The sequence below is a fragment of the Paenibacillus sinensis genome (assembly GCF_019904155.1).
Classification (GTDB): domain Bacteria; phylum Bacillota; class Bacilli; order Paenibacillales; family Paenibacillaceae; genus Paenibacillus_AQ; species Paenibacillus_AQ sinensis.
In genome coordinates, this window is the sequence record NZ_JAHCMB010000241.1 from 57672 (window position 1) to 114943 (window position 57272).

The following is a 57272-nucleotide window of genomic DNA, read 5'->3' on the forward strand; positions in this document are numbered from 1 at the left end:
CTTTTTCCTGAAATTTCCGTCTAAGTCGAAGACAGAGATGCAGCCAAAGGAGATGGAGGGTTATGAACGCAAGCAAACTAACGGTCGGCTTGCTGGCCGCGGCAATTGCGCTTGGAGCGGGGACGGCCTACGGGGCAGGATCGGCACCGATTTTGCTGAACTATAAAAATCTGGGTCTATCAGAGAAAGCGAAGGTATCTGCGGGGGTTACCTGGGTTCCGTTGAAGGCTCTTGCCGCGGACATGGGATATTCGGTGGTCTGGAATCCATCTGCGAAAATGGTGGTGCTGACTCGTCCCGACCGTCAGATCACCTTGACGGCAGGGTCTCAGGAGGCCAAGGTAAATGGCGCGGCTGTGAAGCTGGCGCAGCCGTTCCGCAATGATGCGGGAGTTCTCAGCGTTCCTCTTGTCGGCGGAGTGGTTCTGCTGGGCGGCAAGATGTGGCGCGATCCGGCAAGCGGAAATTTGAACATTCTCGATGAGACCCGCTACGTGACAGCGGCGGCATCCGGAGCAGTCTATTGGGTGTCCCAGCAGTCAGGCGAGGTGTATGTATCAAACGGCGGGGCACCCAAGCTGGCCGGCAAGCTTCCGGTCAAAGCTTCGTCGTACATGCACGGGCTGGAAGTCCAAAGGCTGTCCGGGGCGGCCAATCTGCTGACGCTCAGCGACAATCATTATGCCATGTTCACGAATTTCAGTAATGTATATCAGGCGGTCATTCAAGGTGGGGTCATCACTTTGCAAAAAGACTACCATCTCTCCATGCCGGCTTACGACTGGAAGCCTGCCGTTCCTTCAACGCAAACATTCCTCCGGGATGGTGGAAGCGTGCAGTATCTGGGCAAAGACGGCGCTCCGGGCAAAGCCTACGATATACTTGGCCTCACGGGCAGCACAGGCCAGTTCACCGTTGAATACGCCGCTCCCGACGCGCTGGTGGTTCGCCTCGTCGATAACGCGCATCTGTATCTGATCGACCCGTCAACGGATAAGACCGTCAATCTGACCAAGGAGCTGACGGAGCCGGAAGATTGGAGAGATTGGGAGCATTCCGACGGGCGGGATATGTATGTGCAGCAGCGTATGCTGACATTGAAGAAGCGGGAAGGGGATGTGCTGACCTTCACCTACGGTTCTTTCATCAAGGATACGGTGCGAACGGTGACTTACAAGTTGAAATAGGCTGAAGCCATAAGCTTTAACGGAACCGCGGGCGTGCGGCTGGCCCGCGGTTTTGTCATGTAATAAAAGGATGGAAGCATAACTATGAAAATCATTGCTTCAAGACAAGGGAACCTTTATTCTGTTATGGGAAGCTTTTACAATGACAGAAGCGTCATTCTGAAACATCGAATGCTCTCCATCCGTATGAACACGAAGAATGCACCGATTACAACGAAAAGGCGGGGAAAGACTTTGGATAACGGAATGAGCGTCATTTTATATGAGAAGATGCAGGACGGGGAGCTGAAACAGATTGAGGAACGCCCCTGGAGTGCAGCGATGATCACTGCTCTGGAGCATGTGAACTATCTGGTTGTAGGCGGCCGCGAATTCGAGACTGTTGAGGGACGCCTCAATCTGGACGAAGGCAAACTTGAGCTTCTGCTAGTTCCGATGCGGACGGAATAATCCGTTCGAGCTGTGAACGTATTCGGTCAATTAATGAAAGATCCGATTTAAAGGAGGCGCCCATTTTGGGTAGAGAACAGCAACCTGAGAATGAGAAGAAAGAGAGCAGGGGCTTCGATCCTGCCAGCAAGCCGGTCAAGGCGCTGTCGACATCGCTCGGCGTCGCGCTGTTGGCGAACGCGCTGTTTGTTCCGGCGCCGCCGGCCAAGGCGAGCAGCGGATCGGCGGATGAGCCGAAGCTGGTATCCTGGTCTACGGAGGAAGTCAAAGCATACTTTGACCAATACGTGGACTGGAACATCCCATATCCGGAAGATACGGGAGGGGACACGGCCCAGCCTACAGCGTCGCCGGGTGTAAGCACGTCGGGCGGCACGACCGTCATCAACAATTACGGCGGCTACAACTCCGGCTTCGGCTGGGATGATCTGCTGCTGTATCATTTTCTGTTCAACAGCGGCTCAAGCTATTCGCCAAGCCGTTGGTACGACGGACGTCCGACGTATTACGGCGGAACCCGCACCGTCTACAAGCCGCGTACTTATGACAGCACCAAGTTCCAGAACAAGCCGGTAACGGGGTCCGTGGTGAAGCCCAAGACATCGACCTCCACGACCGGCACCATTACGAGACGGAAGACCTCCTCGTCATCGGGCGGGGTCGGCGGCAAGTCGAGCGGCCTCGGCTCCAGCTCATCAAGCTCGAAGTCGTCGAAATCCTCCAAATCGAGCTCAAGATCAAGCTCCCGTTCAAGCTCCAAGAGCAGCGGTTTCGGCGGATGACCGGGCCTGTATTCGAGTGGATCGGCCATCAGGGAGACGGCCGCGAGGAAGCGGTGGAGAAGCTCGGGGAGATGGGCTTCACCTGGGCCGATCTCGAGGACGAGGAATACTGGCTGGACGGCGTTGCGGTCATGCGCGGAGATGTCTATGAGGAGCTGTACCAGGCTTCCGGGCGTTTGTGGGGCGTGCTTGACAAGGCCGCTCGCTATGTGTACGGACGCCATGACCTGTATAGTCTGATCGGCATTCCGGAGGTGCTGTGGGAGATGCTCGATCTTATCCCGATTCCGTCCGAGGGACTGATCAGCCGGTATGCCCGGTTTGACTTTGCCGTATCGGATGAAGGCGCAATCAAGCTGCTGGAACTGAATGCGGACACGCCGACAGGCTATGTGGAGGCTTCGATTGCGACACCCTGGGTATGTCAGAGAGAAGGCGTCTTAACAGTCAACGGGGGAATGCCGGAGCAGGTTGCAGCCGCTTGGGGCGAAGAGCGGCCCGATACCGCAGCTTGCGTCGATTATGGGACCCATCTTGAGGATTCGGGCACGATTGAAGCACTGGTCCGCCACAGCGGTCTCGATATTGCCTGCGTGGACTGTCTGGAGCTGACCATCGATGATGGGGTTGTCAAGGACAGCCAGGGCCGCGTCATTGAACGGATGTTCGCGCTGTATCCGAAGGAGTGGATGGCCGTCGACGAAGGCGGCGACGCGCTGGCCTATTCGGTCGAGACCGGTCAGCTGACGCTCTTCAACAATCCCCATAGCATTCTGCTTCAGTCCAAGGGACTGATGGCCGCAGTGTGGGGGCTGTATGAGCTTGGCCTGTTGTTTGACGCCGAAGAGCGCGAAGCGATTGAGAACTATATGCTGCCGACCTATAACAAGCCGGTCTTCTCCGGGAACTTCGTCTCCAAGTCGATGTTCGGCCGCGAGGGCGGCTCTGTCCGGCTCTACGACCCTGCGGGAAGCCTGGAGCTGGAGGACGAAGACGGGTTCGACAGCAGCTTGCTGTTTCCGTCCGTGTACCAGAAGCGGGCGGAGCTGGCGAAAATCGAGACACCGGAGGGCGAGCTTCATCTGCTGACCGGCATGTTCGTGATCAACGGGAAGCCGTGCGGTCTGCTGGGCCGGGGCGGCGGACTGATTACCGGAAACACAAGCCACTTTATTGCCATGGGAGTGAGACCAATTGCGCAAGAACTCTAGCAAGACGGCTGCGCGGCGCGGCCGGAGCCTGCGTCTTGTCCTGCTGCCGCTGATGATTGCGGCGGTGCTGGGACTGACCGCCTGCTCCAATAATCCGGACAGCGTCTTCTCCACGAATCCGAATGCCGATACGACGAGCGATGTGGCGCGGGTTCCGTGGGATTACCGGGTCGTGGAGGGCACCGTAGGCGATCTGGTCGGCAGCGACATGACGATTCTGCCCGACAACGAGCTGCTGCCCAACGACAACAACTATGCCACGGGCGACAAGGTTTGGACGCTTCAATATATGGATGCCGAAATAACGACGGATGCCGACCAGAAGAACTCCGTCAAGCTGTCGGCCTGGTCCACAATCAAATCGTATAAGGATTTGCAGTCGGCTACGGATGATCTGAAGAATCTGAAAGTATCGGTTACGACGGATGTTGATCTGGTCGGTGTGTACAAGACGGAGTATCAGGGCAAGACCCGCAACTTCGCCGTGGTGGAGCTGCCGTCGGGCAACCGGATCAAGCAGCCAATCGATGACAAACGCTACACCGACATAGAGAAGAAGAAAGAGGTCTCCGTTGTGCTGGAAGAAGTTCATGATTTTGCGGATTATGATTTGGCTTATGCAAAATTTAGGGGGTGGGCGAAATGACGGACGTGATCGATATTCTGGTAAGTGTGGCGGTAATCATCGTACTCCAGCTGGTCGGGATGCTCATATTCAGCTGGATGACACCGTTTAAGGACCTGGAGGAGCTGAAGAAGGGCAATACGGCCGTCGGCCTGGCGCTGGGCGGGAAGTTCCTCGCTACCGCCATTATTCTCGGCGTGGCGGCCTACACGAATACATCGATCTGGTTCATGGCGATGTGGTTCGCGGTCGGATATGTATGCCTGGTGGCGGCCTACTGGATTTTTGAACTGGTGACAATCAATTTCCGGGTGTCGGAGCAGCTGAAGGAAGGCAATGTGGCGGTCGGAACGCTGCTGTGCATGGTGTTTATCGGCACAGCCTTTGCGATCAGCAGTCTGATTATTTAAGCGGGATTCCTGGCGGGAGGGGAACACCATTCATTTTTTGCTCAGGCTGTCCACAATCATGACGAGTATTCGGAAGCGAACGATCGGGCTGATTATTCTGCTGTTCGTCCTGCTCAGCGCGACGGCGGCTTACCTGCTCGAGCCGGGAACTTTCGGCAGTTGGTTCAATGCGTTCTATTGGGTCATGACGACCATGGCCACGGTGGGCTACGGCGACTTCTTCGCCAAAACCCATGCCGGTCAAATCTTCTCGATCTTTCTGTATATTTTCGGCATCGGGCTGCTCAGCCTGGTTATCGGCAAGGTCATCGATTCCCTCGCGGAGATCGGGAGACAGAGGAGGGCGGGCAAGCTGTCTTATGTAGGAAGAAATCATGTTATTCTCATTAACTGGAGTCAAAAAGCACAGTCGGCGGTGGAGGAAATTCTCAGCTATGCCCCGGACTGCCATATTGTGATCATCGATGAATCGGGCCAGCATCCGCTGGAGCAGCTGCGCCAGGTTCATTTCATCAGCGGCGACCCATCCTCTGACGAGATTCTGGATAAGGCGGGCATCGTCCGGGCACGGGCCGCAATAATCTTCGGGGATATGCGGATCAATGAGGCTTCGCTCGTCGACGGCAAGACGCTGTTGATCGCTTCGAGCATCGAACGGCTGGCTCCGGACGTACATACGACGGTGGAAATTCAGCAGGAGAAGAACGTGCAGAACTTCCGTCATGTCCGGGTCAACGATTTCGTGCTCTCGCATGATGCGGTCTCCCGCCTTGCCGTGCGGGCCGCCCTGCAGGAGGGGAACCCCGAGGTCATCGCTCAGCTGATCAGCCGCGCCCACGGCGACGACATTTACGAGGTTCCGGTAGACCGGTCGTGGAAGACCTATGAGGACGCTTTTCAGGCGCTGCTGCGCCAGGGCGCGACGCTCATCGCCGACCGGCATGATCTCGGGATCAACCGGAGGCTGGGCGATCCGATCCCGGAGCAGGCCAGGCTGTATGTCGTCTCGGATGAGGCGACCTACCGGAGGATTGCGGGACGGACGGGGTAGGCGGCGGTATTTTTTGCGGAGAATCCGGCCACAATGTTGAGAGGTTTGTTCCGGTTCAGGGTAAATGATACTTGAGCATCAATTAACGGGAAAGAGGGATAACCATGAGAGAAGGCATTCATCCGAAGTACAACCAGGTCATTTTCTACGACGCCAGCGCAGATTACAAGTTCCTTAGCGCCTCCACGAAGTCTTCGAACGAGACGATGGAATGGGAGGACGGCAATACCTATCCGGTCATCCGGGTGGATTCCAGTTCCGCTTCCCATCCGTTCTACACCGGCAGACAGAAGAATATCGATACCGGCGGCCGGATTGACCGTTTCAATCAGCGCCTGAATCAGAAGAAGAAATAAGAGGAACAACAAAGGGACCCATACGCTGCGGCGGCCGGACGGCAGCCAAGGCGAGGGTCCTTTTTTTCACAAAAATATAAGCTTTGCGCTTGAGAAACCTTATGCTTGAAATCCTTATGTATGTACAAACCAATACAGATAAGACCGGTCTTACGAGATTTTGCGGAACAGCGACCGCCAGCCGAATACCTGCACCCGAACCATGAGCTTGGAGGCCCAATGGGCCAGCACGTAGAGCAGCAGAAACAGCAATACAAGCGGACGGAAGACGAGCCAGAGCACAATCCAGATCAGCAGGAACTGCCACCTCGCGAGCCGCTTCTTCACGATGAACGGCATCAGCAGCACCCGGTAGAACCAATATTTCTTCTGCAGGCTGTTCAAATATTCGGCCCGGATCTGCTCGTCGGCGGGGTCGATGCGAACCGCGTTCTTCATGAACTCGAGTTCCTTGTCGTAATCCCCTCTGCGATTAGCGGCCCAAGCAAGATGCAGAAAGGTCTGGTCATCCTCGGGGTCCTGGAAGAGCGCCATGCTCTCCGAGGCGAGCGAGCCTTCGAAATCCCGGGAGTTCGCCCGGAGATAACTGTCGGCTGCAAGGTACAGAGCACGCTCCGGAGTCAACTGGAGCGCCAGGTCCAGCTCCTCTCTCGCTTCCCTGAGGCTGCCCTTCTTGTGATAAAGATTGAATTTAAGGAACGGATAATGGCTCTCCAGAGGATCGAGCCGCTGTGCTTCGGTCACCGCTTCCAGGAACAGCTTCTCCTCGCCCTGCGAATAGAGCGTATTGGTCCGCACGAACCAGGCGATGGGATTCTCGGGATCGTATCGCAGACTTTCGGACGACCAGTGCAGCGCCTGATCATAGCTGCCGGCTTTCAGGTGAATCTGGGCCAGCATCCCGTAGGCGTTGGCGTTGTCAGGGTCCTCCGCAATCCATTTCTCGGCTTCGCGGATTGCTTCCGGGAAGCGGCCCCAGATCATCAGCTGGTACACCCGCTCATAATACAGAGCTTCCGGTCCATGCCAATTCACGACATCACCGCCTGTTCATTTGATTCGGTGGGTTTTTACGTAGTCAAGCACCTGCTCGTAATCCTTGTTAATATCGCTGAATGTCGCGTAATTCTTCGCTGTCGAGAACCAGTCCAGCGTCGTCGGCTTGCGTCCGGCGATGCTCGCCTTCATGTCGGTATCGGTAATCGGCTGAATGCTTCCCGATTCCAGCGAGCGCTCAATCGCCTTCTCTACCGCGTCCCTCACGATCTGCTCCAGATCGGCGCCGGAGAAATGAGTGGTCATATCGGACCACCGCTTCAGGTTCAGACTCTCCTGCGGCTTGCCCGCAAGCTTGAGGCCAAGAATCAGCTCCCGCTCCGCCGCTTCAGGCGGTGGAACGAACAGAAGATGATTGAACCGGCCCGGACGGCGCAGCGCGGAGTCCAGATACCACGGCGTATTGGTCGCCCCGATCACCAGAACCTCGTGATTGAACGACTGGAGCCCGTCCAGCTCAATCAGCAGCTGGTTGACGAGCATGCGGTTATGATGCTGGGACATATGATGCCGGCTTCCGCCCAGGGCGTCGAGCTCGTCGATGAACATGACGCAGGGCTTCTCTGTGCGGGCTTTCTCGAAGAAATCATGCAGATTATGCTCGCTCTCTCCTATGTACATCGATAGAATGGCCTGAAGCTCGACATGCAGGAAATTGGCGTTAATCTCGCCTGCTATTGCGCGGGCCAGAAAGGTCTTGCCGCAGCCCGGAGGCCCGTACAGCAGCAGGCTGCCGCCGGCAGACTTGCCGAAGGCCTGGAACATTTCCGGCTGCTGGAGCGGCAGAATAAAATTGAGGCGAATCTTCTTCTTCAACTCTTCCATTCCGCCTACATCCTGGAAGGTCACCTGCGGCTGCTCAGTCTCCACGAGGCTGCTTTCGTTGTTGTCGAATGAGATGACTTTCAGCTTAGGTCTTGTCCGGTTCTTGTCCTGATCGTCATGAGGCACGTCAATCACGCCCTTTCTCTAGTTCTTCATCATTATAAGCAATCGAAAAAAGAGACGCAATTTAACAAAGGCCAAGTTCAATTGTTGGAAGTTATAGGATATAATGAGTCGAGGCCATATAAAAAATAGGAGAAATGTCCATGCCGTGGATGAAAGGATATCCGTACTACTTGTTGCTGGTTGGAATTATCAGCCTGTATATGGGAATTATGTCCTACCGGTTCAGAAGACTGCCGGGCAGGCGTTATCTGTGGATTCTGCTGCTGCTGATCGGCCTCGCTCTAATGGGAGCCGCCGCGGAAATCATGGCCCCGGTGTTCAAGGTCAAGCTATGGCTCCGGAATATCCAGCAGATTCCTTTGTTCCTGATCGATTTGTTCGTTTACGCCGCGGTGAAGAATTACACAGCCCCCTCGCACAGCATATCCCGCAAAAGGCTCGCCCTGCTCGCTTCTCCGATTCTACTCTATTTCCTTTTGATCTTTACCGATTCCTATCATCATCTGATGCGCAGCGCAGTAGGCGTGGAGACCGTCGCCGGCATCAGCGGTATATATGTGAAGCCGACCCTTCTCAGTATGGGACTTATTGCGTATGACCAGCTCTTTAGCATGTACGCTGCCGTTCTGCTCCTGACTTCACTGCTCCGCCTCCCCCGGGAACGGCGGAAGCCCCATACCCCCATTCTGATCGGTATGCTGATTCCGGTTGCCTGCATTGTAGCCATCCCGGCGCTGCATATTACGCTGCCAGGCTTCACCGCGCTCATCATGCTGCCGGGGGTGGTTGCGATCTATTTCACGGTATACCGTCACTCGGGACTTAATCTGGGGCCTTCCGTATCCGACCATAGGGAGGATGGCGCCACCCAGGGGGTGGCCGTGATTGGCCCGGATGGAGGTATTGTCAGTGTGAATGAAACGGGAGAGCGGCTGATGAGCCGGGTATTCGGACCCGTATCGGGAAGCTGGGCCGGCCGGTCCTTCATTCCGTATTTGCAGGAGCATCCTTCTCTTCTGGAGAGCTTTAATGAGAGAAAAGGCGGGGAAATCAAGCTCCATATGGGCGAGAACGAGGATAACTGCTGGGGTGTATCGCTGATTCCGCTGGGCGGCGAGAGCTTCGGGGAGGCCTCCATGCTGCTTATGCTGAAGGATTATAGCGACGAGAAGCGCCATGAGCGGGAGCTGAAGTACCAGGCGTCCATAGATGATCTGACCGGGCTGAGCAACCGGCGGGATTTCCTGAAGACCTTCAATGCCTGGACGGGGCAGGATGGCGACGGGCTTGCGATGCTGCTGATGGATATTGACGATTTCAAATTGGTGAATGATACCTACGGCCATTTGGCCGGCGACCAGGCACTGATTTCCTTTGCCCGGAAGCTCCGGCATTTGTGCCGGAATGGAGCGTTCGCCGGACGCCTCGGAGGCGAGGAGTTCGCGCTCTGTCTGCCGGCCGCGGGCAGGGGTGAGGCTATGGAATCGGCGGAAGCGATCCGGCATGCGCTTGTTCCCCACAATGTGATGCTGGACGGGGGAAGACTGATCCAACTGACGGTCAGCATCGGCGTCGTCTATGCCGAGGACCCCGTTGCGTCCTTTGAGGAGTTGTACCGTCAGGCAGACAAAGCTTTATACATATCCAAGACAAACGGCAAGAATATGGTTACGATGGGCGGAGAGTTTACCGCTTCCTGATCCCGGCGGGTGATCCCTGCGGCATGAACGGAGACATGCGGATTGTGATACAATGGGGCTGCAGTCCAACAGGAAAGGATGAACCCCATTGAAAGAGCGCGTCAACGAGCAAGAGCTGATCGCCTATATTGTGAAAGAGACGAAGGCGGAACCCACAGCCGCAGCTCTGGTGCTGAAGCATGCTCATGCCTTTATAAACGGCGCGAAGGCGAACGCCAAGGGTGAGGTCGATATCGACAGTGATGATCTGGTCGACTATGTGCTGAGCCGCCGCGACGTCAAGCTGGACGAAATTACCGTGGAGAACATACTGGAAGCGGAAATGGATTATTTGATGAGCAAGGGGCTGGCGGGCTACCTGGATTAAATGCAGTATCCGGCAGAACGATAACAAGCGCGAAGAGGCGCGGGTGTGCTCCTGGACAAGGGCTGCACTTTGATGTGCTTAACTTAAGGAAGGCATGCTCATAGAATGAGCCGGGAATGAGTAAATGTATCGTTCAGATGAAGAGCCTGCTCCCCTAACCTGGGGAATAGGCTCTTCTTAGGTTTAGACCATTTAGAGCATTCTTCTGCTGCTGATAGCTGAAACGCGCAATAGTACCCCCGGGGTAACTACACCACGGCAAAGTGCCTACTTCCGTAAGGGAAACTTAGGCTCTACAATAAACTCCAACACAGCATTCAACATGCGTAAACGTAAAGGAGATAACAGACAATGAAACTTCAACTGGCGCTTGACCTTGTAGATATTCCCGGAGCGAAAGAGGTAGTGGCCGAAGTGGCCGACCATATCGATATCGTAGAGATCGGCACCCCGATCGTTATCAACGAAGGGCTGCATGCGGTTAAGGCGATCAAAGACGCCTTCCCATCCCTGACCGTTCTGGCCGATCTGAAGGTGATGGATGCCGGCGGTTACGAGGTGATGAAGGCGGCCGAGGCGGGAGCGGACATTATAACGGTGCTTGGCGTATCCGACGATTCGACGATCAAGGGCGCGGTGGATGAAGCGAACAAGACCGGCCGCGAGGTTCTGGTCGATCTGATCAACGTCAAGGATATCAAGCTGAGAGCGGCGGAGGTCGATGCGCTCGGGGTGCACTATATCTGTGTGCATTCCGGGTATGATCACCAGGCTGACGGCAAGAACTCCTTCCAGGATCTTCAGGCGATCAAGAGCGTGGTCAAGCATGCCAAAACAGCCATAGCCGGCGGCATCAAGCTGGAGACGCTGCCTGAAGTGATCGCGGCGCAGCCGGACCTTGTTATCGTCGGCGGCGGCATCACGAGCCAGACGGACAAGAGAGCCGCTGCTGCCGAGATGAAGCGCCTTGTGAACCAGGCGTAAAGGACCATGGAGACGGTTCGGTATACGCAGGAAATCATGAACGAGCTGGGGCGCTCCACTCCGCTTCTGGATGCCGGGGAAGCGGAGGCGCTGGTAGCGCTGGTGCATGAAGCGGACAAGGTATTTGTAGCCGGGGCGGGCCGGTCCGGACTGATGGGCCGTGCCTTCGCCATGCGGCTCATGCATGCCGGGAAGGAAGCCTATGTGGTTGGCGAGACGGTGACTCCCGGAATCGGCGAAGGCGATGTGTTGGTTCTGGGATCGGGATCGGGCGAGACCCGCAGCCTGATCGTCATGGCGGAGACAGCGAAATCGGCAGGGGCGGGGGTTGCTGCGGTAACGCTGGCACCGGAGTCCACGATCGGAAGGCTGGCCGATCTGGCCGTGAAGCTGCCGGGCGCTCCGAAGAGCCGAAGCGATGAAGGAAGCCTCACGATTCAGCCGATGGCCTCTCTGTTCGAGCAGACGCTGCTTCTCTTCTATGACTCGGTCATTCTTCGCCTGATGGAGCTGACCGGACAGACTTCAAGCCGGATGTTCGGCAAGCATGCCAACCTGGAATAGCTGTTTTTTTATGAAGTGAAGAGCGAAGGATTTACTAAGGAACGGCTTTCTCCTTATCGGAGGGGGCTGTTCTTTCGCATTTTGCTTTGGACTTCGGCGGAGGTGTATCATAAAGGTTAGACGAAAGGAGGCTGGCTCGCTTTGGCGACAGACATCAGAGATCGCATCAACCTTAGAGAGATTAACTGCGAGAAGGAGCTGACGCTTGCCGTCATCGGAGGCAAATGGAAGCTCATTATTTTGTGGCATCTCGGTCTTGAAGGCACGAAGCGGTTCAGCGAACTCAAGAAACTGATTCCCCATATTACGCAAAAAATGCTGACCAACCAGCTTCGGGAGCTGGAGGAAGACCAGCTCGTTCTCCGGCAGGTGTATGCAGAAGTGCCGCCGAGAGTAGAATACTCGTTGACGGAGTATGGACATAGCCTGCTCCCGGTGCTTCGCATGATGTACGACTGGGGCAAGAACTACGGGGAGAAGGTAATCTGGAAGACTGACGATACGTCGGACCGGTGCCGACCATCCAATTCATAGATTTACGAGGAGGCAGAATCCAAAGATGACGGAGAGAACATTCCAGGAGCTATTGGAGCCCTACGCTTTCGCCAATGGGGCGGGTTTGAAGAATCGGGTAGTGATGGCGCCCATGACCAATTTTGCTGCGAATCCCGATGGAACAGTATCAGATGAAGAGCTTGCTTATTACGAGCGCCGCTCCGGAGGCGTCGGCATGGTGATTACAGCCTGCGTGTATGTGGCAGTGGGAGGCAAGGGCTTTCCGGGCGAGTTCGGGGCGGATAAGGACGAGCTGATCCCCAGTCTGAAGCGGCTGGCGGACACGATCAAAGGCCAGGGCGCAAAGGCCGTGCTGCAGATTTTCCACGGCGGCCGCCAATGTCCGCCGGACCTGCTGCCGGACGGCCAGACGGTCAGCGCGAGCGCCGTTCCGGCGGAACTGCCGGGCGGGGGACAAGGGCCTGTGCCGCGCGAGCTGACCGATGCCGAAATCGAGAGCATCATCGCCGCTTTCGGCGAGACGACGCGCCGGGCGATCGAAGCCGGCTTTGACGGAGTGGAGATTCACGGCGCGAACGGGTATCTGGTTCAGCAGTTCTTCTCTCCGCATTCCAACCGCCGCGAAGACCGCTGGGGCGGCAGCCTGGAGAAGCGCCTGGCTTTCCCGCTCGCCGTATTGCGCGAGGTGAAGAAAGCGGCAGCGAAGCATGCCGGTCCGGAGGCGTTCATTGTCGGCTACCGCTTCTCGCCCGAGGAGCCGGAGACGCCCGGCATCACGATGGCCGAAACCTTCGCCCTGGTCGATGCGCTGACGGCGGAAGGACTGGACTATCTGCATGTCTCTCTGCGGGAATTCTGGTCGCTCCCGCACCGGGGAACCGAAGATACGCGTTCACGGATCGAGCAGATTGTCGACCGTGCAGGCGGCAAAGTGCCGGTCATCGGTGTCGGCTCGCTGTACAAGGCGGAAGACGCCGCTCAAGCGCTGAACAGCGGCGTGGCTCTTGTCGCGCTGGGCCGTCCGCTGCTGATTGATCCCGACTGGGTGGAGAAGGTGGAGGCGGGTCGTTCCTCGGACGTTGAGACGGAGCTTGATCCTTCGGCGCAGGAACGTCTGGTTATTCCGAACTATCTCTGGGGCGCGATTACGAATACGCCGGGATGGATTCCGGTCAAGGGCTAGAATCCAGGCTGTTCTGTTATAAGCCGGTGCACGGTCTGTTGATCCCATCCGTTCCATCACAGATAAACAGCAGAAGCCTCTCTCTTCGATCTGCGAAGAGGGAGGCTTCTTTGAGTTGGCTGCCGCAACTGGAGCTGGTCTGTGCCCAACAGCCGACGGTAGATGTTCTAAGCCTGGGCCTCGAATAGCTGCACGATTTCGACAATGACCTCGGTCGCCTTAACCATGGTATCGGCCGAGATGTACTCGAATTTGCCGTGGAAGTTCTCGCCGCCAGCGAAGATATTCGGTGTCGGCAGTCCCATATAGGACAGCTGGGAGCCGTCGGTACCGCCCCGGATCGCCTTGACCACCGGTTCGATGCCGAGATTGGTCATCGCCTTATGCGCTATGTCCACGATGTGGCGGACAGGCTCGATTTTTTCTCTCATATTGAAATACTGGTCCCGGATCTCCAGCTCGATGCTGTTCTTACCGTAGGTCTGTCTGAATTCCTCGGCCAGGGTGCGCAGAAATGTCTTGCGCGCTTCGAACGAGGCGCGGTCGAAATCGCGGATGATATAGGATATGGTGCTTAGCGTCACGCCTCCCTGGAAGGAGGCCAGATGATAGAAGCCTTCCCGTCCTTCAGTGAATTCCGGTGCTTCTCCGGCCGGCATCCGGTCCACGAAGGCGATCGCGACCTTCGCTGAGTTGATCATCTTGCCCTTGGCTGTACCGGGATGAACGCTGATTCCATGGAAAACAACCTTTGCGACGGCCGCGTTGAAGCTCTCGTATTCCAGCTCGCCGAGCGGACCTCCGTCCATCGTATAGGCATACTCGGCGCCGAAGGCCGCCACATCAAACCGATGCGGTCCCCGCCCGATTTCTTCGTCGGGGGTGAAGCCTACCCGGATCTTGCCGTGCTTGATCTCCGGATGCTGCTTCAGGTAGTTCATAGCCGTCATAATTTCGGCGACTCCCGCCTTGTCATCCGCACCGAGCAGCGTGGTGCCGTCGGTCGTAATCAGGGTCTGGCCGACATATCCGGCGAGCTCCGGGAAGCTCTTCGGAGACAGCACAACGTTCAGCTTCTCATTCAGCACAATATCTCCGCCGTCGTAAGACTCCACCACAAGCGGATTCGCGTCGGCTCCTGTAGTCTCGGGGGCGGTGTCGACATGGGCGAGGAAGCCGATGACGGGAACCTCCTTCTCGGTATTGGATGGAAGGGTAGCGAACAGATAGCCGTTGTCGTCGATCGTAATATCTTCCAACCCGATTTCCGCCAGCTCGTCCGCAAGCTTCCGGGCCAGCTCCAGTTGACCCGGAGTCGTAGGGCAGGTCTCGGAGTTCTCGTTCGCCTGTGTATCGACCTTCGCATATGAAATGAATCGCTCCATAACCTCTTTCTTCAAAATCTTCATCTCCTCATATGTCTTCGTCAGCCCTTCCATTTTATCATGTTCTGACCGGAAACCCTATTTTGCGCAGGGCGGCGGATGTACAATCCGGAGGGATTGCACCGGGAGACGGGCATATAGGGAGAAGGGACGGGAAGGGGTGATTCAGCGCTTGATTTTAATCCTTTTGAAAATGATAAACAGGAGAATTACGGCGGCCATTATGATCAGGACCCAGTTGTACCAGGCACCCGCGAACTGCCGGAGGAGCATGGACGGTTGACCTGAGGCGGTATACAGGGGAGTTTCAGGAGGCGTGGGAATACTGCTGTTCCCTACTGCGAACGACGGGGGTTTGGCTGCGGCAGGCAAGCCGCTCACCATATAAGAGACCTCACAACCTAACATGGATACATTCAGCTTCCTTTCCCCAAGGCAATCTTCATTGCTCCTTCCAAATACGGACGCCTATCCTGTAGCATCCAATCGTTCTCTATTGCGAATTAATATAGTATAAAGTAAGGGGCGTAACAATACTCCTTTGGGGGGGCTCTACGGGACAAAAGGGGGGGCAGGCGGTATATATCGGTGTATATTGTCCATGGAAAAAGAGTCCGGCCCCTGCGCAGGGGCCGGACTTGATAGTAATGAAACGCTAGGGTCCTTGGGTCAGAGAGCCAGTACCTTGGATAAAATCTCATAGGAACGAAGCCGTGCGGCATGGTCGTAGATTTGCGAGGTCACGATCCACTCGTCCGCGTCCGTCTCCTCCAGCACCTGCTGCAAGCGATCCCGTACGGTATCCGGACTGCCGACGATGGCGTACTGCTGCCGGCCGAGGACGAGAGACTTCTCCATCGGATTCCAGAGCTCGTCCATGCTGTCTACCGGAGGCTTCAGCTTCCCCGGACGGCCGCGCACGAGGCTAAGCGCCTGCTGCTGTCCGGAGGTGGCGAGCCGCTGCGCCTCCTCGTCGGTATCGGCGGCCACAACGTTCAGGCCAACCATGGCATACGGCTTGTCCAGCGTCTCCGACGGGCGGAAGCCTGTGCGGTACAGGTGCAGGGCCGGGAGCAGATAATCCGGCGCGAAATGGCTGGCGAAGGCGAACGGCAGACCGAGCCTGGCGGCAAGCTGGGCGCTGAAGCCGCTTGAGCCGAGCAGCCAGATCGGAATGTCCAGCCCTTCGCCCGGAACGGCCTGCACGCCCCGGGGACGGCGGTCCGCCCCCTCGGGATCGAAGTAAGCCCGAAGCTCCGCGAGTTGCTCGGGGAAATCGCTGCCGTCGCTGCCGAAGCCCCGGCGGATTGCCCGCGAGGCGGGCTGGTCGGAGCCGGGCGCGCGGCCGAGGCCGAGATCGATCCGGCCGGGAAACAGCGACTCCAGCGTGCCGAACTGCTCCGCCACCATCAGCGGCGCATGGTTGGGCAGCATAATGCCGCCCGAGCCGACCCGGATGCGCTCCGTGCCTGCAGCCACATGGCCGATCACGACCGAGGTGGCCGAGCTCGCGATGCCGGGCATGTTGTGATGCTCGGCAAGCCAGAAGCGGCTATATCCCCATCGCTCGGCATGCTGTGCGAGATCCAGCGTGTTCTTCAGCGAATCGGCAGCGGTGGCGCCTTCCACAATGGGGGCGAGGTCCAGCACGGAGACGGATACATCATGAAGCTGTTTCATTGAAGACCTCCTGTATATCAGGTTTTATGGATTATTCAGCAGTATTTACGACTGCAACAAAACGCAGTACTGCGATTATATCATAACTTATCATCATTTACCTACTTTAAGTAAGAATAGGGCCGTCCCCGCCGACGCACGAAAAAGGACTGCGGCTTTCAGCCGTCAGTCCTTAATCGGGTTCGGATACTCCTTCTGGACAGTTTCATCCTTCAATCCCGCACACTTGCAATCCCGCACGCATGCCTTCATGTCTTCAGGGCTTGTGGATCGAAAGCGCTGGCTTTAAGCCGTGCCGCCTTCCACCAGCTCGACCGGAAACACATGCTCCATCTCCACCTGATCGCCTTGTATTTGCCGGATAATAAGATCCACGGCGCGGTGTGCCATATCCGGAATCGGCTGCGCCACGGTAGTCAGGGAAGGCGAGAACAAATCCGTCAGCTTCACGCCATCGTACCCGACAATCCGGATGTCGCCCGGAACCTCGCGTCCCTGATCCCGGCATACCTTGAGCGCATAGGCTGCGATCATGTCGCTGCTGGCAAAGATGCCGTCTATATCGGGATGCTCCTCCAGCAGACGGGCGGTTAATGGCCTGTACTGCGGATAATGAAACACATCGACATCCGTATGGATTTCGATATGCGCAATTCCCCGCTTCATCGCGACCGCCTTGAAAGCGTCCAAGCGTCTAAGCGCCAGCAAGTCGGGATGGGGATGCCCCCCGATATGGGCGATTTTGCGGCAGCCCCTGTCCGCCAGCAGCGTTGTAGCAAGCTCCCCGCCCCGGTAATTGTCGGAGCTGATATAGGGGATGTCTTCCGATATCCGCCGGTCGAACGTTACGATAGGCAGGTGGATATGGCGGTAGTCCTCGACCTCCAGCGTATGGCTGCCCAGAATGATGCCGTCAACGCGGCTGGAGTGGAGCATATTGATGTATTCCGCTTCCTTCTTGCGGTCCAGAAGGGAGTTGCACAGCAGCAGCCGATAGCCCTGGTTGTAGGCATACTCTTCAATATGGCTGATCAGTTCGCCAAAGAACGGGTGAGCCGCATTCGGAACGATCAGTCCTATGAGGTTCGATTTGGAGCGGCTGAGCGAACGGGCCAGTTCGTTGGGCCGGTAATGAAGCTCGTCCATGGCCTGATAGACCTTCTTCTTAAGGTCTTCGCTTAAATAGCCGCGGTTGTTCAGCACGCGGGATACAGTAGTTACGGATACGCCGGCCCTTAAGGCGACGTCTTTGATAGTAGGCATCTCTTATCGCTCCTGTCACCGGGCCCTGCGCACGGCGCCGCCCGGATCTTGCCGTTATTCCAGATTCATTCTAACTTGGATGCTTCGCCTGTGTCCATAACCGCCAATTCGTGATCCCGGGTCTGCGAAGCGGCTGCGATTGTGCATAAGCGCAGAATTCCGGCAGTAATCATCTTCAGGACAAAGGCCGGAATATATGCTTGTCAGCAAGGCTGGCCCGCTGTACACGCTGTATAAAAAGAAGGGCTTGTCTATAAATTTTCACCTTTTCTACCGACAATAGAAGGAGGAGAAATAACTGGAAGCGAATTTATAAATGTCGAAAATTCCCGGTTATCCGCACGCGGAGGAAGGGATCTAAATAAGTGGGGTGTACAGCGATGGGTCTTGGGTCTGATCGTACAGGCAGGCGTCGAAGAAGTGTCGGTTTATGGCTCCTGCTCCTTGTGTTACTCTGCATTTCGCCGGATGTTGCCACCGCTTCCGATGCTCCTGTGCCGAATGTGCTGGTCCTTCACTCGTACCATAAAGGCTTTGAGTGGACGGATGATCAAAATGACGGACTGGTGGATAGGCTGAAGCAGGCCAAGACGGTCCCCGTCATTTATACCGAATATCTGGATTGGAAACGGTATCCGAGCATGGAGAACCTGGACCGTTTCTACGAATTGGTCAAAGGTAAGTACGAGAACGTACATATCAATGTCATCGTGACGACGGACGACGCTGCCTTGGACTTTGCGCTTAAGTACCGGCATGAGCTGTTCAACGATGCGCCGATCATTTTCAGCGGCGTCAATGAGATCAGCTATTCCAAGCTTCCGGACCACAGCAACCTGACCGGCGTCATTGAGAATTTACCGATAGCCGAGACGGTCAAACTAGCGCTTTACATTAATCCTGCTATTCGAAATATTTACCTGATTTATGATAATTCCGAGAGCGGTCTGTCAACAGGAGAGATGGTCGAAAGCCAGATCAATGCCCTGAATCGCGGTCTCCATATTTATCCGATGAACCGCTTGTCCGGCGAGGAGATGAAGAGAAGGGCGGCATCACTCGGCTCGGACAGTATTTTGCTGATGACCACTTACTACAGCGACGCCACGGGACGAATTATCGAGTTCGACCGGATGTCGAGCGAGCTTGCCGCAGCCAGCGCCGTTCCGGTCTATCATACGTACGATTTCGGCCTGGACCACGGTGCATTCGGCGGCAGTCTTCTCAGCGGCAAGCTGCAAGGAGAGAAGGCCGGCAATCTGACCCTGAGAGTGCTTGAAGGTGAGAATCCCGAGAGCATTCCCGTCTCCTACGCCGGGACAAGCCGCAATGTGTTCGATTATAACGAGCTGACCCGGTTTCACGTTTCACTTAGGGATATTCCTCCGGGCAGCGAGGTGGTCAACCGTCCCTTTTCGTTCTATGAGACCTATCGTACGCTAGTCCAGACTCTCGTTGCGGTGTTCTCAGCGCTGCTCGTCTTCATCCTTCTGCTGCTGATTCATGCCGCCATTATCCGTAAAATCCGCAAGCAGCTAATAGTCAGCAACGAGCGGTTCAGCCTGGCGGCTTATGGAGCCGACTCGGTCATCTGGGATCTCGATATGACGACGATGACCTATTATTTCTCGGACCGGTGGTACGAGCTGCTCGGCTATCAGCCGGGCGAACTTGAAGAAGCCCATAGAGGATGGACGCATGTTCTGCATCCCGAAGATCTCGAGGAGGATGAGAAGCAGCGGAATGACCATCTGGAAGGCAGAAGCGCTTACTACTATTGCGAATCCCGTTTTCGCTCCAAGTCCGGTATCTATTTATGGTTTCAGACAAGGGGCAGGGTGCTGCGCAATGAGGAAGGCGAGTTCATCCGGTTCGCCGGTTCCATGACCGATATCACCGACCGCAAGGGCTTTGAGAGCAAGCTGCAGGTCAGCTATCAGGAGCTGGAAATGACTTATGAGGAGCTTACCGCGCTGCAGCAGGAGCTGATGGAGCAGTACAACAAAGTGGTGGAGAACCAGGAGCTGCTGCAAGCGAGCGAGGAGAAGTACCGGATTCTGGCCTACAATGACGAGCTTAGCGGTCTGCCGAACCGCCTGTCGCTGGCCGAGGAACTGAAGGCTTTTATCGAGGAGTCTCCGGATGCCGGAGCGGCGCTGTTCTTTATGGACATCGATAATTTCAAATATATCAACGACAGCATGGGGCATACGTTCGGCGACCAGCTGCTGACGCAGGCCGGAGAGCGCTTGAAGAAGCTGGATTCCGGAACGACAAGGCATTACCGGTTCGGCGGCGACGAATTTGTGATCTTCCTGAAGGATACGGCATCTCCGGAACAGACGGTGTTCTATGCCGAAGCGCTGGTTCAGAGCTTCAAGGAGCCTTTTCAGCTCGAGGACAGCACCATCCATGTTTCGGTCAGTGTTGGAGTCGCCCAGTATCCGAAGGATGGCACAACCGCCGAAATGCTGCTCAAGAATGCCGATATCGCCATGTATAAAGCGAAGCAGGCGGGCAAAGGCATCTATGTTTTATACGGAAAAAGCATGCAGCAGCACTTCGACGAGCGTGTGGTGATCGAGAAGCATCTGAGGCATGCGATCGACAATGGAGAAATGTCTCTGCACTACCAGCCCCAGGTGAACGGGCAGACCGGAGAAGTATGGGGCTTCGAGGCGCTGATCCGCTGGAACAGCCCTCAGCTCGGCTTCGTGTCGCCGCTCTCCTTCATCCGGATCGCGGAGGACTGCCGCCTCATTGTGCCGATCGGCGAATGGGTGCTGCGAAGCGCCTGCGGGTTCATCGCCGGATTAAATCAGAAGGGCTTCCGTTCCTGCCATATCTCGATCAATATTTCCGTCGTTCAGCTGCTGACCGATGATTTCACCGGTATGGTGCTGTCCGTTCTGGAGGAGACGGGTCTGGCTCCGGGCGATCTTGAACTCGAAATTACGGAATCCGTCGTGATGGAATCCTTCGAGGAGATCAGCGCGAAGCTGGAATTCCTGAAAGGGAAAGGTATTGGAGTGGCGCTGGATGATTTCGGAACAGGCTATTCCTCGCTCAGCTACCTGAGACAGCTGCCGATTACGACGCTGAAGATCGACAAATCATTTATCGACAGCGTCCCTGGCAATGGCGAGAGCATGCCGCTGGCCGGTTCCATTGTCGCGATTGGACATGATATGGGGCTGAAGGTAACCGCGGAGGGCGTGGAGACGGCGGATCAACTGGATTTCCTGGAGGATGCGGGCTGCGATAAGATTCAGGGCTACTTGATCAGCCGTCCGATCGCACAGGATGAGGTGGAGGGTTGGATGGAGAAATACGTACCCCGGACCGCGGATGTGAGAAAAGTGTAAAGAATTTTCTAATTCTTTTGTCGATTCGCCTGATTCTTCCACGAATAAACTAGTAAAAAGGCAAACGCCGATACTATAATGAATAAGAAAAATAATCCAATCACAGAAAGGGTAATGTGAAATGCTTAAGAAGCTACTGACAAGCACTGCGCCCCTCATGCTGATGCTCTTCCTGGTCAGCGGGTCCGTATTTGCTTCGCCGGTAACAAGCAGCACAACCGAAGATCAGCAGAAGGCACTGCGAATTATAGAGCGGGCCAACAATGAGATTGAAGCCAAGATTGAACATGCGGTAGCAGCAGCCGATAGATTACAACAGAACTACCTGCAAGATATTCAAGCTATTGAAGAAGGCCAGGCTGCCAATCAGCTGAGCGCCAAGCTGGATGATCTAAGCGCGAAGCTTGACAAGGAAAAGAATGCTTCGAAGAAAGCCCAGATCGCTGCCGAAGCCGCAGTGGTTCAGAGCAAGCTGGATGAGGAGAACGCCAGCATCGCCGCTGATATTACGGAAATCAAGGCCGCATCGGATGAAGTGGTTGCCCAAATGTTTAGCGCTCAAGGCAGCAATTCCTCGCAAGTTCAGGCCAGCGTGAATGAACTGAATCAGACGGCTTCCACACTGGATGCTCTGATTGCCGAGAGAACGAAACAGTACACGACCGACCTCGACAAGCTCATCACCGACCTCTACAACGAGACTCTCCAGATTGCCGATGAAGCTATCGCACAGGCCGCCGATCTTGGAGTATTCGCCGATCACTTCTGGAAGCTAGTGAAAATCGCCGACCGTGAAGTATGGATCGACCCGCTGGTAGTAGGCTTATAGTTGATTTAAGAAGGGACTGAAATTATGAAGGGCCTGAACATAGGAAAAGAAGGAGTCAGCATTGCCAAAGAGCACCAGGGAAACTCTGAATTTTTCTTATTGGCGAAAGGTGATGGCTCTGAAATAATTTTGCAGACAATCGATAAAGACAAACCTTTTTATGTTTCTCCAGGTGAAGAAGCGGATACGATGGAGTTCTTCTACATAGTTGATGGCAGTTGCAGCTACAAAGGCGAGAATGAGAACATTGTTTTAGGGAAGGGCGATTATTTCTATACCCATTATTTGCAGGAAACCGCTTATTTTAGCTCCCTGACCGAATTGAAACTGCTGTGGTACACCACTAAGCCTGCTTTTCATCTCATCAGCCATCGGGTTAAAAAGCTGGAGGATGTTCTCAAACAAGTTCAGAATAAGGACAATTACACGTACCAGCACAGTGCAAGAGTCCAGAAATTCTGCATTATGCTCGCCAGAATGCTGAAAATGTCGAAGGATCAATTGGAAGACCTGTATTATGCCGCCGCTTTTCACGACGTAGGAAAGATTCATACACCCGAGGAAATCCTAAACAAGGAAGGACGCTTGACTCCGGAGGAGTTTGACATTGTCAAACGTCATTCCTACGACGGGTATGTTATGGTCAAAGAGTTGCACTACAACAATATTTGCATCATCATTCTCCAGCATCACGAACGGCTTGACGGCTCGGGATACCCTTACGGAATCAAAGAGGACGAGATCATGCTGGAGGCCAAAATTATCGGAATCGCCGATACCTTTGACGCCATGACCTCCGACCGCCCGTACCGAAAGGGGCTTCCGGCCGAAGTAGCAATGGATGAGTTGAGGCGGCTTTCGGGCATCCACTATGATGCCGAACTGGTTCGTCTGTTTGAAAAAGCATTGATTGCCGATGGCCTGCTGAAGGCCACGGAAGAAGAATGACCTTCCCGATTCGGGAGGGTCATTCTTTATATTCGGGTGCTCAGGCGCCGAAAAGGTTCTTCGCCATTCCGGAGGCCGTGAAGCCCCTATCTACCTGAGTCCAGCAGTTCTTTCAGCCGTTCCCGTTCCAGCAGCGTCACCGTGTTCCCCTTGAAGGAAATCCAGCCGTTGTCGCGCAGGATGCCCATCTCCCGCGACAGGGAAGGACGGGCCGCATTCAGATGCTCGGCCCACTGCTTGCGGCTGAATGGAAGCCGCACGCTCTCTGTTCCCTGCTGCTGGGCCAGCTGGAGCAGATGATGGACGACCCGGCGGCGCAGCGGCCCCGCCGACAGCATTTCGATCTGACGGTTTACCATGACAAGCCGTTCGGAGAGATTCTCCATGAACCGGGACATCATGTCGGTGTCCTCGGCGAACAGGCGAAGCAGCTCCTGCTTGCTGATGAACATGGCCGTGCTGCGGCCCGATGACATGATGGTGGCGGGGTAGCGGTTATCTCTGCGGAACAGTACCGCCTCTCCGAACGTCTGCCCTTTGCCCAAGCGGGCGATCGTGATCCCCCCGCCTCCGGGCTGAAGCTTGTGGACTTCCACCTCCCCGGACAGGACAATACCGAGCCGGTCTGCCGTCTCTCCCTCGCTTACAATCATCTCGCCCTTGCGGCAGCTGCGGACGGAGAACCGCATCGTATCCAGCAGTTCTTTAATCTCCTCCGGCGTCTTGCCGCGAAAAAGAAGAGAGGTTTTCAGCACCTCTGCCTCCACCTTCATCTGCAGCCTCCTGTCTCCAGTCTGGTTTCGTATATAACATGACGTCTGACTCTGAATTTTTTAAATAAACGGTAACATGTGTTACCGAATGTTTGGGGCCAGTCTACTACAATCGTTACAACAAGTAAAGATGCCGACAGAAAGGACTTACCGCCAAATCAAAAGGAGTGGATAAACCATGAGCAGCATGTTCTGCTTTCAATGCCAGGAAGCCGCGAAAGGCACGGGCTGCACGATTCAGGGCGTATGCGGCAAGACCGACGACGTTGCCAATCTGCAAGATCTACTGCTGTACACACTGAAGGGCATTTCTGTGTACGCGGCGAAAGGCCGCGAGCTTGGATTGACGGATTTCGCATCAGAGCAGTTTATCGTCAAAAGCCTGTTCGCGACGATCACCAACGCCAATTTTGACCATGACGGATTTATTGCCCGTGTTCGGGAAGGCCTGGCGATTCGGGAGCAGTGGAAGAACAGACTGGCCGGTTCTTTGGCCGCCATTCCGCTTGGAAGCCATGACGCTGCTCAGTGGTCCCTGGCGACCGACGCTGAGCTTGAGGACAAAGCGGCTCAGGTAGGCGTGCTGGCGACGGAGAACGAGGATGTCCGCTCCCTGCGGGAGCTGCTCACCTACGGCATCAAAGGGATGGCTGCCTATATGGAGCACGCTGCGGTTCTCGGCTATCACGACGCAGAGGCCCAAGCCTTTTTGGAGCGCGGCCTGGCCGCTACACTGGATAATGGGCTCACAGCGGATGAACTGGTTGGACTCGTTATGGAATGCGGCAAGCATGGCGTTACCGTCATGGCGCTGCTTGACCAGGCCAATACGGAAACCTACGGCAATCCGGAGATTACGAAGGTCAATATCGGCGTCGGCATCCGTCCCGGCATTCTGATCAGCGGACATGATCTGAAGGACATGGAAGAGCTGCTGAAGCAGACGGAAGGCACGGGCGTTGACGTGTATACGCACAGCGAAATGCTTCCTGCCCATTATTACCCGGCTTTCAAGAAATACAGCCATTTTGTCGGCAACTACGGCAATGCCTGGTGGAAGCAGAATGAGGAATTCGCGAGCTTCAACGGCCCGATTCTCATGACGACCAACTGCGTTGTGCCGCCGAAGGACAGCTACAAGGACCGGCTCTATACGACCGGCAACACAGGCTATCCCGGCGTGAAGCATATCGAAGACGGCAAGGATGGAGCGGCTAAGGATTTCTCGGCGATCATTAAGCAGGCCAAGACCTGCGCGCCTCCGGCGGAAATCGAGACCGGTGAGATTGTCGGCGGCTTCGCCCACGCAGCCGTGATGGGTGTGGCGGACCAGGTAGTGGAGGCGGTACAGACGGGAGCGATCAAGCGCTTCTTCGTGATGGCCGGCTGTGACGGACGGATGAAGAGCCGGAATTACTATACGGACTTTGCCCAGGCTCTGCCGAACGACACTGTGATTCTGACGGCAGGCTGCGCCAAATACAAGTACAACAAGCTCGACCTTGGCGATATCGGAGGCATTCCTCGCGTGCTGGACGCAGGCCAGTGCAACGATTCCTATTCGCTGGTCGTCATAGCTTTGAAACTGAAAGAAGTATTCGGTCTGGACGACATCAACGACCTGCCGATCAGCTACAACATTGCCTGGTATGAGCAAAAAGCCGTCATCGTGCTGCTGGCGCTGCTCTATCTGGGCGTCAAGAACATCCATCTCGGCCCGACACTGCCGGCATTCCTGTCGCCTAACGTGGCGAACATTCTGGTAGAGACCTTCGGCATCGGCGGTATTACGACCGTGGACGAGGATATGGAACGCTTTTTGTCGGCTGTGTAAGGAAGACTATGTAAGGGAGCTTAGTAAGGAAGCTCATGTGGCAAGCCTGTCCGCTTATGCGGCAGGCTTTTTTGAAATATAAGAATGTATTATAAGCTGCGCGCTTGTCACAGCCTTCTATTTCTCGGTAACGCATGGTGTCTAAGGACGCCGTAAGGCGTTTATCCTTGGTCCCTGTATTTTTGCATAGAACAAGAACAACCAGGCTGCCCAAGCTCTTCGAATACTTCGTTGCATCCTCCAAGCCATACAATTAAAATTTTGAATTCAAAAGTTTAAAGATATAAAATGAAAGAGATACATAATCGCGTGGGAGGATCATAATCGTGGAACTTGGAATTAGCAGCTTTGTAGAAACAACTCCCGACGTTCAGACGGGTGAAACGATGAGTCATGCGCAGCGTCTCCGCGAAGTGGTGGAAGAGATGGTGCTTGCGGATGAGGTGGGACTGGATGTTTTCGGCGTGGGAGAGCATCATCGCCCCGATTTTGCCGCTTCCTCGCCGGCGGTGGTGATGGCGGCTGCCGCCTCCTTGACCCGGCGCATTCGCTTCACCAGTGCGGTCACCATTTTGTCCTCAGCCGATCCGGTCCGGGTATTTCAGGATTTTGCAACGCTGGACGGTCTGTCGGGAGGACGTGCGGAGATCATGACCGGCAGAGGCTCATTCCTGGAGTCGTTTCCGTTGTTCGGTTATGATCTGAAGGATTTTGAGGAGCTGTTCGAGGAGAAGCTGGACCTGCTTCTGAAGCTGCAGCAATCGGAGAAGGTCAACTGGAGCGGCCGGCACCGGCCGGCCATCCCGAATCTCGGCGTATACCCGAGACCGGTGCAGAACCCGCTGCCGATCTGGATCGGCAGCGCCGGAAGTCCGGAATCCGCAGTCCGCGCCGGAGAGCTTGGATTGCCATTTGCACTGGCGATCATCGGCAAGGTGAATCCTTCCGATTACGCCGAGCATGTACGGCTCTATAAGGAAGCGGCGGCGAGGGCAGGGCATGATGTATCCCGGCTGCCGGTGGCGTCGCACTCGCATGGATTTGTCGCCGAGACGAATGAAGATGCCCTGGAGCAGTTCTTCCCTTCTACCTATGCCAGAACGAACGTCCGGGCAATCGAGAAAGGACTGCCGCCGTATCAACGCTCGGATTACGAGGCTGCCTGCCGTTTTGACGGTGCGCTCTATGTGGGAGACCCAATGACCGTTGCCCGAAAAATCATCCACCTGCGCAAGCATGTGGGTGTTACACGGTTTTTGCTGCATTTACCGCACGGCACGATGCCGCACGCGGAGGTTCTGAAGGCTATTAGGCTGTTTGGAACCGAGGTTGCGCCGCTTGTACGGCAGGAGGTTGCGGACTGGGAACGTCTGGAGGGATGACCGACCGGCAGCCCTACGTAGGAGAAATAGCGATGATCCGGCAGTGACTTCCATTTGGGAAAAGGGCGCCTCTGGAGACGGGAGCTTGAAGGCGGTAGGCAAGGATGCCGAAGCGGGTACACCGACGCACTTCTCATTGCCTAGAAGTTCCCCTTTTTCTGCTCGACATGTGAGCTGCTGCGGTCATTTTGGGCTACATCTGCCCTGGACTGCCAGCAAGCCGGCGGCGGCCGTTCGGCCTATTCACAATGATTCCGTAATGTGGTTTTCTGAATGATGGCAGCTTACTCTACTACTTAAAATGCCATATGAATATCAGGAGGCCCGGAAATGACAGGACAGGTGCTAAGACGAATCGGAAGAAAGGGTGCGCAAATACTGCCGGCGATTTGCTTGCTGACCGGTTTAATCGGGACGGCCGGGATTGCTGGGGCAGCAAGCGGAACAACGGGCACGGCAACGCCAAGCGCCGCATTCAAGGATATCAGCGGACATTGGGCGCAACAAGAGATTGAAACAATGGTAACCGACGGGATTCTGAACGGATATCCGGACGGGACATTTCGGCCTAACGAGCCGGTCCAGGTGGACCAGTTCGTCAAGATGCTGATCTTGTCGTTCAGTGACCTTCATCCCGATCAAGAACGAAGCTGGCGCACCTCCTTTCTTGCTTCGCTCACGGAAGAGAATCGCACGATCCTGAAGCAGGATTACCGGTATTTCAACTTCAAACCTGCCATGACAGGATACTGGGCCAAGCCCTATATCGATGTGGCGAGCGACTTGAATTTTCTGAACAAAAGCCGTTACAGCGATTTTCAGGCGGATATGACCCGGGAGAATGTGGCGGAGGTTTTGTTCTACACGCTTCAGGAAACCGAGTTCCTCGAGGATGAGCAGTTCAGCCGTTCGGTGGCTGCGGCGTATGGAGATTTGACCAGCGCGAGCGAACGCGAGCAGAGATTCATTGCGGAATCGCTGATCAAAGGGATCATGCAAGGGTATCCGGACGGAAAGTTTGGCGTAGGCCGGTATGTGACGCGAGCGGAATCGCTCGTGCTTTTGAACCGCCTCATCGACAAGACGAAGCGGATTCCGATCCAGCCTCAGGCCGACAAGCTGCAGCGGCTCGTGCCGACAGCCGGCGGGCAGAAAATCGTTGTGTTCCCGAACAAGCAAATGTGGGATGCGTATGACACGCTGCTGAAGGCCGGACAGCTTCGCGGCTCCAATTATGATCTGCTGGACACGACGCTTCGATTATTTAAGGATGAGAAAGAGAAGATTGCGGTTCAGCAGAGCGGAAGTATGGGCAATACCGGAGCGGGAAGCGTGGCGGCGACGGAAGAAGCGGCGATTTGGCTCGATCCGACATACAACACATATGGCATTACTGTTCGGCTCCGTGAAGGGACGCTGGCGCGGAATGAAGAGCCGATCAGGCTGTTCGCCAATCAATTGTTTACATATGATGCAAGCGCTTTTCATACCTTCTTCACCTCAATCTGCGCCGACATGGAAGCAGGAAAGCTGCTGGCCGACAAGCAGGCGACCGTGGGCGACTATACGGTTAACGTCCTCGTGAACAATGCCGACAAGACGCTCGTCTTCTCGATCGCAGCCAAATAAGGATGAGGGATTAAGCCGCATAACGCTGCTCCTGGCTCGCAGGATAAGGATTGTCTGAAATGGCTCGAGGAATCCCCCTCATCATAAAAAAGAACGCTGGCCGCAAATGCCCAGCGTTCTTTTTGTTCTCCGAAATGCGGACCTTCTGCTGAAATTGACAATAGACTGCCGGGTGCCAGGCCCTGCGAAGGTTCCTAATCAGCACCGGACCGGTGTCCCGATGTATGAGCGATTATCGTCTTCAGGACTGTGGCAGCCGATACACCGCAAAGGGCTCGCCGCCTACAAATGGGCGGCTGATCTCGTCCAGCTTGTCCATGATCTCGGCGCTTAGCTCAAGACTAACGCTCTCGAGGCTGTCCTCCAGCTGCCCGGCGCGCGTCGCGCCGACGATGACCGTGGAGACAGCCGGACGGTTCATCAGCCAGGCCAGCGAGAGCGCGGCCGGCGTCGTGCCGAGCCCGGCGGCAAGACGGCCCGTCTCTTCGCCGAGCGCAATCCGCTCCGGAGTCAGGAACCGGGCGAAGTTCGGGTCGGTATCGGCCCGGGAGCCGGCCGGAGCGCTCCCGCCGCCGCTGTACTTGCCGGTTAGAATGCCTCCGGCGAGCGGGAAGTAAGGGATGATGCCGACGCCCTGGTCGAGGCAGAGCGGCGTATACTCCCGCTCAGGCGTCCGGTCGGCAAGGGAGTAGCTGCACTGAAGCGAGACGTAGCGCGTCAGATCCATGCGCTCGCTGATGCCGAGCGCCTTCATAAGCTCCCAGGCGGCGTAATTGGAGGCGCCGATGTAGCGCACCTTGCCGGACGATACCATGTCGTCCAGCGTGCGCAGCGTCTCCGTAAGCGGCGTGTTCGGATCGAAGGTGTGGATCTGGTACAGATCCACATAATCCGTCTTCAGCCGCCGGAGGCTGTCTTCAAGCTCGCGCATAAGATGAAAGCGCGAGGAGCCGCTGCCGCCGGGCCCGGGGCTGCGCACAAGCCCGGCTTTGGTGGCCAGCACGGCCTCGTGCCGCCGACCGGCAAGCGCTTCGCCGATGATCCGCTCCGATTCCGTGCCGGCGTAGATGTTGGCTGTGTCGATGAAGTTGATGCCGCGGTCCAGCGCAGTATGCAGCACGGCCGTGGAGGCCGCCTGGTCCGCCCGCTTGCCGAAGGCGTTGGTGCCGAGCCCAAGCTGTGAAACCTGAAGTCCGCTATTGCCAAGTCGTTGGTATTTCATCTATGATCGCTCCTTTAGTGTCGGTTGCTTGTGTGACTTTCCGGGTCCGCTTCAAGTATAAGGCGGAGTGGATGCGCCTGGGCTTACGGCTTACTGCACGCCGGTTGTCCCAACAGGCTCATTCCCGGCTTCGCCGAACAGTTCACTCGCCGTGTCCAGGAACAGCCGGACCGCAAGCGAGGCGCTTCCGGCTGGGCTTACCGCAAGAACAATGTCGCGGGTAGCGGGCGGATCAAGCTCCCGGATTGCGACGCCCTCCGGCGGGGCCAGCAGGGATAGCCGGGACATGACCGCGCAGGCTAGGCCTTCCTTGACCATGTTCAGCCCCGTGTGATAGTTGCCGATGATGTACTTGGCGGACAGGTCCGCATCCGCCCGGCGGAACAGATCGACGACCGGCGGCTCGTAGCCTGACCTGCAGATGAGCATCGTCTCATCCGCCAGCTCTTTGGCCCGAACGACAGGCTTCGCCGCAAGCGGATGGCTGTCCGGCAGCACCGCATAGAGCTTCTCCGTGAACAGGGGATAGGTCTTAAAGCCGTCAAACGGCGGAATGAGAATGCCAACATCGATGACTCCGTTCTCCAGCCACTCCTTGATCTCCGCAATCGAGCCTTCATGAAGCCGGAAATCCAGCCCCGGATATTTGCGGGTGATGGCGCCAATGATCGGCGGAATGAAATAGGCTGCCGCAGCCGGAAAGGCTCCCACGGAGATGAGGCCTTTCTCCAGCCCTTTCTCCGCGGCGATTTCCTGATCGACAAGGTCATAGCCTTTGAGAATATCCCGGAAGATCACGAGTACCCGCTTCCCGATCTCCGTCAGTGAGATGCCGCGCCGGTCGCGAACCAGCAGCATGACATCCAGCTCGGCCTCCAGGGTGGAGATTGCCCGGCTTACGGCAGGCTGGGTCATGTTCAGTTCCTGGCCGGCCCGGGTGAAGCTTCCGCTCTCGGCGATTTTGACGAACAGCTCCATTTGCGCTTTGTTCATAACAATTCTGGTATGCTCCTCATGAATAATATTCATTTTATTTATGGTTGCGGTTATTGTATCATCTTAACAGATCATCATTCAAGGAGGGCCGAACATGTCCCGTTCCAAAACGACTTTTCTGCTGCTGATGTTCCTGATTCTAGTCTGGGGCATCAATTGGCCATTATCAAAAGCGGCGCTCGCCTATGCGCCCCCGCTGCTTTTCTCCGGCATCCGTACCGTCATCGGAGGAGTGCTGCTCATTCTGATCGCTTTGCCAAAGGCGAGGCTTCTGAGGCTCAGGCAGCTGTGGCCTATATATCTGATGTCGGCTCTGCTCAGCATCGTGTTCTATTACGGTTTCCAGACCATCGGCCTGCAGTATGTGGCGCCAGGGCTGTTCTCGGCTATCGTCTTTTTGCAGCCGGTGCTGCTCGGAGTGTTCTCCTGGCTGTGGCTTGGCGAGTCCATGTACGGACGCAAAATCGCAGGCCTGGTGATCGGCTTCCTTGGAGTGGCTACTTTAAGCGCCGGGGGATTCTCGGGCAGCATCTCCCCGGTTGGCATTGTGCTGGCGCTGCTCAGTGCGCTCTGCTGGGCGCTTGGGACGATCTACATCAAGCGGAACGCCGCAAGAGTAGACATTCTGTGGATGACGGCCATGCAGATAACGATCGGCGGCGTCATTCTGCTGGCGGCCGGAAGTATGACCGAATCTTGGGGGGCGATTACCTGGAACGCCGCATTTATCTCCGAGACGTTGTTTATCGCTGTATTTGTGATTGCTCTTGGTTGGCTGGTATACTTTAAGCTAATCAATGAGGGCGAAGCGAGCAAGGTGGGGTCCTACACTTTCCTGATTCCGCTTGTTTCCATCGGCTCAAGCGTCCTTTTCCTAAATGAACAGATAACGCTGAATCTGGTGGCGGGTCTGATGCTGGTCGTAATCAGCATTATGCTGGTTAATGTACGGCCAAGAACGGATCGGCTCGTAAAGGTGGCGTTCTCGAAGGAGGATAACCATGATTATTCCGGTAAGCGGGCAGAGTATTCATGACAATTACAAAATTCTGATCGGCAGTGTTGTGCCGCGGCCGATCGCGTTCGTTACATCCATTGATGCGGATGGCGTCGTCAATGCGGCGCCCTTCAGCTTCTTCAACATCGTGAACGATAATCCGCCGATGATCATGTTCTCGTGCGGCAAGCGTCCGGATGGAACGCTGAAGGACACGGCGCGCAACATTCTGCGCAGCGAAGAGTTCGTGGTGCACATCACGGATGAGGATAACATCGAAGCGATCAATCATACGTCGATCAACGCTCCGGAAGGCGTGAGCGAGCTGGAACTGGCGGGCCTGACGGCTGTTCCGTCGGAGATCGTGGCCGTTCCCCGCGTTGCGGAGAGCCCGGTCGCGATGGAGTGCCGCCTCGTCCATCATGTGGATCTAGGCCACTTCGACCTGTTCGTGGGTGAGGCGCTGAGCTTCTACGTGCGGGATGATCTCATCCACAACGGCCGGATCGACATCGCGGGTCTGAAGCCGGTCAGCCGGCTGGCGGGCAACTCGTACAGTCTGATCGGCCGCATCTTCGATCTGGAACGTCCGGTCTACGGAGAATAACGGGACGCGAGCCGCTGGAAGGGACAGAGGCATCCAATACAGACCAGGCAATACAGATCAGGCAGCACATGAAGATGGGACGCTCCCAAGCTTAAAGTGATAGGCTCCCCATATAGTAGACAGGTGAAATTATTAAACCTGTTACTGTATGGGGAGTCTTTTTAGGTTGAAAGAAGATGCTGTTACCCTGCTCAATCGCAACTATTCAGGCGACTTTTTAATTTCTATGTTATGTTATATAAATTGACGTGAAGGTCGGTTAAATCGACAAAATGTTATTAGACTTTACATTTTTTTTGTTGACAATAACATGGTTTACTCTATAATGAGAAACAAGCGGCGGGCAGCGATGCTTTTATTCAATCTCATGTAACCTATGATTACATTATATTGCAGCAGAGGTGTTGCCATAGATGATTACTTCCGCCGGTCAATGGAAACAGGATATTCTCAGGATTTACAATGAAATCAACAAGAAGCTGTTTAACACTGGTGTCAGACAGCAGAAGGTCGATTTTGTCGGAAACAAGATCATCATTTTATCCATCAACAGCCGGGTCCCCGTACTTAAGGTATTGGATACCCATAACGCTTCCGCAGGCCGGGAAATCAATCTGGTGCTGTACGAGGTGTTCAAGCGTGAAATCAGGCAGGCGTTTATGGATGAATTTCAACTGAATATCAAGGCCGTTCTGAAAGATTATGATGTGGAGACCGAGTATTCCGGTACGATCATAATTTTGGAGAAGGACTTGGAGCATTATCTGAACGTTACGTTGGAACTCTAGGACAAGCGGAGAGCCGACCTGCCGTCAGTTTCGGACATCAGCCATAGGGCTGTGTCTTAAACTGGCGGCTTTTTTATTATCTGCCGATGCTGAACAGATGTGCCGCGAACTCAAAATGAATCAGGAGGATGAACAGATGAAGACCAAGATTGAAATTGCCGGAGTAAGCAAGTGGTTCCGCCGTGACGGGAAGGAAATTGCGGCCATGCAGGAGACCAATCTCAGCATTGAAGAAGGCAGATTTGTCAGCATAATCGGCCCGAGCGGCTGCGGCAAATCCACGCTTTTCAACATCATCGCCGGGTTGACTCCTCCATCTACAGGCCGCGTACTGGCGGACGGGGAGGATATCGTCGGGAAGACGGGACATGTGGGTTATATGCTGCAAAAGGATATGCTTCTGCCATGGAGAACGATCCTGGACAACATCATCCTTGGCATGGAAATCCGGGGGGTGCCGCGCAAGGAAGCGGTGGCCCGTGCCCAGCCGCTCATGGACCGTTACGGACTCAAAGGCTTTGGCGGCCATTATCCGGCTGAGCTCTCCGGGGGAATGCGGCAGCGGGCGGCGCTGCTGCGGACCTTGCTGTATGACAGAGATATCATACTGCTGGACGAGCCATTCGGCGCGCTCGATGCCCAAACCCGGCTGACGATGCAGAACTGGCTGCTGGAAATCTGGGAGGATTTCCGCAAGACGGTGCTGTTCGTTACCCATGATATTGACGAAGCGATTTACCTCTCAGATGACATTTACGTCTTCTCCGGGCGGCCGGGAAGAATTATTTCCAAAATCTCGGTAGACATGCCGCGGCCGCGTCATATGGAGGATACCGTATCCGCTTCTTTTATGGAGCTTAAAGCCCATCTGCTTGATTTGCTGTCGGACAACGGGACAAAGCGGGCGGCGAATATATCGTAACTGCGGACAAGCTGGATGAAACACAACTAAAGGGGGAGAACAGGATGGAGAGTGTGCAGAAGAAAGGGTATGTCATTCATAATTTCGAAGTGGCGGACAGCGCGCCTGCCTTGAAGCAGGAGACGAAGCAACCGACGCCGTTCGTTCAGGATGAAGAGGCGATGGAACGCCGGAACAAGCGGATGATCGGTATCGGAAGGTTGGCGGTGGCGCTGCTGACAGTGCTTCTCTGGGAAGGGTTAACCCGCATCGGCTGGATGGACGCCTATTACTGGAGCAGTCCGAGCCGTATCCTCAGCACGACCTGGACGCAGATCACGGAGGGCACTCTGCTGGAGGATATCGCCTACACCTCCGGTTCGACGATTCTCGGTTTTGTCGGCGGGACTGTCCTGGGTTCCTTGCTCGGCCTGTCGTTCTGGTGGTCGCGGAAGTTCGCCGGCATTTTCGAGCCGTTTCTGATTTTGCTTAATGCGATGCCTAAACTGGCGCTTGCTCCGGTGTTAGTTATTCTGTTGGGTATCGGCTTTTTCTCCAAAGTAGCGCTGGCGTTCACCATGACGGTGATCGTTGCCGCCTTGTCGGCGCACAGTGGAGTGCAGAGTGTGGACAAGGATATGGAGAAGCTGATGTACTCCCTTGGCGCAAAACGTCATCAGGTGTTCACGAAGGTAGTCATTCCCTGGGCCATGCCCTGGATGATTAGCAGCCTGCGTATCAATATTGCCCTGTCGCTTGCTGGTGCGATTGTTGGTGAATTTATCGCTTCCAGCCATGGTATCGGACGGATGGTCATTTATGCCGGAACCATTCTCGATATTAATCTGGTCTGGGTCGGCGTAGTGGTCTTGTCGGTACTCTCGATGGTGATGTATATGGGGGTTGTCCTGTTGGAGAAATGGTTGTCCAAGGGCTATGGAGTGAAAAAGGCTTAGAACTAAATCGATAGAAATCCGATCAAAGGGGAGAAAATGATGAAGAATGTTCGAGCAATTAAGCTGTCCGCCGTTATGACGCTGATCTCAGCGATGCTTTTGCTGGCCGGCTGCGGGGGCAAAGATGATGTTGGAGCCGGTACGGCTGCCGCCGGAGGGGAGGGCCTCAAGAAGCTGATTATCGCCGAACCGCTTCATTACACCGGATATCTGCCATTGTATGTCGCACAGCGCGAGGGGTATTTTGCCGAGGAGGGGCTTAAGGTGGAAATGCTCCAGGCTGCGGGAGGCGCGCATGTAACGTCGGTGGTCAGCGGGGACGCCTGGGGCGTTATCGGCGGTCCGGAATCGAATGCCTTGGCGAACCAGGGCAATTCCGACCCGATTATTTCCGTAAGCAATGTGGTCAATCGCGCCAATGTGTATTTGATGGCCAAGAAAGGCACGGCTCCGGAAGGCAGCTCGGATGGGGACTTAAAGGCATTTTTGGAGGGTAAAAAAATTAATGTGGGACGGCACGGCGGAACGCCGAATCTGCTTACCCAGTACCTGCTGCTGGAGCTTGGGCTTGATCCTCAGAAGGATGTTCAACTGCTGGAGCCGTCAGACGCTTCGACTGTGGTGGCGACGGTGCAGCAGGGCGCAGCGGATATCGCCAATGGCGCAGAGCCGCAAATTAGCGACGGCATTGATAAAGGCGTGTGGGGCGAGCCGTTTTATAAATTTCATGATATGGGCGATTATGCCTATTCGGTGCTGAGTGTAAAGAAATCAACGATTGAAAAGGACCCGGAAACGGTGCAAAAGGCAGTGAATGCCGTGGTCAAAGCGCTTAAGGCGATCCAGCAGGACAAGGAAATGGCGATGAAGGTATTGAAGGCGGAATTCCCGACACTGTCGGATACGGCAGCCAAAGCGGCGCTGGACCGGGCATATGAAGACCAGCTCTGGAGCCCGGACGGAATAATCTCCAAGGAAGCGCTGGACAAGGATATGAATGTGATGATCAAGACGGGGATTTATAAGGGCGAATATACGTACGACGGATTGGTCGATATGCAGTTTGTGAACAAGACAGCAGAGAAATAAGCGCCGATAGGGGCTTAATAATACGAAGAGGTGACAACGAAATGGAGATAACTGCGGATTTAATTATGCCGGAAAGAACCGCACTGATTGTGGTTGATGTGCAAAATGATTACTGTCACCCGGAAGGTGTGCTGGCCGCGGGCGGGAGTGATGTGTCCGCCGTACAGGAGATGATGCCCCGGCTGCATGGGCTTATCGCGGCTGCAAGGGAGCATGGCGTGAAGATCATCTTTATTCAGACTTTTCATGAGCGTGCGACGGATTCGCCTGCCTGGGCTTCGCGTTCCGGCCGCACTTCGCTGGGGATCTGCCGCAAAGGGAGCTGGGGCGCGGAATTTTACGAGGTCGCCCCCCTTTCCGAGGAAACGGTGGTCAACAAGCACCGCTACAGTGCCTTTATCCATACCCGGCTCGATTCGGTGCTGCGCTCGCTGCGGATTGAAACGTTGATTATGACGGGCGTCAGCACGAATGTGTGCGTGGAATCAACGGCGCGGGACGGCTTTATGCTGGATTATCATATCGTGCTGGCGGAGGATGCCTGCGCCTCATATTCACGGGCTGCGCATGAAATGACTGTGGAGAATATGAAGGGTTATTTCGGGGTCGTCTCGTCGGCGGCGGAAGTGGAGAATATGTGGAAACTCTGGCATGAATCGGCCCTTGAGAACGCATTATGAGCAGTCCGGCCGCGGCTTCCGGCCAGGCGGTAAATCGTACGGCGATCAAGATCGTCATCTGCCTCGGCGCCTTTCTGTCCAATCTGTCCGCCGGCATGTTCAATATTGCGCTGGTGGATATTTCGGCGGATCTGGGAATACCGGTGGCCTCCGCACAGTGGGTCGTCAGCATCTACCTGCTCGTCATCTCCGTGCTGCTGCCGCTGATGGGACGGCTTGGCGATATGCATGGCCGGCGGCGTGTACATAACACCGGGCTGTTCGCTTTTGCTATAGGAGCGCTTGGCTGCGCCCTGGCCCAAAATGCAGCCATGCTGCTCTTCTTCAGAACTATTCAGGGCATCGGCGCCTCCATGTACCAGGCAACCAACATGGCGCTCATTGTCTCCGTCTTTCCCCGGGAGCAGCGGGGGCGGGCATTGGGCCTGATGAGTACCTTTGTGGCCGCCGGCTCCATGGCCGGTCCGGGGGTAGGCGGATTCCTGATCCAGTGGTTGTCCTGGGAGAGCAACTTCTGGCTGCTCGCGGCGGTGGCCGGAGCTGTAGCCGTGCTGGCCCAGAAATGGATTCCGCGCGATACGGAAATCTCCGGCGGGCGGCTGGACATCGGAGCAGCAGTGTGGTTTGCGGTCTGTCTATCCACGCTCATGATCGCTATCGACCTTGGCGGCCGCACCTCGTTTCTGTCTCTGCCGGTGCTGCTGCTGTTTACCGCTTCTGCCGCGACAGCAGCGGCCTACGCCGCCAAGGAGCGGCATTCCCGCCGCAGCGGGGCGGCTTCGACGTCTCCGCCTGCGGGCGGCGGAATCTCGTTATTCACCAACCGATATGTGGCTATCGGGATTATAATTACCGTAGTGACGTACATGGCGGCTTTTGCAGTACAGCTGGCACTGCCGGCGGTGCTGCGGTTGGCCGGCACAGAGCCGGCCTGGATTGGCCTCATTATGCTCGGCTACCCGCTGGCGCTGGTGGTAACGGCCCCGCTGGGTGGAAGTCTGGCCGACCGCAAAGGCCCGCTCGGAATTTTGGCCGTCGGCCTTGTGCTGATGAGCGTCACCATGCTGGCGATGAGCTTGACGGCACCTGCGCTTGGGGCAGGACTCATGGCGCTGCCGGTGGTATTGCTGGGCTGCTCTATGGGCATGATTACGTCGCCCAATACGAGCATTGTAATGGGAATGGCCCCCAAGGAGCAGCTTGGCATGATCAGCAGCGTACTGGCCTTGTTCCGAAACATTGGCATGATGTTCGGCACGGCAGCCGGGGGGCTGGTCATCGGCGGTGAATCCACGGGATCGGACAGAAGCTATGCGGTAGTGTTCCTGGTTTGTGCCGCGTGTGTAGGTTTATCCTGTGCCGGGCTGCTGCAAGCCTTTCGCGGCAGCGGCAAAAAAATGCTGCGCGAATCGATACGCTGAACCTGTCATTATTATTTTCAGGCTCTGCTCGCAAATCGGATACGCATAAACAGCCTGGCAACGATCTTCAAGATGGGCAACTGATATGCTCCCCATACAGTAGACAGGTGAAATAATAAAAACCTGTTACTGTATGGGGAGTTTTTTATGGGACAGAAGAAAATTACAGCAGTCATACTACCTGCATACCTACCAGACCTTCGAAGAACTCCGGAAGGATGTTGAGGACTACATTCACTTTTACAATAATGAACGGTTACAGGCATAACTAAACGGCCTCAGTCCCGTGGAATTCAGGACTAAGGCCGCTTAAAATTCTTTTTACTATTTAGACTGTCTACTTGACGGGGTGCAGTTCAAAGCTTTTGGGAGAGTCCCTTTTTGGCGAAGCGTACGGCCCGGTTCGCCCGGGCCAGCGTCCGCTGCGGGGCGGCGGAGCAGAAGTCGTAATCGGCGAGCTCCACTTCATTCAGCAGCCGGTTCAGATGGGAGAAGACGGCGCCGAGATCGCGAATGGCGGTCAGTGAGCAATTTCCCTGCAGCTCGGAGAAGCTGGTCAGCTGTAGCTCCCGTGCCAGCCGGAGCTTCTCCGGCAGCGCGCTGCCGCACTCAGCGCTGGACAGCGCCTTGGCGCCGAACAGGGCGATGCAGTCCGCCGTGGCTGCCAGGTTCTCCTTCATCCAGTCGGCGGCGGCGTAATGAGCCGGAAGCAGCGAAATTTCGGTTGCAATTTCTTTCACATAGCCGTGCATCGTCTTCAGATGGGAGGTCGATTGCTTCAGCATGCCCAGTTCGATGCGGTTCGGCAGATGGGAGATGGTGAAGTGCAGCTCGGCCTGCTTGCGGGTACTGATCTTGAGCAGTTCATCCGCCCGCTTGAGGGCTTCCGCCTGCTTGGCTTCATCGCGTCCCGGCGTCATGCCGCTGAGTCCGTCAGCCAGCAGCAGACTTCCTTCAAGCGCAGTTCCTCTTGCGTTGCCGAAGCTCTTCGGAGGAACGATAATCATATTGAAGACCAGCGCGATAACGACGCCGATCAAGGTTTCGGATGCCCGGTACATCACATAATGATCCTGGATAAACGTAATCGCCAGAACAGAGGTGACACCGACCTGGGTGATGGCCTGGAAATTGATCTTGCAGGCGGTGGCGATTCCAAGCCCGACCAGCAGAATCAGCAGGATGGACAGCGGGCCGACGTTCATGAAATGCCCGACCAGCAGGCTGACGGTTCCGCCGAGCACGATGCCAAGCAGCCGGCAGAGCCCTTTTTCCAAAGAGGCTTTCACGCTGCCCTGTGTAATCAGGATCGCCGCCAGCGGGGCGAAGTAAGAGAACTCGCCGCCGTAAATGGCGTGCACAACCATCCAGGAAATCGAAGCCGCAAGTGTGACCCGAATCATATATAGGGAAAAACCGTATTTTTCAAGACGCTCCTGCAGCCCCTCATGCATTTCACTCAACTCTTTTCAAAAATTTTAGCAAGTTTACGTGGTTTTCAGACACTTTTCATTATAGCACCGCCGGAATTATGGATAAGCGGGCACTTATTACAACATTACGAACATCAAGCGGCTGGACGTAAAGAATTGATGCCGTGACCGTCAAAACCGGGTATGATAAGCTTAACCGAATCTATTTACATGCAGGGGGGTTGACAGAGATAGCCATTCAGGAATCTACCATTATTTCATTTCAGAACGTTACGAAGCGTTACGACGAGGATGAGGAGCCGGTGCTCAAGGGCGTCAGCTTCGATATCGAACGCGGCAAATTCTACACGCTGCTCGGACCGTCCGGCTGCGGGAAGACGACAATCCTGCGTCTGATCGCCGGCTTTGCCGAACCAACCGAGGGAACTATAACGATGGATGGCAAGGTCATGAACCGCATTCCCGCCAACGAGCGCCAGGTCAACACGGTGTTTCAGGACTACGCCCTGTTCCCGCACCTGAATGTGTTCGAGAATGTGGCGTTTGGCCTGCGCGTCAAGAAGCTGAAGAAGCCGGTTATCGAGCAGAAGGTCCAGGAAGCGCTGCGCTTCGTCAATCTGGCCGGCTACGGGAACCGTTCAGTAAGCGAAATGTCCGGCGGCCAGCGCCAGCGGGTGGCGATTGCACGGGCGATCGTCAACGAGCCGCAGGTGCTGCTATTGGACGAGCCCCTGTCTGCGCTCGATCTGAAGCTGCGGACCGAGATGCAGTATATTTTGCGGGAGATGCAGCAGCGTCTCGGGATCACCTTCATCTTCGTCACCCATGACCAGGAGGAAGCGCTGGCGATGTCGGACTGGATCTTCGTCATGAACAAGGGACTGATTGAGCAGAGCGGCACCCCTAACGACATTTACGACGAGCCGATCAACCGTTATGTCGCCGACTTTATCGGCGAATCCAATATCGTGCCGGGAGTTATGATCGAGGACTACTTGACAGAGTTCAACGGCCGCCGCTTCGAGTGCGTGGACGCTGGTCTGCGTCCTAATGAGCCGATCGAGATCGTCATCCGGCCGGAGGATCTCGAGATCGTGCCGCTTGATCAGGGCAAGCTCCGCGTCAAGGTGGACAGCCAGCTGTTCCGGGGCGTGCACTACGAGATCAGCTGCTACGATGAATCGGGCCAGGAATGGCTGGTCCATTCCACCCGCAAGGCGGAGGTGGGCGGCGAGATCGGCCTTTACTTCGATCCGGAAGCGATCCATGTCATGAGGTTCGGCGAGACGGAGGAGGAGTTCGACAGACGATTGGAAGCATACGGCGAGGTGGAAGCTCATGGCAAGTAAGAGCAAGCCGTTCTATCTCATCCCGTATTATCTGTGGATCGCGCTGTTCGTCGTTGCGCCCGTGCTGCTGGTGCTGTATTATTCCCTCTTCGACATCGAGGGTAACCTGACGCTGTCCAATTACGCGGACTTTTTTACACCGGTCTATTTGCGGATGACGCTTAGCTCGTTCTGGTATGCCTTTCTCATCACGGCGTTCTCGCTGCTGGTGGCTTACCCGGCCGCCTGGCTGCTGACCAGGGCGAAGCACAAGCAGCTCTGGCTGCTGCTCATTATTTTGCCGACGTGGATCAACCTGCTGCTGAAGACGTATGCGTTCATCGGCATTTTTGGCACGTTCGGACCCGTGAACAGCATTCTGGACGTACTGGGCATCGGCTCGCAGCAGATTCTGTTCACAGGCTTCAGCTTCGTGTTTGTCTCGGTCTATATTTTTATCCCGTTCATGATTCTGCCGATCTTCAGTGCGCTGGAGGATCTCAATCCGTCGCTGCTTGCGGCGGCGCGCGATCTGGGCGCTTCGGGCTGGACAACCTTCCGGCGGGTAATCTTCCCCCTGACGATTTCGGGCGTCCGTTCGGGCTGCATGGCGGTCTTCATTCCGGCTCTGTCGCTGTTCATGATCACCCGCCTGATCGCGGGGAACCGGGTCATTACGCTCGGCACGGCGATCGAGCAGCATTTCCTGGTGACACAGGATTGGGGAATGGGTTCGACGGTGGCGATGTTCCTGATCTTTGTTATGGCGCTGGTGATGGTGCTGCTGGGCGGCCGGAAGGAGGTGCGGCATGGAAAATAAGCGAAACCGCTGGTCCAATCTGTATCTGGTCCTTGTCTTTGTTGTGCTGTATGCGCCGATTTTCTATTTGATGTATTACTCGTTCAACAGCGGAGGGACGATGCATAAATTCGAGGGCTTCACGCTCGAATATTACCGCGAGGTGTTCCAGGACACCCGGCTGATCATCATTGTCATCAACACGCTGGTAATTGCGCTGCTGTCGTCGGCCATCGCGACTGTCATCGCCGTGATCGGCGCGCTCGCTATCCGGCGGGTCCGCAGCCGGAGAGCCAAGAATACGCTGCTGTCGCTGAACAACGTGCTGATTGTCAGCCCTGATGTCATTATCGGCGCTTCGTTCCTGATTCTGTTCACGATCGTGGGCGTGAAGCTCGGCTTCTCGTCCGTGCTGCTGTCGCATATCGCCTTCAGCATACCGATCGCAGTCCTGATGATCCTGCCGCATCTGGAGGAGATGAGTCCAAGTCTCGCCGACGCCGCGCGCGACCTCGGCGCCTCCAGCATCGATGTGCTGACCAAGGTTATCCTGCCGGTCATCAGGCCCGGCATCTTCAGCGGCTTCTTCATGGCGCTGACCTATTCGCTGGATGACTTCGCGGTGACGTTCTTCGTGACAGGCAACGGTTATTCCACGCTGTCGGTCGAGATTTATTCACGCGCCCGCCAGGGCGTGTCGCTGTCGATCAATGCGCTGTCCACGCTCATCTTTCTGTTCACGGTGCTGCTCGTGGCAGTGTATTACGTGCTGACAACGAAGAAGGCCAAGCAATCTCCGGCCGAGCCGGCGGCGGATGCGGGGGTGCCGAGATGAAGCAGCTCGTGAATGCTTTTCTGGCAATAATGATCGCGGCCTTTGCCTTGATGTATCTCGGCTCATGGATGAACAAGAGCGAAGGGTATTCCGGCGGCAACACCCTGACTATCTACAACTGGGGCGACTACATTGACCCGGAGCTGCTGACGCAGTTCCAGAAGGAGACGGGCATTACCGTCATCTACCAGACCTTCGATTCCAATGAAGCGATGCTGACGAAGATCGAGCAGGGGGGCACGAATTTCGACGTGGTGGTCCCTTCGGATTACGCCATTGCCAAGATGAAAGAGGAGAACCTGCTGCTCCCGATCGATCACAGCAAGCTGCCAAATCTGTCCCATATAGATCCCAGGTTCATGAATCTGTCGTTCGACGAGGGCAACAAGTACTCGGTTCCCTACTTCTGGGGAACAGTCGGTATTATTTACAACCCGGAGATGACGCACGGGATCAAGTTCGACAGCTGGGACGATCTGTGGGACAGCCGGCTGAAGAACAATATTATGCTCGTGGACGGCGCGCGGGAGGTCATGGGCATGGCGCTGAACAGTCTGCACTACTCCCTGAACGACAGGAACGAAGAGCATCTGCAGCAGGCGCTGGCCAAGCTGAACAAGCTGTCGCCGAACGTCAAGGCCATTGTCGGAGACGAGATCAAAATGCTGCTCGCGAACGAGGAAGCGGCCGTCGGAGTCGTCTGGTCCGGGGATGCCTCGGAGATCATGGATGAGAACGACAAGCTGGACTATGTGGTGCCAAAAGAGGGTTCGAATGTCTGGGCCGACAACCTGGTCATTCCGCGTACCGCCGCCAATGTAGAGGGCGCGTACAAGTTCATCAACTTTATGCTCCGGCCGGAGGTGGCGGCGCAGAATGCTGAATATGTCGGCTACTCCACGCCGAACAAGGATGCGCTGACGCTGCTGCCGGAGGATATTTCCGGAGATGAACGCTTCTACCCGCCGAAGGAACTCACCGATAAGCTGGAGGTCTACGACAATCTCGGCAAGAAGATGCTCGCCCATTACAATGAGCTGTTTCTGAAGTTCAAGATGCATAACGATTGAGAATGCTTGGTTAATTAAAAGATGCTTTATCAATTGAAGATGCTTCTGCCGCAAGATCAAGAGGCTCAAGGGATGCCGGGGACCGCCCCGCTTCTCCATGAGCCTCTTTTTATTGCCGAGGATAATGCCGCTCTTGTCTTTTATGCTCTTGTCTACCTGCTGCGGCCGTGTCTTCCCTGCATCCGTACATTCCTTGTTCCAGGGCTATCCGCCGGCTTACTTGATCCCGAGCCGCATCCGGTAGCCGAACATCGTATCCAGCGTCCGCCCCGCAAAATACTGCTCCACCGCCTGGCGGTACACGGCAATGTCTTCGTCCAGCTCGCCGCCGCCCAGCCTGAGAACGGTCTGCATCCCGCCCTGGCTGAGCGTAAGGCCGACATACCGCTCCGCATCGGAGCGCTCGATGTTGTGGAAGACCAGCTCCCGGCAGTAGCTGAAGACCCCGCTTTCGCGGATTCGGCCCAGATGCTCATCCTTGCTGCGCTTGACGGCTCTGCTCTCAATCGGCACCCGGCTGTCGATTACCGCATCTGCCTTGCTGATCAGGTCGTTGTACATCTTCTCGATAGCCGGTTCGAGCACCGGCGGCCAGTCGCAGTCGTAGGCGGCGAAGATTCCGCCGGGACGCAGCACCCGCGCCGCTTCCTTCAGAGTGCTGAGCGGCTCCATCCAGTGAAAGGATTGGGAGCAGGTGATGATATCGGCTGCATCTGCCTCAAGCTCCAGGGCGTTGGAGTAGCCCTGGACGAACGAGATATGAGACGGCCTGCCAAGGGCGTCCCATTTCTCAAGCGCCCGGCTCCGCATGTCGTCCCCCGGCTCGACCCCGATGATCCGGCCGGCTCTTCCCGTCCACATGAATGTGGACAGGCCGGTCCCGCAGCCGAGATCCACGACAAGGTCAGGCTGTGCGCCCAGGTAGCCTGCCAGCAGTTCGGCGACCAGCTGCGGTGCTTCCGGCCGGTACCGGTCGTATTCTTTTTGAAAACCTTTAAAACGCTCAACATTGGAATACAGATTGCCTTCGGGGATCATGGCTTCACACTCCGTTTCTTTATGACCTACAACTATTGTAGCATCCTCCTCCCAAGGTTATGAGAAATTCTGTAATTTCTTCTATAGGCGGTCCCGCGTCCAATTCGGTAAAATGGAAGGGAAACCAAGACTGAACACCACAGGAGGAGATCATGGAACTGCAGGACGCAGCCGAACAAGTAAGCCGTGTGACTCAAAGTTATTGCAGCAAAATTGATGTAGAGCCAAGCAATGAATGGTTTCTTCTAAAAATCCAGGAGGAGCTCGGAGAGCTGGTGCAGTGCTACATGGAGCTTAACCATAAATCCAGAGCCAGAGGAAAGACCGAAACCGAGCTGCGGGACAGTTTTGAAGCCGAACTGGCCGATGTGCTGGGGCTGGTGTTGTCGATGGGGAAGCATAATGATATGGATATGAACCAAGCTATTTACAATAAATGGCTCAAATGGTTAAATGATTAAAGGCGGTGGCGACGATGGACTCCTTGTTCCTGAGAATCTCGCTTCATCGAATGACCGATCTGTATTTTCCTAAACTGAAGGAAGCACTGCAAGGTTTGAGTCAAGAGCATTTATGGCAGGAGCCATATCCGGGCGGCAATTCGATCGGAGGTATCGCTCTGCATGTATGTGAGCATATTGCCAGAAACTGCGTTCGTCTGGAGAGCAAGGACCCGAGACTGAAACCGGATTTTGAGAAGTATTTTCCAAGCAGCGAACAGACTGCCGATGAGCTGCTAATGAAGTTCGGGCAGCAGCTTCAGCAATGGGATGCCGTGATATCGCGGTATATTGACGGGGAGCGATTGCTGGAGGAAGAGCATATTCACCAGATTTATCATCTGGTCGAGCATACCGGTTATCATCTGGGTCAAATCATTGACCGTGTTCAGCAGGCAACCGGGAAGAAGTTCGATTTTGTTCAAAAGGGTCTGCATGAAGCGTATTTGCGGAGTAAAATCGGATGAAGCCTGGATAAGGCGGATTCATTCCAAGGCTGGTGAAAGCAAGAAATGCTGGAGAACAGACTGGAGAATAGACTGATCAAAATATTGTACAACTACAATCTGATCCGGGACCTGCGGGTGGTGCAGCAGCTGCATCTGCCGAACTGGTGCATTGCTGCGGGTTACGTCCGCAACGGGGTTTGGGATTACCTGCATGGTTATGCAAGCCCTACGCCGCTGAGCGATGTGGATGTGCTGTACTACGACCCGGCCGATCTTAACGAAGACACCGAGAAGCGTTACGACCAAGCCTTAAAGGAGCTTCTGCCCGAATACAACTGGTCCTGCAAAAATCAGGCGAGAATGCACCTGAAGAACCAGGAGGAGCCTTATCTTTCAGTGGAGGATGCCATGCTGAGATGGCCGGAGACGGCTACCGCCGTCGGCGTCAGTATGGATCGTTATAAGAAAATCAATGTCATCGCTCCGCATGGCCTGCGTGATCTGTTTGATCTGATCATCCGGAGAAGCCCGTATTGCCACGACGAAGAATGTTTCCGCGAGCGGGTGCGGAGCAAGAACTGGCTGGAAATCTGGCCCCGGCTGCGAATGGCCGAGTCCGGGCCCGGAGAGCCGGGAGAGCAAGGCGAGCGCTTAAAGGTTTAAGGCGGATATGCCGAACGAAATTCAAGGCCGCCGCTTGTCCGCCCGGGCCGGCAGGGTGGAATCGGCCGCGGCCGATGAACAGGAAGGGCAGTACAGCCGGCTGCCCTGAATTCATCACGAAGTAATCCGAATGCAGAGGAGAGCGCCTATGTCCGACTACTATTGGGATAAGCAGATCGAGTACCTGAACAGCACCCGCTGTTTGTATTACAACGATGATTATCTGGAATTTCTGGTCAAAGGCGTCTGGGGAATCAACCGGCCGGTCAGCCTTATCGATTTCGGCTGCGGCTACGGCTACCTGGGGCTGAAGCTGCTGCCCCTTCTCCCGAAGGGCTCACGCTATACCGGGATCGACAAGGGGAGGGATATGATCGCCAAGGCCCGGGAGATTTTTGCGGAGCTGGATTATGAAACCGAATTCATTGAGGCTTCCGTTGAAGACATTCGGCCCAAGCGGCGTTATGATATCGCGGTCTGCCATGCTTTCCTGCTTCATATGGCCGATGCGGAGGACGTTCTCGGCAGAATGATTGACAGTGTGGTGAATCAGGGGAAGGTGATCTGCTTCGAGCCCCACTGGATCGGGAATATGTCCAATTACGAACTGGAGGGAACTGCGCAGTCCCGGATTGTGAATCTCGGCATTCTCCAGCGTCTGTATGAGAACGATGCGCAGCGGACTAGTAAGGACGGGAACATCGGGCTGCGGCTGCCGATTCTGCTCAGCGGCCTGGGCTTAAGCGATGTGGAATGCCGGGTGAGCGACAAGGTGAATTTTCTGGACCAGCGGATGAACCCGGAGAGCCGGAGCAGACTGTTCCACTCCCTCAAAATCGAAGGCCTGGGCCAGGAGCCCGGCGATTATCAGCGAACGGTGACGCAGCTGATCGCGCGGGGCCTGAGTCATGAGGAGGCGCGCCGGCAGTATGATGCGGAAATGCTCTTCTCCAAGGAGTTCACGGAGGAATCCTGGTTAACTTATGCGCCCAATATGAAGATTACATTCGGTACGGTGGAGCGGCCTTGCGATGAAGATTAACCTGTATCACTATTATGAGCGGGAAAGGGGACCCTTCCGCAATCTCTCCAGTCTTTCCAGGGAAGAGGCCCGGGCGGTCTCCCGAGAATTGAAGTCGAACGGGGATGTATTCGCCAGCCGTCGGCAAGACGATTATATGGAAATCCGCCGGGAACTGGAGCAGCGGGCAAGAGAGCTGTTCATCCGGAAGGGCGGCAGACCCGTTCTCCCTTACCCTCATTACATGACACTCGGCGAATGCCTTTGGGTGAAGAGCTGGTACAGGGAGGGGAGGGAAGTTGTCATCAGTCTGGATGATTTTGCCCCGGAGACCGTCAGCTTCACCTATGGCGATCTGTTCCCGGCTATGCGCTTCCAGGACGGCAGGGAGTACAGGGGGCAGGTCTATACGCGCGATGAAATACCGGGGCTGATCGGCCGCTTCGGGCTTCCACAGGAATGGAACCCGGCCGGCGAGCAGGGACCGGAACGGTACATCGAGGCGCAAATTTGGGATGACGCCATTCTGAAGCGCTATTTGTGATATTAACGAACCAGGGAGGTATTCCATATCATGCCCGACGAGACAGTAGTTCGATTGATTAACCGCCAGGAGCTCCCCGGGCTTCTTGAGTTGTACCGCCATCTCCATCCCGATGATCCCGAGCTGGAACCCGGCTCGATGCAGGAGCAATGGGATGTCATCATGAACGATCCGGGCATGAAGATTATTGTCGTGGAGCGGGATGGGGTGCTGGTCGCTTCCTGCGTTCTGCTCGTTGCCCTGAACTTGACCAGAGGCGCAAGACCCTTCGGCTTGATCGAGAATGTGGTGACACACAGCGGGTATCGCAAGCTGGGATATGGCCGGTTGGCGCTGAACCATGCGGTTGAATATGCAAGGAAGAGGAACTGCTACAAGGTCATGCTGATGACGGGATCGAAGATGGAGGGCGTCCACACATTCTACGAGAGCTGCGGCTTTCGGAAGGGCGTCAAGACCGGGTTCGTCATAAGCTTGCAGGAGTAGGAGGAACAAGGCTCTGGTTCGCAATCCGTCAAATGAGTGAAGCCGCTGCGTACTTACGCAGCGGCTTGTTGCTGTCTACCTTTCGTAAAAATACCATCTCGATCCCGATGCAAAGCTTCATTATATAGTCATTATAGTCGGTTGGATAGAGTTCATAAGTAGTTCTTTATGCCTAGTGTATTTAGGCATAAAGAACTTAAATCCGGGGTTGTAAATAAGCTTTTTTATAAATGTAGCGAAAATAGATATTCATAATGTGACGAAGATTGTCGATAAGGACTATAGATACCCGGTTTCCATAGAATGGTAGTGGGAGTTAAGTTGTATGGTCGGGTGCGATAATGCAAAACGGGGGGAGTAAGGTATGCGGTGGTTTGGTAACTTGAAGACAGTAACAAAGATTATTTCCGCGTTCCTGATCGTTGCATTGCTGTTGGCAGCGCTGGGAGTCTACTCAAGTCTGACGATGCGGAACATGAACAAGAATGCGATTGAGCTGTACAGCAACAACCTGATTTCAGTGAATACCTTAGGGGGAGCACAGGTCTCTTTTCAAAAGGCGAGAGTGCTGATCCGGGATTTGAGCACCACGACTGTAGCGTCGGATCAGGAGCAGTATGAGAAAGAGCTCAATGCTACCGTTCAGGATATTGAGAAAAACATTGAACAGTACCGGCCCCGGGCGGCCACGGCGGAAGAACAGAACATTTTGAAAAGTCTGGACCCGGAATTCTCCATATATAAAGACCTTCTAAATCAGGGGGTACAGATTGCCAAAGAGCAAGGCTCAGAGGCGTTCCTTAAATTCAGAGCGGAGTCTTTAAAACCGCAGACGGATAAAATTTCCAATCTATTGAATCAATTATTGAATCTGAACGTTCAGATTGCGGCGGCAACGAATGATGAGACTCAAAATTACTATTCAACAGGCATTTCTGTGACAGTAGCCATTATCATTATTGCCATTGTTCTCAGCGTTCTGATTGGCTCCTTCATCGCCCGGTCCATTTCGAAGCCGCTGCTTCAGATGGTCGGGGTAGCGACCAAGGTGGCGAACGGCGATTTGACCGAGCAGGTCTCGATATCCAGCAGAGATGAAGTGGGACAGCTGGCATCAGCGCTTAATCGGATGGTTGATAATTTGAAAACGCTGGTGAACGAAATCGTCATGAATTCGCAAAGTGTGGCCGCATCATCGCAGCAGATTTCGGCAAGCACCCAGGAAATCGCCAGCACGAGCACAAGCCAGTCTGCTGCTGCGGGTGATATTACCAATCTGTTCAAGGAGCTGTCTATCGCTATTGACTCTGTGGCCAACAGTGCGGAAGAGGCAGCCGATCTGTCCAATGATACGGTGCGGACGGCGCGTGAAGGCGGTGCGGTTGTTGAGGCCTCGCTGAAGGGAATGCAGGCAGTCAACGGCAAGATGGCCCAGCTGGAAAGCGACTCCCAGAAGATCGGCGACATTATCGAAGTGATCGATGATATTGCCGAGCAGACGAATCTGCTGGCGCTTAATGCGGCGATCGAAGCGGCGCGAGCGGGCGAGCAGGGACGCGGCTTCGCCGTAGTGGCCGACGAGGTGCGGAAGCTGGCCGAGCGAAGCGGGGGAGCGACGAAGGAGATTACGTCGATTATCAAGGCGATGCAGGAAAATACGAAGCAAAGTGTACAAGCGGTCGCCGAGAGCGTACAGCAGTCCTCACGGACGGGAGAGGCGTTCGAACGGATTATCGGCATGGTCAACGACTCGTCCATCAAGGTCAATGAAATCGCCGCAGCCTGTGAAGAAGAATCGGCTCAGGCGGCAGAAGTCATGGGTGCGGTTCAGTCCATCGCCGCTTCAAGCGAAGAGTCGGCGGCTGCCTCTGAGGAGACGGCGGCAACCTGCCAATCCCTTGCCCAGTTGTCCCAGGAGCTGGCAACAGCAGCGGCGGCATTTAAAACACGCTAACTTTCACTAACAATAAATCTTTACACTGAGGGGGATGCTTATGACCTCGCTTCAGCAAGACCAATATATTGAACTTGCCGTAGGAGCCGAGACCTGCGCTATGCGCATTGAAGACGTGCATGAAATTATCAAAATGCTCACCATTACGGATATTCCGTTCAGCCGTCATGAGGTGAAGGGAGTCGTCAATCTGAGAGGGAAGGTCGTTCCGGTCATGAGTCTGCGGAATCTGCTCGGCATGCCCGATGAGCCGTACACGAGGGCGACCCGGATCATCGTCGTCCGTCACAAGGAGGAGTTCGTCGGTATGATTGTCGACAAAGTGAACCGGGTTACGACCTATGCGGAGATTCACCCTCCGACCGGACAAACCGGCATCCCCCATGCGGGAGTCTATCAGGGGATCGGTCAGCGTGACGACCGGCTGATCGGGATTCTGAAGCTTGAAGACATCCTGGGCGGATAGGGGGGACGGCAATTATGATGGATTTATCGGCTTACCGTGATATTTTCATAGAGGAGCTGAATGAGCAGCTGGAGCGAATGGATCAGACGCTGCTCTCGCTGGAGCGTTCTCCTTCTCCTGAGTATGTGCAGACCTTGTTCCGTTCGGCTCATACGGTCAAAGGCTCCTCATCCACCATGGCCTTTGGTGAAATGAGCGAACTGACCCACCAGGTGGAATACGCGCTGGAATGGGTTCGGGAGAATAACGCCGCCATCGGCTCCGAATTCATCGACCTGATGTTCAGGGCGCTGGACGCCATGAAGACACTCCGGGACGAATATATCGGGGGCGGTCCGTTCTCTGACTTCACCGTGCTCGTATCGGAGATCCGATCGTTGATCAGCCGGCCTTCCGGGGACACGGCGGAGACGCGGCGGGGGCAGCTGGTGCTAGGGCCAGAGGAGACGCTCAAAGCGGATGAGCAGGCAGCGGCGGGACGGACGCTGCTGGAGGTCCGGGTCGAGCTGGTCGGAGACTGCCTGATGAAGGCGGCGAGATACCAGATCGTGATGAACCGGAGCGAAGACGAGCTGGGAACGGTCGTCGCCTCGACGCATTCGCTGCAGGGAACCGGCGCTACGGAGGAAGAGGATGAAACGTACCGGCTGTTCGCCTTCGTAATCGCGACGCAGCTGGAGGCCAAAGCGCTGCAGGACAAGCTGTCGGGATTCTCGGATGTGCAGTCGGCAGAGGTCCTGCCGTTCACTGCCGGGGCCGCCGCTGCGTCCACACCATCAGCGGCTTGCGCCGAACAGGCAACGGCTGCACATCCCGCACAAGCCCCGGCGTCGGCCCAGGCTCCGGGCCGGCAGGCCGCGCCCTCCGGCGGGGAGCCGGGAAAGGGCGCTGCCCAGACTGTCCGGGTCAGCGTGGATCGGCTCGACCACCTGATGAACCTGGTCGGAGAGCTGCTGATCGACCAGACCTCGCTGGCCGATCTGCGGGCCGAAGGACTGCGGAGCGACCCGGCGCAGGCGCTCGGTACGATCGGCGGCGTTTCGGATCACATGAGCAGGGTGATCAAGGAACTGCAGGACGGGGTCATGAAGACCCGGATGCTGCCGATCGACCAGTTGTTCAGCCGGTTCCCCCGGCTGGTCAGGGACCTGTCCCAGAAGCTTGGCAAGCAGCTGGATCTGATCATTCAGGGCGGAGAGACGGAGCTGGACCGCACGATTATCGAAGAGCTCGGCGATCCGCTGATTCACCTGATCCGCAACAGCGCCGATCACGGAATCGAGAGCCCGGAGGCGCGGGCCGCTGCCGGCAAGCCGGAGAAGGGCCGCATCTCCCTCACCTCGTTCCATGAGGAGAATCACGTTGTAATTGTGCTGGAGGACGACGGCAAGGGTATTGACGGAGAGGTCATCAAGGCCAACGCCATCCGGAAAGGGCTGATTACGGAAGAACAGGCCGCCCGTCTTACCCAGGCGGAGGCTGTCAATCTGATCTTCGAGCCCGGCTTCTCCACCGCTTCCCAGGTCAGCGAGGTGTCCGGACGCGGCGTCGGCATGGATATCGTCCGCAGCCAGATCGGCAGACTGAACGGCATCATCGACATTGATACCCGGCCCGGCGACGGCACGAGATTCACTATCCGTCTTCCGCTTACACTGGCCATCATCAAGGGGCTGCTCGTCAAAGTGGCGGGCAGGCTGGTCATTATCCCGATGTATAATGTATCCGAAATCGTCAGAATCTCACCGGATGATGTGCAGAGCATTCAGGGCCAGAGAGCCATTATCAATCACGGCAAAATCGTTCCGCTGTATTGGCTGCATGACAAGCTTCATTATCACCGGACGGAACGGAACGCGAGGTCGATCCCTGTGGTCGTTGTGAAATCGGTGGAGAAGAGCGCCGCCTTCGGCGTGGATGAGATCATAGGCAATCAGGAAGTGGTTATCAAATCGCTGGGAACTTACCTCGGCAAAATGAATCATCTCTCGGGAGCTACCATTCTGGGCAACGGCAGCGTGGCGCTCATTCTGGAAGCGCCGTTTCTGGTAAACGGATAATATTTGATCATACAGAGGTGTCCCTTAAGCCGTGAAATGGCTGCGTGGGATGCCTCTTGTTTTTTTATGAAACGGATAGACAATAGAAGAGAAACTTCTTGTAAGCGCTTATTACGAAATCGCTATCTGCTATATAAAAGCTGGATTAAATATAATAAACAGGAAGCAAGTCAATCATCAATGTTTCAACCAAAGGAGGTGAATTGCGATTATGTATGTAACCGAACGCACCTTGAAAGTTGCCCGGTATTTCAACGAAAAAAATGAAGCGAGCATCCGGAGCATCGCCAGGGAGCTCGGGCTTACCGAGCGGTCTGTCCGCTATGAAATTGACCGGATTAACATTTTCGAAAGCGCCAGTCATCCTTATATTCTGAAAAGCAAGGACGCTTACTGGAAGCTGGTCTCGCCTCTGCCCGAGGTGCTGCTGCAAACCTATCTGTATGTCTATACATCGGAGGAACGGGCCCGCTTTATGCTGCTCGGGCTTCTCTTCTCCCCGGAGCAGATCCATCTGGGTGTTCTGGCACAGCGTTTCGAGGTTAGCCGGACAACGGTCAAGAAGGATCTTCAGGCGGTTGAGGAACGGATGCTGGAATCCGGGATTTCGCTTTCCTATCGCCGCGGATTTGGCCTGAACGGCTCGCCGTCCTCGTTATATTTACTTGGCGTCGAAGCGTTAAGGCCCGTTGTGTCCTTGTTATACAGAGAGCCTCAAACCGTATACGAAGAGCAGGTTGGACTCATGTTGTCGGATGCGATCGGGTCTCCCTGGTCCCCGGAGCTTCATGCCTGGGCGAGGAGAACGATGGAGAATATTCAGCTCATTCTTACCGATTCGGCCTATAAAACGATGCTGGCCCACCTCGTCGTCCTGCTGTTCATGATGAGCAGAAATGCGCCGATACCGGAGACTCTGGGAGCTAACCTGCATTTGGCCGAATCCGAGGAGATCATGTTCGGGGGCCATCTCGAGAGCCTGGGAGAGATCGTGGAGCATCCCATCCAGTCCGAATACGCGCGGGCTATAATTATTCAGTTCATGCTCTCCTCCAAGCATCAGCCATCTGCTTATCAGGTCGGCCGGTGGCTGGATGCGGAATGCCTTGCGATTGAACTCATTGAAAGCGTCTCTGAGCGTGTGCATATCGGCTTTGAACAGGATGAACAACTGCTGAACGGGCTGATTAACCATCTCGAGCCTCTGCTGAACGGAACGGCTTCGTATGAAGAGCCGAGGTGGAGCATAGAGCATTTGCCGGAACAGGACCGGCTCGTCTTTAAGGCTCTGTCCGAAATTATTACGGAACACCCGGAGCTGCGAAGGGCGGTGTCGGGCTCCGGGCTGTTCCTGATCGCGGTGCATTTTCTCGGCAGCCTGAGAAGGCTTGTGCAGGAGGCCAGCCACGTTCTTCTGGTCTGCGGATTCGGCTATGGGACTACGGCGCTGGTTAAAGACCAGCTTATGAACAAGTATCAGGTCCATATCGTCGAATCCATCCCGATGCACAAGCTGATGAACCGCAGCAGCTGGGATGAAGTGGACCTGATCGTGAGCACCCATCCGATTCAGGAACGCCTTCCAAAGCCGTGGGTTCAGGTGGAGCCTCTGATCACGGTCGCCGACGATGAAGCGCTGCAAAGGTCGGGATTACAGCCCAAGCGGCTGTATGTGGATTATCACCTGCTGTACAGGGATTTGGAATTTCTGAATGAACGGGACAGGGACGCCGCCTTTCAGGTCTTCCTGAAGCATCTGGGCCACCAGGGAATCCGGATATCGGGGAGCTATCGGCTTCAGGATCTCATGCTGCCCCAGTTCGTTCAATATGTGGATCAAGCGCTCGACTGGGAGCAGGCGGTCCGAATCTCCTGCGGTTTGCTGGTGAATCAGGGCTGTGTGCATTCTTCATATCTCGATGAAATCATCCGCTCGATGCATCGCTGGGATCATTATTCGGTAATTGACGGCTCAATCGCCATTCTGCACGGCAAGGGAGAGGAACTCATCAAGCGAACGGGGATCAGCATGATCTGCACTTCCCGTCCCGTCCGGTTCGGCACCAAGTCCGTGCATGCGGTTCTGTGTCTGGCCAGCAAGGATAAGAAGGAGCATATCCCGGCCCTCAAGACCCTGGTGAAGCTCATCCGGCTGACGGATTGGATCGCGCAATTGCAACAGAAGCGGACCGGCATTGAAATTTACGAATTAACCAGAGAAATGGAGAATCGAATTCTAAATGAAGAAGCTTATTAGCATTGATACCATTATGCTCAATCTGGACGCCGGGACGAAGGACGAGGCTATCGCGCTGCTGGCGGATAACCTGGAGCGAACCGGCCGGGTGGCCTCGGCGGATGTTTTTATGCAGAGTGTACTGGACCGGGAAGCGGTCTCGCCGACGGCGATCGGATATGATATGGGACTGCCGCATGGAAAAAGCGACACGGTGCTGATTCCGTCCGTATCCATAGCAAGGCTTAAACGGCCGCTTCTATGGAATGAAGAGACGAACGAAGCGGCGGATCTGCTGATCCTGATTGCAGTACCCAAGGAGAGCAGCGGATTCCATTTGAAGATTCTGACGGCGCTGTCCCGCAAGCTTATGCATGACGAGTTTCGCGAGAAGCTCAGGAATGCCTCCGCAGAGACGGACATTCTTAAGTTAGTAGATCAAGAACTGGGGGAATTGATCCATGATTAGCAAAATAATGGGCAACACCAAACGGCATCTGCTCACCGGCACTTCCCATATGATTCCCTTTATTGTCGCGGCAGGAATTATCTTCTCTCTGGCCGTCATGCTTAGCGGCAAGGCGGCCACGCCGGAGACCGGCTGGCTGGCCGATCTGGCGAAGATCGGCAGCGCCGGCTTTACACTGTTCATTCCAATCCTTGGAGGCTATATCGCCTATTCGATCGCCGACAAGCCCGGTCTGGCTCCCGGAGCCATCGGAGCACTGCTGGCCAATCAGGTTGGAGCCGGATTCCTGGGCGGCATGGCCGCCGGTTTCCTGGCAGGATTCGTCGTCAGTATGCTTAAGCGGATCAAGCTGCCCCCGGCTCTGCGATCACTGGGCACCATTTTTCTGTATCCTTTATGCGGTACGTTAATTGTCGGCGGGATTATCGTCTGGGGAATCGGGGGACCGATCGCCATCCTGATGTCCTCTCTGACCGACTGGCTGAACGGGATGGCGGGAGCAGGCAAGGCGATTCTGGCCGTCATTCTGGGCGGGATGACCGCCTTCGATATGGGCGGGCCGATCAACAAAGTGGCGACCCTCTTTGCCCAGACGCAGGTCAAAGAGCTGCCCTATTTGATGGGCGGGGTAGGCGTCGCCATTTGTACGCCTCCGATCGGGATGGGGCTGGCGACTTTTCTCTCCCGGAAGAAGTACACGATCGAAGAGAGAGAAGCAGGCAAGGCGGCCATTCTGATGGGCTGTGTAGGGATCACGGAAGGGGCGATTCCCTTCGCCGTAAATGATCCGATTCGCGTTATTCCTTCCATTATGACGGGTGCGATCGTCGGCAACATTATTGCATTTTCGCTGGGTGTTCTTAACCACGCCCCTTGGGGAGGACTCATCGTGCTCCCGGTTGTTGAAGGAAGGATAGGCTATATCATTTCCGTTCTTGCCGGTGCGGTCGTAACGGCGCTGCTTGTGAACGCGCTCAAGAAGAGCAGGGCGGAAGAAGAGGCGCCCGATGAATCAGCCTCTGCAGCGGGAGGAATCGAACTGGATTTTGAACAAATGTAAGCGCTTTGTCCTGAATTCAATAATAGATGATCAGAGAAAGGTTGGATACCGATGAAAATTGTTGCGGTTACCTCATGTCCTTCGGGAGTGGCTCATACTTATATGGCTGCTGAAGCTTTGAAAATTTCCGGCAAGAAGGCCGGAGCGGAGGTGCGCGTCGAAACCCAGGGCGGATCGGGCATTGAGGATGCGCTAACGGCCAAGGAGATTGAAGCAGCCGACTTTGTCGTACTGACCAAAGATATCTCCATCAAGGGAGAGGAACGGTTCCAGGGCAAGATGGTGGTCCGGGTAGCAGTAGCCGATGCGGTGAAGAAATCGGATCAGATTATCGGCAAGCTCCGTGAAAAATATGAGCAGCTGAACGCCAAGTGAGTTCGTTATAGGAAAGAAGGGGTCCGAGCGGCTGCAAGCGTTATGCGGAATCCCGGCTTCAGCCGGAAGGCAGTGACTCCGATAGCGCCATCGCCGGTGAACCAAAAAATCCCCGTTCCGAGGGAACGGGGAAGGGATAGTTTGAACACCGAGAGGGAGGGAACTGCGGGTAATGCTTGCGGCTGCGGCGTAGGATGCTAGAAATCGGAAGTGGCGATTTGGATGAAGCCGAAGACCGGGCCGGCGGCGGTAGCGAGCAGAGCGGCGACAAGAAGCAGTTTAACCGAGAGCGTCAGGCTGTTGCCAGCGGGAATCGTGTAGGTGATAACCGGAGCGTCGACGCGGGTG

The 57272-nt window shown here is 55.5% G+C and carries 57 protein-coding genes (1 of these 57 only partly in view); 46 read left to right on the top strand and 11 right to left on the bottom strand.

What is annotated here, in order from left to right:
* The first annotated feature begins 62 nt into the window (after positions 1-62).
* The 8 genes from KIH86_RS28880 (at position 63) to KIH86_RS28915 (ending at position 6072) form a co-directional block, all read left to right on the top strand.
* Entirely contained in the window at positions 63-1187 is a 1125-nt protein-coding gene (locus KIH86_RS28880) for a copper amine oxidase N-terminal domain-containing protein (protein ID WP_223081460.1), read from the top strand.
* 186 nt (positions 1188-1373) lie between these two features.
* Positions 1374-1637 (top strand): hypothetical protein, encoded by a 264-nt coding sequence (locus KIH86_RS28885; protein WP_407672375.1) that lies wholly within the window; start codon positions 1374-1376, stop codon positions 1635-1637.
* 65 nt (positions 1638-1702) lie between these two features.
* Positions 1703-2419, top strand: coding sequence for a hypothetical protein (locus tag KIH86_RS28890; RefSeq protein ID WP_223081458.1), 717 nt, complete (start codon positions 1703-1705; stop codon positions 2417-2419).
* Positions 2416-3630 (top strand): glutathionylspermidine synthase family protein, encoded by a 1215-nt coding sequence (locus KIH86_RS28895; RefSeq protein WP_223081457.1) that lies wholly within the window; start codon positions 2416-2418, stop codon positions 3628-3630. The genes KIH86_RS28890 and KIH86_RS28895 overlap by 4 nt, the downstream gene beginning before the upstream one ends.
* Entirely contained in the window at positions 3614-4276 is a 663-nt protein-coding gene (locus KIH86_RS28900; protein WP_223081456.1) for a hypothetical protein, read from the top strand. The genes KIH86_RS28895 and KIH86_RS28900 overlap by 17 nt, the downstream gene beginning before the upstream one ends.
* The gene (locus KIH86_RS28905) at positions 4273-4665 is read left to right on the top strand and encodes a DUF350 domain-containing protein (protein ID WP_223081455.1); all 393 of its coding nucleotides are present in this window, start codon (positions 4273-4275) and stop codon (positions 4663-4665) included. Before KIH86_RS28900 ends, KIH86_RS28905 begins: the two co-directional genes overlap by 4 nt.
* Before the next feature lie 58 nt (positions 4666-4723).
* On the top strand, positions 4724-5716 hold the full coding sequence (locus KIH86_RS28910) for a potassium channel family protein (protein ID WP_235775679.1): 993 nt from the start codon (positions 4724-4726) through the stop codon (positions 5714-5716).
* 104 nt (positions 5717-5820) lie between these two features.
* Positions 5821-6072 carry a type B 50S ribosomal protein L31 gene (locus KIH86_RS28915; RefSeq protein WP_223081454.1) on the top strand — a complete coding sequence of 84 codons (252 nt, stop codon included), beginning with the start codon at positions 5821-5823 and terminating at the stop codon, positions 6070-6072.
* A 150-nt stretch (positions 6073-6222) separates the two neighbouring features.
* Here the strand turns inward: KIH86_RS28915 and KIH86_RS28920 are convergent, their stop codons facing one another.
* Together KIH86_RS28920 and KIH86_RS28925 are read right to left on the bottom strand one after the other, a co-directional pair.
* Positions 6223-7107 carry a tetratricopeptide repeat protein gene (locus KIH86_RS28920; protein WP_223081453.1) on the bottom strand — a complete coding sequence of 295 codons (885 nt, stop codon included), beginning with the start codon at positions 7105-7107 and terminating at the stop codon, positions 6223-6225.
* 15 nt (positions 7108-7122) lie between these two features.
* Positions 7123-8085, bottom strand: a complete 963-nt coding sequence (locus KIH86_RS28925; RefSeq protein WP_223081655.1) for an ATP-binding protein — start codon at positions 8083-8085, stop codon at positions 7123-7125.
* Positions 8086-8219: 134 nt separating this feature from the next.
* On the opposite strand from KIH86_RS28925, the gene KIH86_RS28930 reads away from it, so the two are divergent.
* The 6 genes from KIH86_RS28930 (at position 8220) to KIH86_RS28955 (ending at position 13393) form a co-directional block, all read left to right on the top strand.
* Complete coding sequence (locus KIH86_RS28930) at positions 8220-9779, top strand: histidine kinase N-terminal 7TM domain-containing diguanylate cyclase (protein WP_223081452.1); 1560 nt, start codon at positions 8220-8222, stop codon at positions 9777-9779.
* Between the two features lie 88 nt (positions 9780-9867).
* Positions 9868-10146, top strand: a complete 279-nt coding sequence (locus KIH86_RS28935; protein ID WP_223081451.1) for a hypothetical protein — start codon at positions 9868-9870, stop codon at positions 10144-10146.
* 351 nt (positions 10147-10497) lie between these two features.
* The gene (hxlA, locus tag KIH86_RS28940; RefSeq protein WP_223081450.1) at positions 10498-11130 is read left to right on the top strand and encodes a 3-hexulose-6-phosphate synthase; all 633 of its coding nucleotides are present in this window, start codon (positions 10498-10500) and stop codon (positions 11128-11130) included.
* A 6-nt stretch (positions 11131-11136) separates the two neighbouring features.
* Positions 11137-11694: a 6-phospho-3-hexuloisomerase gene (hxlB, locus tag KIH86_RS28945; protein WP_223081449.1), complete on the top strand. Its 558-nt coding sequence runs from the start codon at positions 11137-11139 to the stop codon at positions 11692-11694.
* A 141-nt stretch (positions 11695-11835) separates the two neighbouring features.
* Positions 11836-12228, top strand: a complete 393-nt coding sequence (locus tag KIH86_RS28950; protein ID WP_223081448.1) for a winged helix-turn-helix transcriptional regulator — start codon at positions 11836-11838, stop codon at positions 12226-12228.
* Between the two features lie 25 nt (positions 12229-12253).
* Positions 12254-13393, top strand: coding sequence for an NADH-dependent flavin oxidoreductase (locus KIH86_RS28955; protein WP_223081447.1), 1140 nt, complete (start codon positions 12254-12256; stop codon positions 13391-13393).
* Positions 13394-13560: 167 nt separating this feature from the next.
* On the opposite strand, the gene pepT is transcribed toward KIH86_RS28955, so the two are convergent.
* The 3 genes from pepT to KIH86_RS28970 form a co-directional block, all read right to left on the bottom strand.
* A complete protein-coding gene (pepT, locus tag KIH86_RS28960; protein WP_223081446.1) occupies positions 13561-14793 on the bottom strand; it encodes a peptidase T in 1233 nt (410 codons plus the stop codon).
* 654 nt (positions 14794-15447) lie between these two features.
* Positions 15448-16458 carry an LLM class flavin-dependent oxidoreductase gene (locus tag KIH86_RS28965; protein WP_223081445.1) on the bottom strand — a complete coding sequence of 337 codons (1011 nt, stop codon included), beginning with the start codon at positions 16456-16458 and terminating at the stop codon, positions 15448-15450.
* Between the two features lie 285 nt (positions 16459-16743).
* Positions 16744-17721: a LacI family DNA-binding transcriptional regulator gene (locus tag KIH86_RS28970; protein WP_223081444.1), complete on the bottom strand. Its 978-nt coding sequence runs from the start codon at positions 17719-17721 to the stop codon at positions 16744-16746.
* Between the two features lie 446 nt (positions 17722-18167).
* Here KIH86_RS28970 and KIH86_RS28975 point away from each other — a divergent pair, with 446 nt between their 5' ends.
* The 3 genes from KIH86_RS28975 to KIH86_RS28985 all read left to right on the top strand — a co-directional run bounded on the left by KIH86_RS28975 (position 18168) and on the right by KIH86_RS28985 (position 22863).
* Positions 18168-21086: an ABC transporter substrate binding protein gene (locus KIH86_RS28975; RefSeq protein ID WP_223110791.1), complete on the top strand. Its 2919-nt coding sequence runs from the start codon at positions 18168-18170 to the stop codon at positions 21084-21086.
* Positions 21087-21207: 121 nt separating this feature from the next.
* Positions 21208-21915, top strand: a complete 708-nt coding sequence (locus KIH86_RS28980; RefSeq protein WP_223081442.1) for a hypothetical protein — start codon at positions 21208-21210, stop codon at positions 21913-21915.
* Positions 21916-22044: 129 nt separating this feature from the next.
* A complete protein-coding gene (locus tag KIH86_RS28985) occupies positions 22045-22863 on the top strand; it encodes an HD-GYP domain-containing protein (RefSeq protein ID WP_223081441.1) in 819 nt (272 codons plus the stop codon).
* 86 nt (positions 22864-22949) lie between these two features.
* On the opposite strand, the gene KIH86_RS28990 is transcribed toward KIH86_RS28985, so the two are convergent.
* Positions 22950-23636, bottom strand: a complete 687-nt coding sequence (locus KIH86_RS28990) for a Crp/Fnr family transcriptional regulator (RefSeq protein ID WP_223081440.1) — start codon at positions 23634-23636, stop codon at positions 22950-22952.
* Between the two features lie 178 nt (positions 23637-23814).
* Between KIH86_RS28990 and hcp the strand changes: the two genes are divergently transcribed.
* The 3 genes from hcp (at position 23815) to KIH86_RS29005 (ending at position 28481) form a co-directional block, all read left to right on the top strand.
* Positions 23815-25470: a hydroxylamine reductase gene (hcp, locus tag KIH86_RS28995; protein WP_235775680.1), complete on the top strand. Its 1656-nt coding sequence runs from the start codon at positions 23815-23817 to the stop codon at positions 25468-25470.
* A gap of 326 nt (positions 25471-25796) precedes the next feature.
* Entirely contained in the window at positions 25797-26852 is a 1056-nt protein-coding gene (locus KIH86_RS29000) for an Atu2307/SP_0267 family LLM class monooxygenase (RefSeq protein ID WP_223081439.1), read from the top strand.
* Positions 26853-27182: 330 nt separating this feature from the next.
* Entirely contained in the window at positions 27183-28481 is a 1299-nt protein-coding gene (locus tag KIH86_RS29005) for an S-layer homology domain-containing protein (protein WP_223081438.1), read from the top strand.
* A gap of 241 nt (positions 28482-28722) precedes the next feature.
* Here the strand turns inward: KIH86_RS29005 and KIH86_RS29010 are convergent, their stop codons facing one another.
* Both KIH86_RS29010 and KIH86_RS29015 read right to left on the bottom strand, forming a co-directional pair.
* Positions 28723-29703, bottom strand: coding sequence for an aldo/keto reductase (locus KIH86_RS29010; protein WP_223081437.1), 981 nt, complete (start codon positions 29701-29703; stop codon positions 28723-28725).
* A gap of 90 nt (positions 29704-29793) precedes the next feature.
* Positions 29794-30696 carry a LysR family transcriptional regulator gene (locus tag KIH86_RS29015; RefSeq protein ID WP_223081436.1) on the bottom strand — a complete coding sequence of 301 codons (903 nt, stop codon included), beginning with the start codon at positions 30694-30696 and terminating at the stop codon, positions 29794-29796.
* A 97-nt stretch (positions 30697-30793) separates the two neighbouring features.
* Between KIH86_RS29015 and KIH86_RS29020 the strand changes: the two genes are divergently transcribed.
* From KIH86_RS29020 to KIH86_RS30245, 9 genes are all read left to right on the top strand, one after another.
* A complete protein-coding gene (locus tag KIH86_RS29020; protein WP_223081435.1) occupies positions 30794-31735 on the top strand; it encodes a DMT family transporter in 942 nt (313 codons plus the stop codon).
* Complete coding sequence (locus KIH86_RS29025; RefSeq protein ID WP_223081434.1) at positions 31701-32303, top strand: flavin reductase family protein; 603 nt, start codon at positions 31701-31703, stop codon at positions 32301-32303. The genes KIH86_RS29020 and KIH86_RS29025 overlap by 35 nt, the downstream gene beginning before the upstream one ends.
* Before the next feature lie 413 nt (positions 32304-32716).
* On the top strand, positions 32717-33091 hold the full coding sequence (locus KIH86_RS29030) for a Na-translocating system protein MpsC family protein (RefSeq protein ID WP_223081433.1): 375 nt from the start codon (positions 32717-32719) through the stop codon (positions 33089-33091).
* Positions 33092-33227: 136 nt separating this feature from the next.
* Complete coding sequence (locus tag KIH86_RS29035) at positions 33228-34013, top strand: ABC transporter ATP-binding protein (RefSeq protein WP_223081432.1); 786 nt, start codon at positions 33228-33230, stop codon at positions 34011-34013.
* 161 nt (positions 34014-34174) lie between these two features.
* A complete protein-coding gene (locus KIH86_RS29040; RefSeq protein WP_407672380.1) occupies positions 34175-34948 on the top strand; it encodes an ABC transporter permease in 774 nt (257 codons plus the stop codon).
* 93 nt (positions 34949-35041) lie between these two features.
* Positions 35042-36037: an ABC transporter substrate-binding protein gene (locus KIH86_RS29045; protein ID WP_235775689.1), complete on the top strand. Its 996-nt coding sequence runs from the start codon at positions 35042-35044 to the stop codon at positions 36035-36037.
* A 41-nt stretch (positions 36038-36078) separates the two neighbouring features.
* A complete protein-coding gene (locus tag KIH86_RS29050) occupies positions 36079-36717 on the top strand; it encodes a cysteine hydrolase family protein (RefSeq protein ID WP_223081430.1) in 639 nt (212 codons plus the stop codon).
* Entirely contained in the window at positions 36714-38138 is a 1425-nt protein-coding gene (locus tag KIH86_RS29055; RefSeq protein WP_223081429.1) for an MFS transporter, read from the top strand. The genes KIH86_RS29050 and KIH86_RS29055 overlap by 4 nt, the downstream gene beginning before the upstream one ends.
* Before the next feature lie 133 nt (positions 38139-38271).
* Positions 38272-38406, top strand: a complete 135-nt coding sequence (locus KIH86_RS30245; RefSeq protein WP_223081428.1) for an IS3 family transposase — start codon at positions 38272-38274, stop codon at positions 38404-38406.
* An 88-nt stretch (positions 38407-38494) separates the two neighbouring features.
* Here KIH86_RS30245 and KIH86_RS29065 read toward each other — a convergent pair whose 3' ends face one another.
* A complete protein-coding gene (locus KIH86_RS29065) occupies positions 38495-39592 on the bottom strand; it encodes an FUSC family protein (RefSeq protein ID WP_223081427.1) in 1098 nt (365 codons plus the stop codon).
* Positions 39593-39807: 215 nt separating this feature from the next.
* On the opposite strand from KIH86_RS29065, the gene KIH86_RS29070 reads away from it, so the two are divergent.
* Genes KIH86_RS29070 through KIH86_RS29085 form a run of 4 tightly spaced genes read left to right on the top strand, consistent with a single transcriptional unit; the run spans position 39808 to position 43603 of the window.
* A complete protein-coding gene (locus KIH86_RS29070) occupies positions 39808-40920 on the top strand; it encodes an ABC transporter ATP-binding protein (protein WP_223081647.1) in 1113 nt (370 codons plus the stop codon).
* Positions 40910-41719 carry an ABC transporter permease gene (locus KIH86_RS29075; RefSeq protein WP_223081426.1) on the top strand — a complete coding sequence of 270 codons (810 nt, stop codon included), beginning with the start codon at positions 40910-40912 and terminating at the stop codon, positions 41717-41719. Before KIH86_RS29070 ends, KIH86_RS29075 begins: the two co-directional genes overlap by 11 nt.
* Positions 41709-42533, top strand: coding sequence for an ABC transporter permease (locus KIH86_RS29080; protein ID WP_223081425.1), 825 nt, complete (start codon positions 41709-41711; stop codon positions 42531-42533). Before KIH86_RS29075 ends, KIH86_RS29080 begins: the two co-directional genes overlap by 11 nt.
* Positions 42530-43603, top strand: coding sequence for an ABC transporter substrate-binding protein (locus KIH86_RS29085; protein ID WP_223081424.1), 1074 nt, complete (start codon positions 42530-42532; stop codon positions 43601-43603). Before KIH86_RS29080 ends, KIH86_RS29085 begins: the two co-directional genes overlap by 4 nt.
* A 216-nt stretch (positions 43604-43819) precedes the next feature.
* On the opposite strand, the gene KIH86_RS29090 is transcribed toward KIH86_RS29085, so the two are convergent.
* The gene (locus KIH86_RS29090) at positions 43820-44641 is read right to left on the bottom strand and encodes a class I SAM-dependent methyltransferase (protein WP_223081423.1); all 822 of its coding nucleotides are present in this window, start codon (positions 44639-44641) and stop codon (positions 43820-43822) included.
* Between the two features lie 152 nt (positions 44642-44793).
* Here KIH86_RS29090 and KIH86_RS29095 point away from each other — a divergent pair, with 152 nt between their 5' ends.
* From KIH86_RS29095 to KIH86_RS29155, 13 genes are all read left to right on the top strand, one after another.
* Positions 44794-45102, top strand: a complete 309-nt coding sequence (locus tag KIH86_RS29095; protein ID WP_223081422.1) for a nucleoside triphosphate pyrophosphohydrolase family protein — start codon at positions 44794-44796, stop codon at positions 45100-45102.
* A gap of 14 nt (positions 45103-45116) precedes the next feature.
* A complete protein-coding gene (locus tag KIH86_RS29100; RefSeq protein WP_223081421.1) occupies positions 45117-45608 on the top strand; it encodes a DinB family protein in 492 nt (163 codons plus the stop codon).
* Positions 45609-45653: 45 nt separating this feature from the next.
* Positions 45654-46253 (top strand): nucleotidyltransferase family protein, encoded by a 600-nt coding sequence (locus tag KIH86_RS29105; protein ID WP_223081420.1) that lies wholly within the window; start codon positions 45654-45656, stop codon positions 46251-46253.
* 148 nt (positions 46254-46401) lie between these two features.
* Entirely contained in the window at positions 46402-47295 is an 894-nt protein-coding gene (locus tag KIH86_RS29110) for a methyltransferase (protein WP_223081419.1), read from the top strand.
* A complete protein-coding gene (locus KIH86_RS29115; protein ID WP_223081418.1) occupies positions 47285-47818 on the top strand; it encodes a hypothetical protein in 534 nt (177 codons plus the stop codon). The genes KIH86_RS29110 and KIH86_RS29115 overlap by 11 nt, the downstream gene beginning before the upstream one ends.
* Positions 47819-47848: 30 nt before the next feature.
* Positions 47849-48304: a GNAT family N-acetyltransferase gene (locus KIH86_RS29120; protein WP_223081417.1), complete on the top strand. Its 456-nt coding sequence runs from the start codon at positions 47849-47851 to the stop codon at positions 48302-48304.
* A gap of 382 nt (positions 48305-48686) precedes the next feature.
* On the top strand, positions 48687-50258 hold the full coding sequence (locus KIH86_RS29125; RefSeq protein WP_235775681.1) for a methyl-accepting chemotaxis protein: 1572 nt from the start codon (positions 48687-48689) through the stop codon (positions 50256-50258).
* A 40-nt stretch (positions 50259-50298) separates the two neighbouring features.
* Positions 50299-50724, top strand: a complete 426-nt coding sequence (locus tag KIH86_RS29130; protein WP_223081415.1) for a chemotaxis protein CheW — start codon at positions 50299-50301, stop codon at positions 50722-50724.
* 14 nt (positions 50725-50738) lie between these two features.
* A complete protein-coding gene (locus tag KIH86_RS29135) occupies positions 50739-52784 on the top strand; it encodes a chemotaxis protein CheA (protein ID WP_223081414.1) in 2046 nt (681 codons plus the stop codon).
* A gap of 211 nt (positions 52785-52995) precedes the next feature.
* On the top strand, positions 52996-55041 hold the full coding sequence (locus KIH86_RS29140) for a BglG family transcription antiterminator (protein WP_223081413.1): 2046 nt from the start codon (positions 52996-52998) through the stop codon (positions 55039-55041).
* Positions 55025-55489 carry a PTS sugar transporter subunit IIA gene (locus KIH86_RS29145; protein WP_223081412.1) on the top strand — a complete coding sequence of 155 codons (465 nt, stop codon included), beginning with the start codon at positions 55025-55027 and terminating at the stop codon, positions 55487-55489. The genes KIH86_RS29140 and KIH86_RS29145 overlap by 17 nt, the downstream gene beginning before the upstream one ends.
* Positions 55482-56549 carry a PTS fructose transporter subunit EIIC gene (locus KIH86_RS29150; protein ID WP_235775682.1) on the top strand — a complete coding sequence of 356 codons (1068 nt, stop codon included), beginning with the start codon at positions 55482-55484 and terminating at the stop codon, positions 56547-56549. The genes KIH86_RS29145 and KIH86_RS29150 overlap by 8 nt, the downstream gene beginning before the upstream one ends.
* A gap of 51 nt (positions 56550-56600) precedes the next feature.
* Entirely contained in the window at positions 56601-56924 is a 324-nt protein-coding gene (locus tag KIH86_RS29155) for a PTS fructose-like transporter subunit IIB (protein WP_223081411.1), read from the top strand.
* A gap of 197 nt (positions 56925-57121) precedes the next feature.
* Here KIH86_RS29155 and KIH86_RS29160 read toward each other — a convergent pair whose 3' ends face one another.
* Positions 57122-57272 carry the 3' portion of a hypothetical protein gene (locus tag KIH86_RS29160; protein WP_223081410.1) on the bottom strand. 137 nt of this gene lie beyond the right edge of the window, so only the last 151 of its 288 coding nucleotides appear in the window; its start codon lies beyond the right edge, outside the window; its stop codon occupies positions 57122-57124.

Coding starts and splice junctions, on each gene's coding strand:
- KIH86_RS28880 (WP_223081460.1), top strand. CDS start 63: ATGAACGCAAGCAAACTAACGGTCGGCTTGCTGGCCGCGGCAATTGCG.
- KIH86_RS28885 (WP_407672375.1), top strand. CDS start 1,374: ATGAACACGAAGAATGCACCGATTACAACGAAAAGGCGGGGAAAGACT.
- KIH86_RS28895 (WP_223081457.1), top strand. CDS start 2,416: ATGACCGGGCCTGTATTCGAGTGGATCGGCCATCAGGGAGACGGCCGC.
- KIH86_RS28905 (WP_223081455.1), top strand. CDS start 4,273: ATGACGGACGTGATCGATATTCTGGTAAGTGTGGCGGTAATCATCGTA.
- KIH86_RS28910 (WP_235775679.1), top strand. CDS start 4,724: ATGACGAGTATTCGGAAGCGAACGATCGGGCTGATTATTCTGCTGTTC.
- KIH86_RS28915 (WP_223081454.1), top strand. CDS start 5,821: ATGAGAGAAGGCATTCATCCGAAGTACAACCAGGTCATTTTCTACGAC.
- KIH86_RS28930 (WP_223081452.1), top strand. CDS start 8,220: ATGCCGTGGATGAAAGGATATCCGTACTACTTGTTGCTGGTTGGAATT.
- hxlA (WP_223081450.1), top strand. CDS start 10,498: ATGAAACTTCAACTGGCGCTTGACCTTGTAGATATTCCCGGAGCGAAA.
- hxlB (WP_223081449.1), top strand. CDS start 11,137: ATGGAGACGGTTCGGTATACGCAGGAAATCATGAACGAGCTGGGGCGC.
- KIH86_RS28955 (WP_223081447.1), top strand. CDS start 12,254: ATGACGGAGAGAACATTCCAGGAGCTATTGGAGCCCTACGCTTTCGCC.
- KIH86_RS28965 (WP_223081445.1), bottom strand. CDS start 16,458: ATGAAACAGCTTCATGATGTATCCGTCTCCGTGCTGGACCTCGCCCCC.
- KIH86_RS28970 (WP_223081444.1), bottom strand. CDS start 17,721: ATGCCTACTATCAAAGACGTCGCCTTAAGGGCCGGCGTATCCGTAACT.
- KIH86_RS28980 (WP_223081442.1), top strand. CDS start 21,208: ATGCTTAAGAAGCTACTGACAAGCACTGCGCCCCTCATGCTGATGCTC.
- KIH86_RS28990 (WP_223081440.1), bottom strand. CDS start 23,636: ATGAAGGTGGAGGCAGAGGTGCTGAAAACCTCTCTTCTTTTTCGCGGC.
- hcp (WP_235775680.1), top strand. CDS start 23,815: ATGAGCAGCATGTTCTGCTTTCAATGCCAGGAAGCCGCGAAAGGCACG.
- KIH86_RS29005 (WP_223081438.1), top strand. CDS start 27,183: ATGACAGGACAGGTGCTAAGACGAATCGGAAGAAAGGGTGCGCAAATA.
- KIH86_RS29010 (WP_223081437.1), bottom strand. CDS start 29,703: ATGAAATACCAACGACTTGGCAATAGCGGACTTCAGGTTTCACAGCTT.
- KIH86_RS29015 (WP_223081436.1), bottom strand. CDS start 30,696: ATGAACAAAGCGCAAATGGAGCTGTTCGTCAAAATCGCCGAGAGCGGA.
- KIH86_RS29020 (WP_223081435.1), top strand. CDS start 30,794: ATGTCCCGTTCCAAAACGACTTTTCTGCTGCTGATGTTCCTGATTCTA.
- KIH86_RS29025 (WP_223081434.1), top strand. CDS start 31,701: ATGATTATTCCGGTAAGCGGGCAGAGTATTCATGACAATTACAAAATT.
- KIH86_RS29030 (WP_223081433.1), top strand. CDS start 32,717: ATGATTACTTCCGCCGGTCAATGGAAACAGGATATTCTCAGGATTTAC.
- KIH86_RS29035 (WP_223081432.1), top strand. CDS start 33,228: ATGAAGACCAAGATTGAAATTGCCGGAGTAAGCAAGTGGTTCCGCCGT.
- KIH86_RS29040 (WP_407672380.1), top strand. CDS start 34,175: ATGGAACGCCGGAACAAGCGGATGATCGGTATCGGAAGGTTGGCGGTG.
- KIH86_RS29045 (WP_235775689.1), top strand. CDS start 35,042: ATGCTTTTGCTGGCCGGCTGCGGGGGCAAAGATGATGTTGGAGCCGGT.
- KIH86_RS29050 (WP_223081430.1), top strand. CDS start 36,079: ATGGAGATAACTGCGGATTTAATTATGCCGGAAAGAACCGCACTGATT.
- KIH86_RS29055 (WP_223081429.1), top strand. CDS start 36,714: ATGAGCAGTCCGGCCGCGGCTTCCGGCCAGGCGGTAAATCGTACGGCG.
- KIH86_RS30245 (WP_223081428.1), top strand. CDS start 38,272: ATGGGGAGTTTTTTATGGGACAGAAGAAAATTACAGCAGTCATACTAC.
- KIH86_RS29065 (WP_223081427.1), bottom strand. CDS start 39,592: ATGCATGAGGGGCTGCAGGAGCGTCTTGAAAAATACGGTTTTTCCCTA.
- KIH86_RS29075 (WP_223081426.1), top strand. CDS start 40,910: ATGGCAAGTAAGAGCAAGCCGTTCTATCTCATCCCGTATTATCTGTGG.
- KIH86_RS29080 (WP_223081425.1), top strand. CDS start 41,709: ATGGAAAATAAGCGAAACCGCTGGTCCAATCTGTATCTGGTCCTTGTC.
- KIH86_RS29085 (WP_223081424.1), top strand. CDS start 42,530: ATGAAGCAGCTCGTGAATGCTTTTCTGGCAATAATGATCGCGGCCTTT.
- KIH86_RS29090 (WP_223081423.1), bottom strand. CDS start 44,641: ATGATCCCCGAAGGCAATCTGTATTCCAATGTTGAGCGTTTTAAAGGT.
- KIH86_RS29095 (WP_223081422.1), top strand. CDS start 44,794: ATGGAACTGCAGGACGCAGCCGAACAAGTAAGCCGTGTGACTCAAAGT.
- KIH86_RS29100 (WP_223081421.1), top strand. CDS start 45,117: ATGGACTCCTTGTTCCTGAGAATCTCGCTTCATCGAATGACCGATCTG.
- KIH86_RS29105 (WP_223081420.1), top strand. CDS start 45,654: ATGCTGGAGAACAGACTGGAGAATAGACTGATCAAAATATTGTACAAC.
- KIH86_RS29110 (WP_223081419.1), top strand. CDS start 46,402: ATGTCCGACTACTATTGGGATAAGCAGATCGAGTACCTGAACAGCACC.
- KIH86_RS29115 (WP_223081418.1), top strand. CDS start 47,285: ATGAAGATTAACCTGTATCACTATTATGAGCGGGAAAGGGGACCCTTC.
- KIH86_RS29120 (WP_223081417.1), top strand. CDS start 47,849: ATGCCCGACGAGACAGTAGTTCGATTGATTAACCGCCAGGAGCTCCCC.
- KIH86_RS29130 (WP_223081415.1), top strand. CDS start 50,299: ATGACCTCGCTTCAGCAAGACCAATATATTGAACTTGCCGTAGGAGCC.
- KIH86_RS29135 (WP_223081414.1), top strand. CDS start 50,739: ATGATGGATTTATCGGCTTACCGTGATATTTTCATAGAGGAGCTGAAT.
- KIH86_RS29140 (WP_223081413.1), top strand. CDS start 52,996: ATGTATGTAACCGAACGCACCTTGAAAGTTGCCCGGTATTTCAACGAA.
- KIH86_RS29145 (WP_223081412.1), top strand. CDS start 55,025: ATGAAGAAGCTTATTAGCATTGATACCATTATGCTCAATCTGGACGCC.
- KIH86_RS29150 (WP_235775682.1), top strand. CDS start 55,482: ATGATTAGCAAAATAATGGGCAACACCAAACGGCATCTGCTCACCGGC.
- KIH86_RS29155 (WP_223081411.1), top strand. CDS start 56,601: ATGAAAATTGTTGCGGTTACCTCATGTCCTTCGGGAGTGGCTCATACT.